General features: G+C 68.2%; 50 protein-coding genes, 3 tRNA genes and 1 pseudogene (2 of these 54 running past the window's edge). 35 read left to right on the plus strand and 19 right to left on the minus strand.

Annotated features, from left to right (window positions below; translation table 11 throughout):
* The 3 genes from ACLIME_RS03780 to pepN all read right to left on the minus strand — a co-directional run.
* Positions 1-377: the 5' portion of a response regulator gene (locus ACLIME_RS03780; protein WP_191940907.1), read on the minus strand. Its footprint begins 298 nt before the window's first position; only the first 377 of its 675 coding nucleotides appear in the window; its start codon is at positions 375-377; its stop codon lies beyond the left edge, outside the window.
* On the minus strand, positions 374-1,663 hold the full coding sequence (locus ACLIME_RS03785; RefSeq protein ID WP_192005093.1) for a histidine kinase: 1,290 nt from the start codon (positions 1,661-1,663) through the stop codon (positions 374-376). The genes ACLIME_RS03780 and ACLIME_RS03785 overlap by 4 nt, the downstream gene beginning before the upstream one ends.
* Before the next feature lie 144 nt (positions 1,664-1,807).
* Entirely contained in the window at positions 1,808-4,351 is a 2,544-nt protein-coding gene (gene pepN / locus ACLIME_RS03790; RefSeq protein WP_411558230.1) for an aminopeptidase N, read from the minus strand.
* A 142-nt stretch (positions 4,352-4,493) separates the two neighbouring features.
* On the opposite strand from pepN, the gene ACLIME_RS03795 reads away from it, so the two are divergent.
* The 6 genes from ACLIME_RS03795 (at position 4,494) to ACLIME_RS03820 (ending at position 10,462) form a co-directional block, all read left to right on the plus strand.
* Positions 4,494-5,117, plus strand: a complete 624-nt coding sequence (locus ACLIME_RS03795; protein ID WP_411558231.1) for a DsbA family protein — start codon at positions 4,494-4,496, stop codon at positions 5,115-5,117.
* A 35-nt stretch (positions 5,118-5,152) separates the two neighbouring features.
* A complete protein-coding gene (locus tag ACLIME_RS03800) occupies positions 5,153-5,641 on the plus strand; it encodes a ribose-5-phosphate isomerase (protein WP_085510673.1) in 489 nt (162 codons plus the stop codon).
* Positions 5,642-5,703: 62 nt separating this feature from the next.
* A complete protein-coding gene (locus tag ACLIME_RS03805; protein WP_411558232.1) occupies positions 5,704-6,705 on the plus strand; it encodes an Fpg/Nei family DNA glycosylase in 1,002 nt (333 codons plus the stop codon).
* A gap of 37 nt (positions 6,706-6,742) precedes the next feature.
* Positions 6,743-8,296 carry an amidohydrolase gene (locus ACLIME_RS03810; RefSeq protein ID WP_411558233.1) on the plus strand — a complete coding sequence of 518 codons (1,554 nt, stop codon included), beginning with the start codon at positions 6,743-6,745 and terminating at the stop codon, positions 8,294-8,296.
* Between the two features lie 110 nt (positions 8,297-8,406).
* Positions 8,407-9,780, plus strand: a complete 1,374-nt coding sequence (locus ACLIME_RS03815; protein ID WP_411558234.1) for a sensor histidine kinase — start codon at positions 8,407-8,409, stop codon at positions 9,778-9,780.
* A gap of 85 nt (positions 9,781-9,865) precedes the next feature.
* Positions 9,866-10,462 carry a LuxR C-terminal-related transcriptional regulator gene (locus tag ACLIME_RS03820; RefSeq protein ID WP_411558773.1) on the plus strand — a complete coding sequence of 199 codons (597 nt, stop codon included), beginning with the start codon at positions 9,866-9,868 and terminating at the stop codon, positions 10,460-10,462.
* Between the two features lie 81 nt (positions 10,463-10,543).
* On the opposite strand, the gene ACLIME_RS03825 is transcribed toward ACLIME_RS03820, so the two are convergent.
* Complete coding sequence (locus ACLIME_RS03825) at positions 10,544-11,032, minus strand: Dps family protein (protein WP_064295149.1); 489 nt, start codon at positions 11,030-11,032, stop codon at positions 10,544-10,546.
* Between the two features lie 215 nt (positions 11,033-11,247).
* Between ACLIME_RS03825 and ACLIME_RS03830 the strand changes: the two genes are divergently transcribed.
* On the plus strand, positions 11,248-11,784 hold the full coding sequence (locus ACLIME_RS03830; protein WP_159878454.1) for a gamma carbonic anhydrase family protein: 537 nt from the start codon (positions 11,248-11,250) through the stop codon (positions 11,782-11,784).
* Here ACLIME_RS03830 and ACLIME_RS03835 read toward each other — a convergent pair.
* Positions 11,781-11,972 (minus strand): hypothetical protein, encoded by a 192-nt coding sequence (locus ACLIME_RS03835; RefSeq protein WP_079705708.1) that lies wholly within the window; start codon positions 11,970-11,972, stop codon positions 11,781-11,783. The genes ACLIME_RS03830 and ACLIME_RS03835 overlap by 4 nt on opposite strands.
* Before the next feature lie 218 nt (positions 11,973-12,190).
* A tRNA-Gly gene (locus tag ACLIME_RS03840) sits at positions 12,191-12,261 on the minus strand.
* A 193-nt stretch (positions 12,262-12,454) separates the two neighbouring features.
* On the opposite strand from ACLIME_RS03840, the gene ACLIME_RS03845 reads away from it, so the two are divergent.
* The 6 genes from ACLIME_RS03845 to clpX all read left to right on the plus strand — a co-directional run bounded on the left by ACLIME_RS03845 (position 12,455) and on the right by clpX (position 17,467).
* A tRNA-Pro gene (locus ACLIME_RS03845) sits at positions 12,455-12,528 on the plus strand.
* 55 nt (positions 12,529-12,583) lie between these two features.
* Positions 12,584-14,050 (plus strand): trigger factor, encoded by a 1,467-nt coding sequence (tig, locus tag ACLIME_RS03850; RefSeq protein ID WP_161578527.1) that lies wholly within the window; start codon positions 12,584-12,586, stop codon positions 14,048-14,050.
* A gap of 84 nt (positions 14,051-14,134) precedes the next feature.
* Entirely contained in the window at positions 14,135-14,641 is a 507-nt protein-coding gene (locus ACLIME_RS03855) for a tetratricopeptide repeat protein (protein WP_411558235.1), read from the plus strand.
* A gap of 144 nt (positions 14,642-14,785) precedes the next feature.
* Positions 14,786-15,379 carry an ATP-dependent Clp protease proteolytic subunit gene (locus ACLIME_RS03860; protein ID WP_056006680.1) on the plus strand — a complete coding sequence of 198 codons (594 nt, stop codon included), beginning with the start codon at positions 14,786-14,788 and terminating at the stop codon, positions 15,377-15,379.
* A 30-nt stretch (positions 15,380-15,409) separates the two neighbouring features.
* Positions 15,410-16,078: an ATP-dependent Clp protease proteolytic subunit gene (locus tag ACLIME_RS03865; protein WP_071260849.1), complete on the plus strand. Its 669-nt coding sequence runs from the start codon at positions 15,410-15,412 to the stop codon at positions 16,076-16,078.
* A gap of 111 nt (positions 16,079-16,189) precedes the next feature.
* A complete protein-coding gene (gene clpX, locus ACLIME_RS03870) occupies positions 16,190-17,467 on the plus strand; it encodes an ATP-dependent Clp protease ATP-binding subunit ClpX (protein ID WP_064295154.1) in 1,278 nt (425 codons plus the stop codon).
* A 72-nt stretch (positions 17,468-17,539) separates the two neighbouring features.
* Here the strand turns inward: clpX and ACLIME_RS03875 are convergent, their stop codons facing one another.
* The 4 genes from ACLIME_RS03875 to valS are packed head-to-tail and all read right to left on the minus strand — an operon-like array spanning position 17,540 to position 22,904.
* A complete protein-coding gene (locus ACLIME_RS03875) occupies positions 17,540-19,573 on the minus strand; it encodes a M3 family metallopeptidase (RefSeq protein WP_411558236.1) in 2,034 nt (677 codons plus the stop codon).
* Positions 19,574-19,606: 33 nt separating this feature from the next.
* On the minus strand, positions 19,607-19,864 hold the full coding sequence (locus tag ACLIME_RS03880) for a hypothetical protein (protein WP_159878464.1): 258 nt from the start codon (positions 19,862-19,864) through the stop codon (positions 19,607-19,609).
* Positions 19,864-20,310 (minus strand): GNAT family N-acetyltransferase, encoded by a 447-nt coding sequence (locus ACLIME_RS03885; protein WP_064295157.1) that lies wholly within the window; start codon positions 20,308-20,310, stop codon positions 19,864-19,866. Before ACLIME_RS03885 ends, ACLIME_RS03880 begins: the two co-directional genes overlap by 1 nt.
* Positions 20,307-22,904 carry a valine--tRNA ligase gene (valS, locus tag ACLIME_RS03890; RefSeq protein ID WP_411558237.1) on the minus strand — a complete coding sequence of 866 codons (2,598 nt, stop codon included), beginning with the start codon at positions 22,902-22,904 and terminating at the stop codon, positions 20,307-20,309. The genes ACLIME_RS03885 and valS overlap by 4 nt, the downstream gene beginning before the upstream one ends.
* 132 nt (positions 22,905-23,036) lie before the next feature.
* Between valS and ACLIME_RS03895 the strand changes: the two genes are divergently transcribed.
* Positions 23,037-25,241, plus strand: coding sequence for an acyltransferase family protein (locus ACLIME_RS03895; RefSeq protein ID WP_411558238.1), 2,205 nt, complete (start codon positions 23,037-23,039; stop codon positions 25,239-25,241).
* Here the strand turns inward: ACLIME_RS03895 and ACLIME_RS03900 are convergent.
* Genes ACLIME_RS03900 through ACLIME_RS03915 form a run of 4 tightly spaced genes read right to left on the minus strand, consistent with a single transcriptional unit; the run spans position 25,221 to position 30,359 of the window.
* Positions 25,221-26,894, minus strand: a complete 1,674-nt coding sequence (locus tag ACLIME_RS03900) for a dipeptide ABC transporter ATP-binding protein (protein ID WP_411558239.1) — start codon at positions 26,892-26,894, stop codon at positions 25,221-25,223. The genes ACLIME_RS03895 and ACLIME_RS03900 overlap by 21 nt on opposite strands.
* Positions 26,891-27,769 (minus strand): ABC transporter permease, encoded by an 879-nt coding sequence (locus ACLIME_RS03905; protein WP_124769182.1) that lies wholly within the window; start codon positions 27,767-27,769, stop codon positions 26,891-26,893. Before ACLIME_RS03905 ends, ACLIME_RS03900 begins: the two co-directional genes overlap by 4 nt.
* On the minus strand, positions 27,766-28,743 hold the full coding sequence (locus tag ACLIME_RS03910) for an ABC transporter permease (protein ID WP_411558240.1): 978 nt from the start codon (positions 28,741-28,743) through the stop codon (positions 27,766-27,768). Before ACLIME_RS03910 ends, ACLIME_RS03905 begins: the two co-directional genes overlap by 4 nt.
* Positions 28,740-30,359 (minus strand): ABC transporter substrate-binding protein, encoded by a 1,620-nt coding sequence (locus ACLIME_RS03915; RefSeq protein WP_411558241.1) that lies wholly within the window; start codon positions 30,357-30,359, stop codon positions 28,740-28,742. Before ACLIME_RS03915 ends, ACLIME_RS03910 begins: the two co-directional genes overlap by 4 nt.
* A 208-nt stretch (positions 30,360-30,567) precedes the next feature.
* Here ACLIME_RS03915 and ACLIME_RS03920 point away from each other — a divergent pair, with 208 nt between their 5' ends.
* From ACLIME_RS03920 to ndk, 5 genes are all read left to right on the plus strand, one after another.
* Positions 30,568-31,218, plus strand: a complete 651-nt coding sequence (locus ACLIME_RS03920) for a TetR/AcrR family transcriptional regulator (protein WP_079705719.1) — start codon at positions 30,568-30,570, stop codon at positions 31,216-31,218.
* 239 nt (positions 31,219-31,457) lie between these two features.
* Entirely contained in the window at positions 31,458-34,826 is a 3,369-nt protein-coding gene (gene ileS, locus ACLIME_RS03925) for an isoleucine--tRNA ligase (RefSeq protein WP_411558242.1), read from the plus strand.
* Positions 34,816-36,195, plus strand: coding sequence for a bifunctional folylpolyglutamate synthase/dihydrofolate synthase (locus tag ACLIME_RS03930; RefSeq protein WP_411558243.1), 1,380 nt, complete (start codon positions 34,816-34,818; stop codon positions 36,193-36,195). Before ileS ends, ACLIME_RS03930 begins: the two co-directional genes overlap by 11 nt.
* Positions 36,192-36,566 (plus strand): DUF4233 domain-containing protein, encoded by a 375-nt coding sequence (locus ACLIME_RS03935; RefSeq protein ID WP_064295611.1) that lies wholly within the window; start codon positions 36,192-36,194, stop codon positions 36,564-36,566. The genes ACLIME_RS03930 and ACLIME_RS03935 overlap by 4 nt, the downstream gene beginning before the upstream one ends.
* Positions 36,567-36,568: 2 nt before the next feature.
* Positions 36,569-36,985, plus strand: coding sequence for a nucleoside-diphosphate kinase (ndk, locus tag ACLIME_RS03940; RefSeq protein WP_064295600.1), 417 nt, complete (start codon positions 36,569-36,571; stop codon positions 36,983-36,985).
* Positions 36,986-37,073: 88 nt separating this feature from the next.
* Here ndk and ACLIME_RS03945 read toward each other — a convergent pair whose 3' ends face one another.
* Entirely contained in the window at positions 37,074-37,673 is a 600-nt protein-coding gene (locus tag ACLIME_RS03945) for a vitamin K epoxide reductase family protein (protein ID WP_064295599.1), read from the minus strand.
* Between the two features lie 312 nt (positions 37,674-37,985).
* On the opposite strand from ACLIME_RS03945, the gene ACLIME_RS03950 reads away from it, so the two are divergent.
* Entirely contained in the window at positions 37,986-40,400 is a 2,415-nt protein-coding gene (locus tag ACLIME_RS03950) for an Rne/Rng family ribonuclease (protein WP_411558244.1), read from the plus strand.
* 10 nt (positions 40,401-40,410) lie between these two features.
* On the opposite strand, the gene ACLIME_RS03955 is transcribed toward ACLIME_RS03950, so the two are convergent.
* Complete coding sequence (locus ACLIME_RS03955) at positions 40,411-40,701, minus strand: DUF4031 domain-containing protein (RefSeq protein ID WP_064295598.1); 291 nt, start codon at positions 40,699-40,701, stop codon at positions 40,411-40,413.
* Positions 40,702-41,036: 335 nt separating this feature from the next.
* Between ACLIME_RS03955 and rplU the strand changes: the two genes are divergently transcribed.
* From rplU to ACLIME_RS04005, 10 genes are all read left to right on the plus strand, one after another.
* Positions 41,037-41,345, plus strand: a complete 309-nt coding sequence (gene rplU, locus ACLIME_RS03960) for a 50S ribosomal protein L21 (RefSeq protein ID WP_079002324.1) — start codon at positions 41,037-41,039, stop codon at positions 41,343-41,345.
* A 20-nt stretch (positions 41,346-41,365) separates the two neighbouring features.
* Positions 41,366-41,623: a 50S ribosomal protein L27 gene (rpmA, locus tag ACLIME_RS03965; RefSeq protein ID WP_056006626.1), complete on the plus strand. Its 258-nt coding sequence runs from the start codon at positions 41,366-41,368 to the stop codon at positions 41,621-41,623.
* Between the two features lie 91 nt (positions 41,624-41,714).
* Positions 41,715-43,289 (plus strand): GTPase ObgE, encoded by a 1,575-nt coding sequence (obgE, locus tag ACLIME_RS03970; protein WP_079705726.1) that lies wholly within the window; start codon positions 41,715-41,717, stop codon positions 43,287-43,289.
* Positions 43,286-44,065, plus strand: a complete 780-nt coding sequence (gene proB, locus ACLIME_RS03975; RefSeq protein WP_411558245.1) for a glutamate 5-kinase — start codon at positions 43,286-43,288, stop codon at positions 44,063-44,065. The genes obgE and proB overlap by 4 nt, the downstream gene beginning before the upstream one ends.
* Positions 44,066-44,107: 42 nt before the next feature.
* Positions 44,108-45,379, plus strand: a complete 1,272-nt coding sequence (locus tag ACLIME_RS03980; RefSeq protein WP_411558246.1) for a glutamate-5-semialdehyde dehydrogenase — start codon at positions 44,108-44,110, stop codon at positions 45,377-45,379.
* A 49-nt stretch (positions 45,380-45,428) separates the two neighbouring features.
* A complete protein-coding gene (locus ACLIME_RS03985; RefSeq protein ID WP_124769192.1) occupies positions 45,429-45,638 on the plus strand; it encodes a hypothetical protein in 210 nt (69 codons plus the stop codon).
* A 61-nt stretch (positions 45,639-45,699) separates the two neighbouring features.
* On the plus strand, positions 45,700-46,266 hold the full coding sequence (gene nadD, locus ACLIME_RS03990; RefSeq protein ID WP_056006615.1) for a nicotinate-nucleotide adenylyltransferase: 567 nt from the start codon (positions 45,700-45,702) through the stop codon (positions 46,264-46,266).
* 278 nt (positions 46,267-46,544) lie between these two features.
* Positions 46,545-47,585, plus strand: coding sequence for a hypothetical protein (locus ACLIME_RS03995; protein WP_411558247.1), 1,041 nt, complete (start codon positions 46,545-46,547; stop codon positions 47,583-47,585).
* Positions 47,586-47,640: 55 nt separating this feature from the next.
* A complete protein-coding gene (gene rsfS, locus ACLIME_RS04000; protein ID WP_079002329.1) occupies positions 47,641-48,018 on the plus strand; it encodes a ribosome silencing factor in 378 nt (125 codons plus the stop codon).
* 107 nt (positions 48,019-48,125) lie between these two features.
* Positions 48,126-48,198, plus strand: a tRNA-Ala gene (locus ACLIME_RS04005).
* 102 nt (positions 48,199-48,300) lie between these two features.
* Here the strand turns inward: ACLIME_RS04005 and ACLIME_RS04010 are convergent.
* A pseudogene (locus ACLIME_RS04010) lies at positions 48,301-48,417 on the minus strand (aldo/keto reductase); the annotation flags it as partial.
* 141 nt (positions 48,418-48,558) lie between these two features.
* On the opposite strand from ACLIME_RS04010, the gene ACLIME_RS04015 reads away from it, so the two are divergent.
* The 4 genes from ACLIME_RS04015 (at position 48,559) to ACLIME_RS04030 (ending at position 54,001) form a co-directional block, all read left to right on the plus strand.
* A complete protein-coding gene (locus ACLIME_RS04015) occupies positions 48,559-50,583 on the plus strand; it encodes an AAA family ATPase (protein WP_411558248.1) in 2,025 nt (674 codons plus the stop codon).
* 219 nt (positions 50,584-50,802) lie between these two features.
* Positions 50,803-51,054, plus strand: a complete 252-nt coding sequence (locus ACLIME_RS04020) for a hypothetical protein (protein ID WP_411558249.1) — start codon at positions 50,803-50,805, stop codon at positions 51,052-51,054.
* A gap of 323 nt (positions 51,055-51,377) precedes the next feature.
* A complete protein-coding gene (locus tag ACLIME_RS04025; protein ID WP_411558250.1) occupies positions 51,378-51,554 on the plus strand; it encodes a hypothetical protein in 177 nt (58 codons plus the stop codon).
* Complete coding sequence (locus ACLIME_RS04030) at positions 51,551-54,001, plus strand: AAA family ATPase (protein ID WP_411558251.1); 2,451 nt, start codon at positions 51,551-51,553, stop codon at positions 53,999-54,001. The genes ACLIME_RS04025 and ACLIME_RS04030 overlap by 4 nt, the downstream gene beginning before the upstream one ends.
* Before the next feature lie 355 nt (positions 54,002-54,356).
* On the opposite strand, the gene ACLIME_RS04035 is transcribed toward ACLIME_RS04030, so the two are convergent.
* Positions 54,357-55,184, minus strand: coding sequence for an aldo/keto reductase (locus ACLIME_RS04035; protein WP_137241817.1), 828 nt, complete (start codon positions 55,182-55,184; stop codon positions 54,357-54,359).
* A 162-nt stretch (positions 55,185-55,346) separates the two neighbouring features.
* On the opposite strand from ACLIME_RS04035, the gene ACLIME_RS04040 reads away from it, so the two are divergent.
* Positions 55,347-56,837 (plus strand): DHA2 family efflux MFS transporter permease subunit, encoded by a 1,491-nt coding sequence (locus tag ACLIME_RS04040; RefSeq protein WP_411558252.1) that lies wholly within the window; start codon positions 55,347-55,349, stop codon positions 56,835-56,837.
* A 21-nt stretch (positions 56,838-56,858) separates the two neighbouring features.
* On the opposite strand, the gene ACLIME_RS04045 is transcribed toward ACLIME_RS04040, so the two are convergent.
* A protein-coding gene (locus ACLIME_RS04045) for an FAD-dependent oxidoreductase (RefSeq protein ID WP_411558253.1) crosses the window boundary here: on the minus strand, positions 56,859-57,482 show its 3' portion. The gene runs 534 nt beyond the window's last position; the window shows 624 of its 1,158 coding nt (coding positions 535-1,158); its start codon lies beyond the right edge, outside the window — the gene reads right to left on this strand; its stop codon occupies positions 56,859-56,861.

Below are 57,482 nucleotides of genomic sequence, written 5' to 3' on the forward strand. Positions count from 1 at the left end.
GCGTCGCCGGCGTGGACCGCGCGGATCGCGGACGTCAGCTCGTTCGGCAGAGCGTCCTTCAGGAGGAAGCCGCTCGCGCCAGCCCGCAGCGCTCCGAAGGCGTACTCGTCGAGGTCGAAGGTCGTCAGGATGATGATGCGGCTGTCGGGGTTCGCGGCGACGATCCTCCTGGTCGCCTCGATCCCGTCGAGTCCCGGCATCCGGACGTCCATGAGGATCACGTCCGGCCGCAGGCTGGCGGCGAGGTCGATCGCCTCGGCGCCGTTCGAAGCCTCACCGACCACGTCCAGATCGTCCTCAGCGCCGAGCACGAGACCGAATCCGAGCCGGATGAGCTGTTGGTCGTCGACGAGCAGGATGCGGACGGGGTCGGTCATGGTGTGGTTCCTCGTGGTTCGGTGGTCGGCGGGGACGTTCTCGACGGGCGTGGTTCCAGGGGGAGGACGGCATGGACGCGCCACAGCCGATCGCCGACGGCTCCGGCGGTGACCCGACCTCCTTGGAACGCGACGCGTTCGCGGAGGCCAAGCAACCCCTGGCCGGCGCCGAGCGACGGCGCGTCCGGAATGGACCCGTCGTTCTCGACGATGAGCTCGAGGTGCTCATCGTCGGTGGTGATGACGACGTCGACGCGCTTCGGCCGTTCCGAGTACCGCAGCGCGTTCGTGAGTGCCTCCTGCGTGATCCGGTGCACGGCGAGCAGGATCGACGGGTCGTCCGTCGACGGCCCCGAGACGGTGAGTGCGACCGGCAGGCCGAGCCCGCGGAAGGTCTCGACGAGCGCGGGGATCGACGCGGCGTCGGGTTGCGGAGCGAGGGGTGCGCTGCCGGTCTCGCGGAGGACGCCCAGCATGCGTCGCATGTCGACGAGGGAGCCGCGGGCGGCGTCGGTGACGGCGGTCATGGCGGACCGGGACGCCGTCGGGTCCTTCGTCGCCAGGGCCCCCTCGCTGAGCGCGACGATGACGGTGAGACTGTGGGAGACGATGTCGTGCATCTCGCGGGCGATGCGGGTCCGCTCGGCGACGGCGGCGAGCTGGGCCTGCTGGTCGCGCTCGCGGGCCAGCTGCGCCGCCCGATCGACGAGTGCTTCGACGTACCGCTTGCGATTGCCGACGTTGATCCCGATCAGCAGCCCGAAGAGCGCGAAGAGGACGACCGAGATGATGGTCTGCTGCGGCTCTCCCGGCTCATGTGGTGCGGCCCAGGGCAGGAACGGGGCGAGGACGGCCACGACCGCGGCGGCGGCGAAGGCCTGCCAGCCGAGTGCGACGGTCCGGTACACGGCCACCGAGTAGAGCAGGATCGGCACGGCGAACGCGTCGACGCCCACCGTCTGTGCGACCGAGACGAGCCCGACGGCGATGACGAGCACGGTCATCGCGAGCGGGCGCCGTCGTCTGAGCAGGACGGCGAGTGTCGTGATGCCCACGATCGCGACGGCGAGCGCGATGCGGCCGGGCTGGGCGGCCAGGTCGACGTCGAACCACTCGACGGTGCTGACCGAGAGCGCGACGAGGAGGTACCCGGCGGCGATGAGCGAGTCGGCGGTCCACGGATGCCTCGACCACCAGCGTCGGACGACCCCGGGTGGGCGCGGGAGCATCAGTGCGGCCTCCGTCGCGGCCCGGTCCCGGTCGGAGGACGGCTTCCGAGCGGTCACGACGAGGACGACCCTGAGGGTCGGTCGTCGTTCACTGGTCGGCGCATCCCTCCAGGATACGGAGAACCCCTCCACAGCGGGTCGTGCCGTGGAGGGGTTCTCGCCAGAGGATCCTGGTACCGGAGTGCTATCCGGCCGAGTGGATCACGCGGCGTCCCGTGCCTGTGCCGCGAGCGCCCGCTCGACCCCGGCGAGGGCTTCGACGAGCATACGTCGGAGTGCCGGGACATCGGCGTTGGTTTCCAACCACGCGCGGGTGCGGTCGCGGAGCTCGGTGGAGGCGAGCGCCGCCGGGTAGAGCCCCTCGACGATGTACTCGGCGATCTTGTAGCTGCGCGACTCCCAGACCGAGGTGAGCGCGGCGAAGTACGGCTCGACGAGCGGCTGCAGGACGGCCGGGTCGATGACGTGCCCGAACCCGAGACCGACGTTCCGGACGATCGCATTCGGCTGGTCGTCGTGCTCGACGACCGAGTCGAACGCTGCACGCTTGCCCTCGACGGTGGGGATCGTCGCCCGTGCGCGAGCGGCCGCCTGCGCACCGTTCGCCGTGTTGTCCTCGGCGAGCGCCGCATCGATGTCCGAACCGTCCGCGAGACCGAGGAGGACCAGGCCCTCGAGGAGCTCCCAGCGCAGGTCGGTGTCGATCTCCAGGCCCGGGAGTGCCGCGGAGCCGTCGCGCAGTGCACGCAGGTGCTCGCCGTGCTCGGGGGTCGAGGCGAGAGCGGCGAAGAACTTCACGAACTGGAACTGCGCGTCGGAGCCGGCCTCCGCCTCCTGGGCGAGCATCCAGAGCGCGTCGCCGACCCGGGAGATGGTCGCCAGGCGGTGTTCCGGAGCGACGTAGTTGCGCGCGGCCAGACCGAGCTGGCCGAGCGTGGTGCGCAGGGTCGTCGACTCGGTCTCCGTGGCGATGTTCCCGAGGACGAGCTCCACGTAGTCGGAGGCGCTCGACTCGGCGTCGCGGGTCGCGTCCCAGGCAGCGCCCCAGACCAGCGAGCGTGCGAGCGGGTCTTCGATCGAGGCGAGGTGGCCGATCGCCGTCGCGAGCGACCGCTCGTCGAGGCGGATCTTCGCGTAGGCGAGGTCGTCGTCGTTCAGCAGCACCAGGTCGGGCTGCGTCTCACCGACGAGCTCCGGCACCTCGGTGAGCGCCCCGTCGACGTCGAGTTCGACGCGTTGGGTGCGGACGAGCTTGCCGTCCTGCAGTCGGTACAGGCCGATGGCGAGGCGGTGCGGACGCAGCGTGTCGTAGTCCGCCGGGACCGTCTGCCGGACGGCGAACGCGGTGAACGCGCCGTCGGCGTCGACCGTGAACTCCGGGCTCAACGTCCCGACCCCGGCGGTCTCGAGCCACAGCTTGGACCACTCGCGGAGGTCGCGGCCGCTCGTCGCCTCGAGCTCGACGAGCAGGTCGTCCAGCACGGTGTTGCCGAACTCGTGCTTGCGGAAGTAGTTGCCGACGCCGGCGAAGAACGCCTCGATGCCCACCCAGGCGGCGAGCTGCTTCAGGACGGAGCCGCCCTTGGCGTAGGTGATGCCGTCGAAGTTGACCTGGACGTCCTCGAGGTCGTTGATGGTCGCGACGATGGGGTGCGTCGACGGCAGCTGGTCCTGGCGGTAGGCCCAGGTCTTCTCCATCGCGTTGAACGTCGTCCACGCCTCCGTCCACTCGGTGGCCTCAGCGGTGGCGATCGTCGAAGCCCATTCGGCGAACGACTCGTTCAACCACAGGTCGTTCCACCACTTCATGGTGACGAGGTCGCCGAACCACATGTGGGCGAGCTCGTGCAGGATCGTGACGACCCGGCGCTCCTTGATCGCGTCGGTCACCTTCGAGCGGAACACGTAGGTCTCGGTGAAGGTCACCGCGCCGGCGTTCTCCATCGCGCCCGCGTTGAACTCGGGGACGAAGAGCTGGTCGTACTTCTCGAACGGGTACGGGTACGCGAACTTCTCCTCGTAGTACGCGAAGCCCTGACGCGTCTTCTCGAAGATGTAGTCGGCGTCGAGGTACTCCGCCAGGCTCTTGCGAGCGAAGACGCCCAGCGGGATGGTCCGGCCGTCGCTCGAGGTGAGCTCGCTGCGCACCACGTCGTACGGGCCGGCCACGATCGCGGTGATGTAGGAGGAGATGCGCTGCGTGGGTGCGAAGCTCCAGGTCGCCGCGCCGTCGTGCGCCGGCACCGGCTCAGGCGTCGGGGAGTTGCTGACGACCTGCCAGGCTGCCGGCGCCGTGATCGTGAAGGTGAACGTCGCCTTCAGATCGGGCTGCTCGAAGACCGCGAACACCCGACGGGAATCCGGCACCTCGAACTGGCTGTACAGGTACACCTCGCCGTCGACGGGGTCGACGAAGCGGTGGAGGCCCTCACCGGTGTTCGTGTACTCGGCGTCCGCGTCGACGACGAGCACGTTCTCCGCAGCGAGGCCGTCGAGCTGGATGCGCACGCCGTCGGAGACGGTCGACGGGTCGAGCTCGACGCCGTTCAGCGTGACGGAGTGGACGGTGCGCGTCATGGCGTCGATGAAGGTCGAGGCGCCCGGTTCACCGGTGAAGCGCACCGTCGTGGTGCTGCGGAACACCTCGGGACCGGTCGTGAGGTCGAGCACGACCTCGTAGCTCGACGTGTCGACGAGCGCCCTGCGCTCCTGGGCTTCGACTCGGGTGAGGTTCTCTCCTGGCACAACTGCTCCCTGGTGTTGATGGACACGTGACGTGTGAAGTGCACGTGGTCGCTCGTGACGACCGCGGCACGATCAACCAGCCTAGACCCGCCGTGCGTCCGTTTCGGGGGAGTCGACGGGGATCGGCGCGTAGGGTGACGGCATGACGACTTCCGCTGCAGACAACACCCGCGTCGACTTCTGGTTCGACCCCTCCTGCCCGTGGGCCTGGATGACCTCGCGTTGGGTCGACGAGGTCACCGACGCCCGGAACCTCGACGTCCACTGGCACATCATGAGCCTCGCCGTCCTCAACGAGGACCAGGACGTCAGCGACGACTACCGGGCCTTCTTCCCCCGGGCGCTCCGATACACGCGGCTCGTCGCCGCCGCGGCAGCCGAACACGGACACGCGGTCGTCAAGCCGCTCTACGACGCCCTCGGCACGCGGATCCACCCCGACGGACGCGCGGAGGACGTCGACGCCGTGATCGCCGAAGCCCTCGCCGAGACCGGGCTCCCGGCGGCGCTCGCCGAAGCGTCGACGACGGACGCCTACGACGGGCCCATGCGCGAGAGCCACTTCGACGGCATCGGACGGGTCGGTCAGGACGTCGGCACCCCCGTCATCGCGATCGACGACGTCGCGTTCTTCGGACCCGTCATCTCGCCGGCGCCGAAGGGCGAGCAGGCGCTCGCACTGTGGGACGGTGTCGTCGCCGCTGCCGCCTATCCGGGCTTCTTCGAGCTGAAGCGCAGCCGTACGGCGGACCCGATCTTCGACTGACGCGACGCCGGCGCCCGGAACCCTAGACTTTCCACATGCGCATCCACATCGCCACCGATCACGCCGGTCTCGAGCTCAGTCAGTTCCTGCAGGACCACCTGCGCGCAGCCGGTCACGACGTCGTCGACCACGGCCCGGCCGAGTACGACGCGTTGGACGACTACCCGGCGTTCTGCATCAACGCGGCGAAGGCCGTCGTGCGCGACCAGCAGGCCGGTGTGGACGCCCTCGGCGTGGTGTTCGGCGGCTCGGGCAACGGCGAGCAGATCGCCGCGAACAAGGTCGTCGGTGTCCGCGCGGCGCTCGTCTGGAACCTCAGCACGGCGCAGCTGGCTCGGCAGCACAACGACGCCAACGTCATCTCGATCGGTGCGCGTCAGCACAGCACCGACGAGGCGGTGTCCTTCATCGACGCGTTCATCGCCGAGCCGTTCAGCCTCGAGGAACGTCACGCCCGTCGGATCGCCCAGCTCGCCGAATTCGAGGCGACCGGCACCATCGCCGGCAAGCACGTCGACGCCTGACGCGTCCTGCACCGCCACCGCGCGGCGCGCCGGATCGCGCCCCCACCGAGTGAGGAGTCACCATGCCCGAGGGGCACTCCGTCCATCGCATCGCCCGACAGTTCGCTCAGAACTTCGTCGGACACCGGGTCGCCGTGTCGTCTCCCCAGGGGCGCTTCGCCGAGGGCGCCGCCGTGCTGGACGGCCGGACGGTCACCGACGCCAAGGCCGTGGGCAAGCAGATGTTCCTCGAGTTCGACGACGGACTGTGGTTGCGGGTGCACCTCGGTCTGTACGGCGCGTGGGACTTCGCCGGTGAGATCCGGTCGGACCCGACCATCGCCGCCTCGAACGGCCGCATGGGGCAGACGAACCAGCGCGGCACGGTGCTCGACGACGACGATGCGCCGATCCACGATGCGGACGGGGAGAACTCCCTGCACAGCATCGGTGCACCGCGCCGGGCCAGGGTCCGGATGTCCGAGCAGTCGAGTCCACTCGCCGAGATCGACGAGCGGTTCCCACCCGAACCGGTGGGTCAGGTGCGCGTGCGGCTGTTGACCGAGACGACCGTGGCGGACCTCCGCGGGCCGACCGCCTGCGAGGTGATCGACGCCGCCGGGGTGCAGGCCGTCATCGATCGGCTCGGACCGGATCCACTGCTCGACCCGAGTGCGGAGGCGGGGGAGCGGTTCGTGTCGCGTGCGCACCGGAAGGGTTCCCCGATCGGTCTGCTCCTCATGGATCAGCAGATCGTCAGCGGGATCGGCAACGTCTACCGCGCCGAACTGCTGTTCCGCGCCCGTCTCGATCCGCACCGCACCGGGAAGACGGTCCCCGTCGAGACGCTTCGCGAGATCTGGCTCGACTGGACGCGGTTGCTCGCGATCGGGGTCGAGACCGGACAGATGATGACGATGGACGACCTGTCGGCGGCCGACTACCGCCTCGCGATGGCCAACCGCGCCGATCGCCACTGGGTCTACAAGCGGGAGGGACTGCCGTGCCGGGTCTGCGGGACGAACATCCTCCTCGAGGAGATGGGCGCCCGCAAACTGTACTGGTGCCCGAACTGTCAGCGCTGAACCGAACCCGCCTGCCCAACCGACGAGGACCGATGTGATGACCGAGCACCGCCCTGGACCCGACGGCGACCTCGTCACGACGATCGCCGACGTCCACCTGTCCGGACCGCGCCGCGGAGGCTCGTCCGACGCCGAACGGGTCGACGTCCTGCTCGAGGACGGCTCGATCGTGGCGATCCGACCCGCCGACCCCGAGGTCCTCCGTAGCAGCGCCCCCGGTGTGTTGGACGGCGGTGGTGGCTTCCTCCTGCCCGGGCTCTGGGACCACCACGTGCACTTCACCCAGTGGGCGCGCACTGCCAGGCGCGTCGACCTGTCCTCTGCTGCATCCGCCTCCGAGGCGGTCGAGTTGGTCGCTGAGCGGATCGCTCAGGGGGCCGACGGTGACGGCTGGGTCGAAGGCGCGAGGTTCCGTGACGCCCTCTGGCCGGACACGCCGACGTTCGCACTGCTCGACGCGATCGCCCCGGACCGCGAGGTCGTGCTGGTCAGCGCCGACCTCCACTGCTGCTGGCTGAACAGCGCGGCGCTCCGGGCCACGGGCTTCGCCGACCATCCCACCGGCCTGTTGCGGGAGGAGGAGTCGTTCGCCGTCCTCAAACAGCTCGACCAGGTCGCCGACGAGCTCTCCGACCGCTGGGTCGAGGCCGCCGCCGATCAGGCGGCATCCCGCGGCGTCGTCGGTGTCGTCGACCTGGAGATGCGCTGGAACGCCGCGGACTGGATCCGTCGGGTCGGGAACGGGACTCGCGCGCTCCGCATCTCCTTCGGTGTGTACGCCGAGCACCTCGAGCGCGCGATCGACGCCGGGCTCGTGACCGGGGGAGTGCTCGCCGGAACGGACGGCCTGGTGCAGGTCGGCCCGTTCAAGGTCATCACCGACGGATCCCTCAACACCCGGACGGCCTGCTGCGAAGCGCCCTATCCGGGTTCGGCTCCCGGAACCGACGCGCACGGGATGCTCAACGTCCCGCCGGAGCGACTCACCGCATTGCTCACCCTGGCGACCGCCAACGGCCTCCACTGCGCGGTGCACGCCATCGGCGACCGCGCCAACACCCTCGCCCTCGACGCCATCGAGACGACGGGTGCGAGGGGCACGATCGAGCACGCGCAGCTGCTCCGTGCGTCCGACCTGGAGCGGTTCGCCCGCACCGGAACGGCTGCGAGTGTCCAGCCGGAACACGCGATGGACGATCGGGACATCGCCGAGGTCCACTGGGCCGGGCGCACCGACCGTGCTTTCGTGCTCCGCAGCCTCCTCGACGCCGGCGCCACACTCCGACTCGGTTCCGACGCCCCGGTCGCTCCGCTCGACCCGTGGGTCTCCATCGCCGCCGCCGTGACGCGCAGCCGCGATGGACGCGAGGCCTGGCACGGCGAGCAGGCCATCACGGTCGAGGAGGCACTGGCGGCGTCGACCAGAGGAGACGACGACGTGGTGGCCGTCGGCCGCCCCGCCGACCTCGTCGTCGTGGGGTTCGACCCGTTCTCCTGCGCGCCGGAGGCGCTGCGCACCATGCCGGTCCGTGCGACGATGCTGGGTGGGCGCCTGACGGCCGCACCATCCGTCCGCCCGGCCGGGGGATAACCCCCGATCGGAACGGGGCGTCCACCGGATGCCGTTCGTCGGCGGAGCCGAACAGACTGAGGCGAGCCCGGTGCGAGAGCCGGGACCGCTCCGTCGAAAGGACCTCCTTCATGACCACCGCCATCGGCCGACAGCTCGACGCGTCGGCGAAGCCCGATCCCTCCACCCGAGGCGCGTGGCGATACGGTCGGCTCTGGCGGGACGTCCCCGGATCGCTCCTGTTCCTGCTGCCCAACCTGCCGATCGTCATCGCCGGAAGCATCGTGGCCGTGGTGATCCTCTCCCTCGGCTTCGGGCTCGCGATCCTGGGGGTCGGTCTCCTGATCATCGTCGGCGGCCTCTGGGTCTCGCGGGCGTTCGTGGAGCTCGAGGTCGCGCGTCTCCGCACGACGGGTCTCCCGCCGATCCGAGGAGGAGCCTGGCGGTCGTCCATCGGGACCGAGACGACACTGGGTGCCGTGCTCGCTCCGCTCGCCGGACCGCGTTGGTGGCTCGCGGCCCTGCACACGGTCCTCGTGAACCCGATCGTCGGGGGCGTCACCTGGGGACTGACCATCACCTGGACCGTGGGTGCCGTCGCCGGCACGACGTACTGGATCTGGGCGGACCGGCTCTCGGCTGGTTCCTCCTCGGGCTTCGCGGAGCTGCTGGCTCCCATGCTGGACCCGTCGGACGCGTTGCTCGCCGACAAGCTCTGGAACCTCGCGCTCGGCGTCGTGTTCCTCGTGACGCTCCCGCTGGTCCTCCGGGTGCTGGTGCTGCTGCACCACGCCATCGCCTCCGGGCTGTTCGGTGCGCGGCCACAGGAGGAGCTGCGAGCCGAGCTCCTGGCGGAGCGGCGTGCACGCGGTGCCGCCGTCTCGGCTGAGGCTGGCGCGGTGCGGCGGCTCGAACGGGACATCCACGATGGTCCCCAGCAGCGGCTCGTCCGGCTGCAGATGGATCTCGCGGCCGCCGAACGACGCCTCGACACGGACCCCGCCTCGGCACGCTCGCTCCTGGGTGAGGCGCGCGCCCAGGCCGCCGAGACACTCGACGAACTCCGCGCGCTCTCGAAGGGCCTGATGCCGCCACTGCTGCAGGACCGCGGCCTCGTCGCCGCACTCGACGACCTCGCCGCGCGGTGTCCGGTGCCGACGAGGACGGAGCTGGCGGTCGTCTCATCGGTGACGCTGCCTCGTGAGACGGAGCGTGGGATCTACTTCATCGTCGCCGAACTCCTGACCAACGTGTCGAAGCATGCGGATGCGCGGCGCGCCGGCGTCGAGGCCCATGCGACGGTTGACCAGCAGCTGGGTTCGCGGCTCACGCTCCGCGTGACGGATGACGGTCGGGGCGGCGCGCACCTGGAACCGGGCCACGGTCTCGAAGGCCTGACCGAACGGGCGCAGGGCCTCGGCGGGAGACTGGTGATCGAGCCGGCCCCGGTGTGGGACGGCGTCGCACGTGGCAGCGCCGTCTCGATCTCGCTCCCCGTAGGCTGAACGGGTGATCAGCCCTGACCGTGCCGGTGGAGGACCGCTCCGCATCGTGATCGCCGAGGATTCGACACTCCTCCGCGAGGGCTTGATGCGGCTGTTCGACGAGGCCGGCTTCATCACGGTCGCCGCGTACGCCGATGCGGAGGCGCTCCAGCGCGGGCTCGCGGCGGACCGGCCGGACCTCATCGTCATGGACGTCCGCATGCCGCCCACGTTCCGGGACGAAGGGGTCCGCGCAGCGATAGCGCTGCGCGCCGAGCATCCCGACCTCCCCGTCCTGCTGCTCAGCCAGTACGTCGAGACCGTCTACGCCCGGGAGCTGCTCGCGGACGGCGGGCGTGGGATCGGTTATCTCCTCAAGGACCGGGTCGCCTCACTGGAGGAGGTGCAGGACGCGATCCACCGGTTGGTCGAGGGAGGGACCGTCCTCGACCCCGACGTGGTCCGCACCCTGTTCGCAGCACAGCGCGACCCGTTGGCCGGCCTGACCCCACGTGAGACGGAGGTGCTCTCCGCCATGGCGGAGGGGCGCACGAACACGGCGATCGCCGAACGCCTGCGGGTCGGTGTCGGCGCGGTCGAGAAGCACATCTCGGCCATCTTCCAGAAGCTCGGCCTCGAGGACTCTGGGAGCGACCACCGACGCGTCCTCGCGGTCCTCGCCCTGCTCCAGCGGAACGGTTGACGGGTGACACGCGCGACGAAGGGGCAGTCACGGATGACTGCCCCTTCGTGGGTGATGCTGGCGGGTCGCCCCGCCGGGGTGCTACCGGCTGAGGTGGGCGAAGAGGAACCAGCGGTCCTTGTCGAGGCCGCGGGCGATCTCGATCGCGATGTCCTGGCTGGTCTGGTCGAGCTCGTCGAGCTCGTCGACCGCGGTGTTGACCGAGGCGGAGGCCGCGTCGATGAGGGCGATGACCTCGGCGATGGTGCGGTCGGACTGCTGGAAGCCCTCGCTCAGCTCGGGCGTGCTGGTCTTCGCGGCGACGGTGCTGAGGCGTGCGTCGACCGGGAGTCCGAGGGCGACGATGCGCTCTGCGGCGAGGTCGGCCCACTCCTGCGCGTGGTCGACGATGTCGTCGAGCAGCTCGTGGACGCCGATGAAGTTCGCGCCACGCACGTGCCAGTGGGCCTGCTTGCCGTTGACGACGATGGCGGTGAGGTCGACGACGACGGGGCTGAGGAACTGCGCGGTGCCTGCTGCGACGTCCGGGTTGGCGACGGCCTGCGGAATGGAGGTGGTGATGTCGGTCATGGTGTTTCCCCTTCGTTGACGAGTGAGGCCCTGGTCGGGCGGATTCGTCGGTCTGCTTGAATGCAACGGTACTCAGCCGCAGACATTCCGCAAGGAAGTCGAGGCTCGGCTTACGAAGGGTGCACTCAGCAAGGAAAGCCTGACCGTACCGGCGATTCACCCCGGAACGACGCGGGTTCCCGACGGCTGGGGCCGCCTGCGATAGCGTGGCCGGTATGACGCTGCACGGTACGGTCAGGAAACTCTCAGACGGACGCTCGCCCCAGATCGACCCGAGTGCCTACACGGCGCCGGGCTCCGTGCTGGTGGGCGCCGTGACGCTCGCCGCGGATTCGAGCGTCTGGTACAACGCCGTCCTCCGCGCGGACTCCGACTCGATCAGGCTCGGCGCAGGGTCCAACATCCAGGACGGGGTCGCCGTGCATACGGACAGTGGCCACCCGACGGTCATCGGACGCAACGTCTCCGTCGGGCACAACGCGGTCGTCCACGGCTGCACGGTCGAGGACGACTGCCTCATCGGGATGGGTTCCGTGGTCCTGAGTGGCGCCGTGATCGGTGCCGGGTCGCTCGTCGCCGGGGGAGCGGTGGTCCTCGAGGGCATGATCGTGCCGCCCGGTTCGCTCGTCGCGGGGGTCCCCGCCAAGGTGCGGCGGGAGCTGACGGCCGACGAGCGGGAGGCGATCCGGCAGAACGCCGCACACTACGTCGCGCTCAGAGCGGTCCACGCCGCAGCCGTCGACGAAGACTAGCGGCGGCGTGCGTCGCGCTTCCTGAGGCGACGCTGCGCGGCGAGCGAGCCGGACAGGCAGACGACGCAGCCGATCATGCAGATGAGTCCGACGCCGAGTCGCCCGGTCGCGAGTGCGTACACCCCGACGAAGAAGACGAGCGCACCGGCCACCGTCCAGATGTGGGGCCAGATCGCGTCGAGTCGCATGCGCTCAGCCTAGGGCGTCGCCCATGCGATATCGCCGCCCGGACCTGTCGAAGCGCTCAGCGGCGGACCTCTCGCTCCGGCGATCCCCTTCCGGTCCCTGAGCCTGTCGAAGGGCGCGGCGCCAGGAAGTCCCTGCGCGGTAGCCGAACCGTCGCGCCTGCCTTCGCGGCGCTGCCTGGTTCTGAGGAATCGGCGCTGCCTGGTTCTGAGGAATGGAGAGGGGATGACGGGAATCGAACCCGCGTAATCAGTTTGGAAGACTGAGGCTCTACCATTGAGCTACATCCCCGAGGCGTCGCAATGCGACGAACTCACCCGGTAATGCTACTGCATCCCGAGCGCCCATCCGTGCAGCTCCGTGTCCCGAGGCCCGTTCCGCCCCGGAAACCGCACAGGGGCCGCACAGATTCTGGGCTAGACTGACCGAGGCCATTTCGCCCACCGCTCGTCGGTCGGGCCGGCTGGCCGGATTGTCGCCGATCCGGGGCGTAGCTCAGCTTGGTAGAGCGCCCGGTTTGGGACCGGGAGGTCGCAGGTTCGAATCCTGTCGCCCCGACTCCGTTTTGCGTCCTCAACTGAGGCAGAATCCCCGACACAGGAGAAGTAATCACGTGAAGACCACGGTCGAGAAGCTGAGCCCCACTCGCGTCAAGCTCGCCATCGCGGTGACGCCCGAGGAGCTCAAGCCGAGCATCACCCACGCCTACGGACACATCGCCGAGGACATCAACGTCCCAGGCTTCCGTAAGGGCAAGGTGCCACCGGCGATCATCGACCAGCGCGTCGGCAAGGGCGCCGTGATCGAGCACGCCGTCAACGAGGGCCTCGACGGCTTCTTCCGCAAGGCACTCGAGGAGAACGAACTCCGTCCGCTCGGCCGCCCGCAGGCCGACATCGTCGAGTGGCCGAACGAGAAGGACTTCTCCGGCGACCTGCTCGTGAACATCGAGGTCGACGTCCGTCCCGAGATCACGCTTCCCGCCTACGAGGGCCTCAAGCTCACCGTCGACGCCCAGGAAGCCGGCGAAGCCGACGTCCAGGACGAGCTCGACCGCATCCGTGCACGCTTCGGCACGCTCGTGACCGTCGACCGCCCGGCCAAGACGGGCGACTTCGCCCAGCTCGACCTGGTCGCCAAGATCAACGACGCCGAGGTCGACCGCGCGAGCGGCGTCTCCTACGAGATCGGTTCGGGCGAGCTGCTCACCGGCATCGACGAGGCACTCGACTCCCTCACCGCCGGTGAGACCACCACCTTCACCTCGCCGCTGCTCGGTGGCGAGCACGAGGGCGAGGACGCCGAGGTCACCGTCACGCTGACCGCCGTCAAGGAGCGCGAGCTTCCCGAGGCCGACGACGACTTCGCTCAGATCGCGAGCGAGTTCGACACCATCGACGAGTTCAAGGCGCAGCTGCGCGAGGTCGTCGAGCGCCAGCAGGTCATCACCCAGGGCCGCGACGCACGCACCGCGCTCGTCGACGCCATGCTCGAGGCCGCGCAGATCCCCGTGCCCGAGAGCGTCATCGAGGACGAGGTGCACCGTCACCTCGAGGGCGAGAACCGCCTCGAGGACGACGAGCACCGCGCCGAGGTCACCGAGTCCAGCGAGAAGGCGCTGCGCACGCAGCTCCTCCTCGACGCACTCGCGGAGTCGCTCAACGTCCAGGTGAACCAGAACGAGCTCACCGAGTACCTCATCCAGAGCGCGTCGCAGTACGGCATGGAGCCCGGTGAGTTCATCGAGGCACTCGGCCAGCAGGGTCAGATCCCCGCCATGGTCGGCGAGGTCGCCCGCAACAAGGCCATCGCCATCGCGCTCGGCAAGGCCGAGGTCGTCGACTCCAACGGCAAGCCCGTCGACCTGAGCGACTTCGTCGCCGTGGTCGAGGACGAGGACGCCGCCACCGAGACTGCAGCCGACGAGACGACCGAGGCTCCGGCCGAGGACGCCGCCGACGAGGCTCCGGCCGAGGCCGAGCCGAAGAAGGCCGCCGCCAAGAAGGCACCTGCGAAGAAGGCGCCCGCCAAGAAGGCACCGGCCAAGAAGGCCGCTGCCGACGAGGCCGCTGCCGAGTAGGACAGCACCAGCAGTGACGACAGGGGCGGAAGCGATTCCGCCCCTGTCGTCGTCTCCGCACACGTCAGCCGAATGGGAGCCAGCATGACGACGACCGACGCAACCGGCTGGGACGACCGCGTCGCAGCCGTCTGGGCCGACGAGACCATCGACGACGAGCAGCGCATCGCGGCCATCGACGCCCTGGCCGCCGAGCGTCCGCCGGGTGACGCCCGCGCCGCGTTCGAGGCTGCCGGTGCACGCGACTCCGCCGGCCACGAGGTCGAGGCCGAGGTCTGCTATCGCGCCGCGCTCGAGGCCGGGCTCGACGAGGAGCACCGTCCGCAGGCGATCATCCAACTGGCCAGCACCCTCCGCAACCTCGGTCGGACCGCTGAGAGCGTCGTCCTGCTCGAACAGCAGCTCGCGGACGATCCGACCGCTCCGTACGCGGACGCGACCGCGGCCTTCCTGGCCCTGGCGCTCGCCAGCTCGGGGGACCCGCGTCGAGCGACCGCCGTCGCCCTCCGCGCTCTCGTGCCGCACCTGCCGCGATACCACCGGTCCGTCCGCGCCTACGCCGACGAACTCGAGACGGATCCGCTCCGCTGAGCCCCGACGGTCGCGCCTTCCGTCCGCTCGCCGTCCGCTGCCGGCGAACCCCGTCGCCCGGGAGTCTGCCGAGGGCGAACAGGGCGTTGGTGGTGCGTCGCCTCCGATAGATTCGAACCACTGCACAACCGAAACGGAGCGATAATGGCCGAACCACAGTTCTCGCCCAGTGTCTTTGACCGCCTGCTGAAGGACCGGATCATCTGGCTGGGCGCCGAGGTCCGCGACGAGAACGCGAACGAGATCGCGGCTAAGCTGCTGCTCCTCGCCGCGGACGACCCGAAGCGCGACATCTACCTCTACATCAACTCGCCCGGTGGCTCCATCACGGCCGGCATGGCCATCTACGACACCATGCAGTTCGTGCCGAACGACATCGTCACGGTCGGTATCGGCATGGCCGCGTCGATGGGTCAGCTCCTCCTCACGGCCGGCACCAAGGGCAAGCGCTACATCACCCCGAACGCCCGCGTGCTCCTCCACCAGCCGCACGGCGGATTCGGCGGGACGTCGAGCGACATCCAGACCCAGGCGCAGCTTATCCTCGACATGAAGCGCCGTCTCGCCGAGATCACCGCGGCGCAGACCGGCAAGAGCGTCGAGCAGATCAACGCCGATGGCGACCGCGACCGCTGGTTCAACGCCGAAGAGGCGCTCGAATACGGTTTCGTCGACCACCTCCGTGAGTCCGCGCTCGACGTGGCCGGCGGCGGCGGAACCGTCGACAGCGACAAGTAACCCGGCTTCGACCAGACAGGAATGCAACACATGGAGACTCCAACGTTCAGTGCGGCGGGCCGCTCGCTGCAGATGCCGGGTGCTCGCTACATCCTCCCGAGCTTCGAAGAGCGCACGGCCTACGGCTACAAGCGCCAGGACCCGTACGCGAAGCTCTTCGAGGACCGCATCATCTTCCTCGGCGTGCAGGTCGACGACGCATCGGCCGACGACATCATGGCCCAGCTGCTCGTGCTCGAGAGCATGGACCCCGACCGTGACATCGTCATGTACATCAACTCACCCGGTGGCTCGTTCACCGCGATGACGGCGATCTACGACACGATGCAGTACATCCGTCCGCACGTCATGACGGTGGTCCTCGGACAGGCGGCCTCCGCCGCTGCCGTGCTCACCGCCGCCGGCACGCCGGGCAAGCGCCTGGCCCTCCCGAACGCCCGCATCCTGATCCACCAGCCCGCCGTCGGCGAGGCCGGCCACGGACAGGCTTCGGACATCGAGATCCAGGCGGCCGAGATCCTCCGGATGCGCGGCTGGCTCGAGTCGACCCTCGCACACCACTCCAACCGTTCGGTGGAGCAGGTCAACAAGGACATCGACCGCGACAAGATCCTCTCGGCCGCCGAGGCGCTCGAGTACGGTCTCATCGACCAGGTGCTCACCTCACGGAAGAACCCGATCGCGGCCATCACGGCCTGACCCGGTTCCCGTGCTCACGACTCGGCGCGTCATCCCAGCGGGGTGGCGCGCCGAGTTGTCGCAGGGACAGGTTAGGCTCGGAGCACCGAATCTCCAGGGAGAGGGAAAGACATGGCACGGATAGGCGAAAGCGCCGATCTGCTCAAGTGCTCGTTCTGCGGCAAGAGCCAGAAGCAGGTCCAGCAGCTGATCGCTGGTCCCGGCGTGTACATCTGCGACGAGTGCGTCGAGTTGTGCAACGAGATCATCGCCGAGCGGCTCGCTGAAGCGAGCGAGGAGACGGTGAGCGAGTTCGACCTCCCGAAGCCGAAGGAGATCTTCGCCTTCCTCGAGGAGTACGTCATCGGCCAGGAGGCCGCGAAGAAGGCGCTCTCGGTCGCGGTGTACAACCACTACAAGCGCGTCCGCTCACGCGCCACGCTCGCTCCCGCCGAGACGGTGCACGACGACATCGAGATCGCGAAGAGCAACATCCTCCTCATCGGGCCGACCGGATGCGGCAAGACGTATCTCGCGCAGACCCTCGCGAAGCGACTGAACGTCCCCTTCGCCGTCGCCGATGCGACCGCACTGACCGAGGCCGGCTACGTCGGCGAGGACGTCGAGAACATCCTCCTCAAGCTCATCCAGGCCGCCGACTACGACGTCAAGCGCGCGGAGACCGGCATCATCTACATCGACGAGGTCGACAAGATCGCCCGCAAGGCGGAGAACCCCTCCATCACGCGCGACGTCTCCGGTGAGGGTGTCCAGCAGGCGCTCCTCAAGATCCTCGAGGGAACCGTCGCCTCGGTACCCCCGCAGGGCGGCCGGAAGCACCCGCACCAGGAGTTCATACAGATCGACACGACGAACGTCCTGTTCATCGTCGCCGGGGCCTTCGCCGGACTGGAGGAGATCATCTCCTCCCGAGCGGGCAAGAAGGGCATCGGTTTCGGCGCACCCCTGCACAGCAAGGGCGACGACGTGAACCTCTTCGGTGAGGTCCTGCCGGAAGACCTCCACAAGTTCGGCCTCATCCCTGAGTTCATCGGCCGGCTGCCGGTCGTCACGACGGTCACGCCGCTCGACCAGCACGCGCTCATGGAGATCCTCACGGTCCCGAAGAACGCGCTCGTGCGTCAGTACCAGCGCATGTTCGAGATCGACGGCGTCGAGCTGGAGTTCGACCAGGCGGCACTCGAAGCGATCGCCGACCTCGCCGTCCTCCGCAAGACCGGTGCCCGAGGGCTCCGAGCCATCATGGAAGAGGTGCTCGGGCCGATCATGTTCGAGGTGCCCTCCACTGACGAGGTCGCTCGCGTCGTCATCACCCGGGAGTCCGTCGTCGAGAACGCGGCCCCGACGATCGTCCCGCGTGCGGCTCGCCGCCAGGAGAAGTCGGCTTAGACGACCCCCAGCGGTGAACAAGCCCGCCGCAGCCCCCGGATCCTCCGGAGTCGCTGCGGCGGGCTTCGTCGTTCAGTCCTCGAGCCCGCGGCGTCGGAGGAGCGGCTCGATGACCGCGTCGCGCCCACGGAAGTCGCGGTAGGCCTCCAGAGGATCCTTCGAACCGCCGACCCCGAGGAGCTTGGTGCGGAAGCGGTCGCCGTTCTCCCTCCTCAGTCCGCCGTTCTCCGTGAACCAGTCGACGGTGTCCGCGTCGAGCACCTCGCTCCAGATGTAGGAGTAGTAGCCGGCGTCGTATCCACCCGAGAAGGTGTGGGCGAAGTACGTGCTCGCGTAGCGGGGCGGGACGGCCGGATTGTCGAGTCCGGCGGATCGGAGTGCCGCCGCCTCGAACGCCTCCACATCGTCGACCCGGTCATCTGCACCGATGCTGTGCCACGCCTGGTCGAGCATCGCCGCTGCAAGGTACTCGCTCGTCGAGAAGCCCTCGTTGAACCCCTCGGACGCCTGGAGCTTCGCTACCAGTTCCTGCGGCATCGGCTCACCGGTCTCGACGTGCCTGGCGTAGCCGGCGAGCACCTCGGGCCACAGCATCCACATCTCGTTCACCTGGCTCGGGAACTCGACGAAGTCCCGGAAGACGTTCGTACCGGAGAACCGCGGGTATTCGACCTCCGCGAAGAGACCGTGCAGCGCGTGGCCGAACTCGTGGAAGAAGGTCGTGACCTCGTCGAGGCTCAGCAGGGTCGGTTCGCCGTCGGCAGGCTTCGGGACGTTCAGGTTGTTGACCACGACGGTGGGCTGGTCGAGCAGGCGGTTCTGGGAGATGAGCGCGTTCATCCAGGCGCCGCCGCGCTTGCTGTCGCGGGTGTACAGGTCGAGGAGGTACAGGCCGAGGCCGGAGCCGTCCTCGTTCCAGACCTCGAAGACACGGGCGTCGGGGTGGTAGCCCCGGAGATCGGTCCGTTCGGCGAAGGTGATGCCGTAGAGCTTGGTCGCTGCGGCGAACACGCCGTCGAAGAGGACCCGCTCCGCTTCGAAGTACGGGCGCATCACGCTGGTGTCGACATCGAACCGGTCGATCCTGACCTGTTCGGTCGCGAACGGCCAGTCCCAGGCCTCGACGGTCTCGAGGCCGGTGACCCGCTCGAGCTCGCGCTGTTCCCGATCCGCATTGCGCGCGGCGGGGATCGCCAGACGGGAGAGGAGCGCTGCGACGGCCTCCGGGGTCCCCGCGGTCTGGTCCGCGGTGACCACTGCGGCGTGCGACGGGAATCCCAGAAGTGCGGCACGCTCAGCGCGGAGGCGGGTGATCTCGAGGACGAGGTCGCGGTTGTCGTTCGGTCCGCCGTGTGTGCCGCGAGCACGGGAGGCCGTCATGATCCGCTCGCGGACGCCACGGTGCGTCAACGACGACAGCGCCGGATGGCCGGTCGGGAGGACGAGGGTGACGAGCCAGCCGTCGAGGCCTCGCTCGGCGGCCGCCTGGGCCGCGGCGGAGATCTCGCCCGCACTCAGGCCGTCAAGCTCCGCGGCATCGGTGAGGTGGACGGCGAGCTCGTTGGTGTCGGCCAGGAGCTGCTTCTCGAACCGGGTGGTCAGTGTCGAGAGGCGGAGATTGAGGTCGGAGAGCCGCTGCTTCTGCTCGGCGTCGAGACCTGCGCCCGCGAGCGTGTGTTCGCTGTACACGCGTCGGACCAGGTAGACCGCCTCGGCGGTCAGCTGGAGCTCGTCGAGACTCGCGTGGACCGCCGCGATCCGCGCGTACAGCGCGGGGTCGAGCCTGATCGCGTCCTCGTGGGCGGCCAGCTGCGGAGCGAGCTCATCCTCGAGTTCATTGGTGAACGCGGAGCTGTCCGCCGAACTCTGATTGAAGAAGACCGCTGCGACCCGCCTGAGGATCGCGCCGCTCCGTTCGAGCGGGATCAGCGTGTTCTCGAAGGTCGGCGCGTCGTCCTGCGCGGTGATCGCCGCGATCTCATCGAGTTGCTGCGCGAACCCGGCTGTGAAGGCGGGGCGGAAGTGCTCCGCGCGGATCTCGCCGAACGGCGGCAGCTGATAGGGGAGTGTGCTCGGCTGGAGGAACGGATTCGTGTGTGATTCCATACCTCACCCTATCCAGCGTGCCGGGGAGGAGGCTCAGTCCTCGTCGTCGTCGTGGTCGTCGTCCGGTCGGGTGAGGCTGACGGATCCGTCCGCGTGCTGACGGATGGTCGTACCGTCGTCGAGCTCGACCACGGGCCGGCGTTCGAGCCAGGTGAGGGTCCAGCGCCACGAGGACGTGTCGACACCCTGCGCGAGCAACTCATGCTCCTCAGCGGCGATGGCCGTCTGCACCGGCGTCGGCACGTTCTCCGGTGGCTTGGCGCCGACGGCCCAGCGGGTTCCGAGTTGCATCACGGCTCCAGGTCGTAGGTGACCCAGCTCGTGCGGGTCGCCAGCTTGTCGTACACGGCCTGGGCGCGCTCGTTGTCGGCGGCGGTGATCCACCGGACGACGCTGTGACCGTCCGCCTTCGCGAGGTCGCGGACGTGCTCGATCAGCGCGGTCCCGACCCCGCCGGTGCGGGCGTCCTCGGCGACGAAGAGGTCGTCGAGGTAGAGCCCGGTCCCACCTGCGAGGGCACGGGGGAACACGCGATAGTGGGCGAGCCCGACGAGGGCGCCCTGTGCGTCCTCAGCGACGAGCGCGGTCAACGGATGGGTCGGGTCGCTGAGCCAGCCCCACACGAGCACGGCCTTCTCGTCGGTCAGGGGGTTGCCGTAGAACTCCCCGTAGCCGGAGTACAGCGCGTGCCAGGCGAACAGGTCGCTCTCGACGGCGGGACGGATGGTGACGCTCATGCGCGTGCCTCCTCGGCGTCGGCCGCCGGCGTGAAGACGATGTCGCCGACCGACAGGACGTCGGCGGTGCGGAACTCGAGGGACTCGATGCGTCCGACGGCGCGGAGGTCGTCTGCGACGAGCTCGAGCAGCTCGATCGATGCGGCGGGTCCGGCGATGACCGCGGAGTCCACCGGGGTCTTCTGGGAAGCCTTGGCGTCGGTCTTCGCGCGCCGGATGCCCGTGAGCGCCTCGCTCGCGAGCTGCAGCACCTGCGGTTCGCCCGCCGCGAGTCCTGCGAACTCCTCGTCGGTCGGCCAGCTGGCACGGTGCACGGAGCCGTCGTGCGTCCAGGACCAGGCTTCCTCGGCCGCGAACGGGATGAACGGGGCGAACAGGCGGAGCAGGGTGGAGAGCGCGATCCGCAGCGCGGCCACCGCCGAAGCCTGCTCAGGGCTCTCTTCGCCGTAGGCCCGCTCCTTGACGAGCTCGAGGTAGTCGTCGCAGAACGTCCAGAAGAACGCCTCGGTGAGCTCGAGGGCGCGCGCGTGGTCGTAACCGGCCAGCGCACTGCTGGCGTCGGCGACGGTCTTGCGGAGGACGCTCAGCATGGCGAGGTCGACGGCCTCCGTCACCGGGGCGTCTTCACGACCGGTGAACCCGAGGATGAATTTCGAGGCGTTGAGCACCTTGATCGCCAGGCGTCGGCCGATCTTGATCTGCGTCGGGTTCTGCGGGTCGAAGGCGGCGTCGGTGCCGAGACGGCTCGAGGCCGCCCAGTACCGGACGGCGTCCGAACCGTGCTGCTCGAGCATGGCCGCCGGCGTGACGACGTTGCCCTTCGACTTCGACATCTTCTTGCGGTCGGGGTCGACGATGAAGCCGGACACGGAGGCGTGCTCCCACGGCTTCTGGTCGTACTCGAGGACGCTGCGGAGCATGGTGGAGAACAGCCAGGTGCGGATGATGTCCTGACCCTGCGGGCGCAGCGAGTACGGGAAAACGAGGTCCCAGAGCTCGGGGTCGCGCTCCCAGCCGCCGGCGAGCTGCGGGGTGAGGCTCGACGTGGCCCAGGTGTCCATGACGTCGACCTCGCCCATGAACCCACCGGGGACGCCGCGCTGCGACTCGTCGTAACCGGGTGCGGCATCGCTGGACGGGTCGACGGGCAGAGCGGCGTGGTCTGGCGCGATCGGCTGGTCGTAGACCGGGTTGCCGTCGGCGTCGAGCGGGTACCAGAGGGGGATCGGCACTCCGAAGAAGCGCTGGCGGGAGATCAGCCAGTCGCCGGACAGGCCACCGACCCAGTTCTCGTAGCGCACGCGCATGAAGTCGGGGTGCCACTCGAGCTCCGAGCCGAGTTCGAGGAGGCGGCCGCGGAGCTGTTCGTCGCGGGCGCCGTTGCGGATGTACCACTGGCGGGTCGAGACGATCTCGAGCGGCTTGTCGCCCTTCTCGAAGAACTTCACCGGGTGGGTGATCTGTTTCGGCTCACCGATCAGGTCGCCCGAGGCTGCGAGGAGGTCGACCACGGTCTGCTTGGCGCTGAAGACGGTCTTCCCGGCGAGCTGCGCGTACGCCTCGAGGCCTGCTTCGGAGGTGATCGCCTCAGGCGCCTCCGAGATGACGCGGCCGTCGAAGCCGAGGATCGCGCGGTTGGGGAGGTCGAGTTCGCGCCACCACACGATGTCGGTGATGTCGCCGAAGGTGCACACCATCGCGATGCCGGCACCCTTGTCGGGCTGGGCGAGGTGGTGGGCGAGCACAGGCACCTCGACGCCGAACACGGGCGTGGTCACGGTCGTGCCGAACAACGGCTTGAAACGCTCGTCGTCGGGGTGGGCGACGAGGGCGACGCAGGCGGGGAGGAGCTCCGGCCGTGTGGTCTCGATCTCGATGGTGCCGCCGTCGGGGCGGTGGAAGGAGAGTCGACGGTAGGTGCCCGGCTGCTCCTTGTCCTCGAGCTCCGCCTGGGCGACCGCCGTGCGGAAGGTGATGTCCCAGAGGGTCGGCGCCATGGCCTGGTAGGCCTCGCCGCGGTCCAGGTTGCGCAGGAACGCGAGCTGGCTCGCCGTGATCGACTCGTCGCCGATGGTGCGGTAGCTCTGCGTCCAGTCCACGGAGAGGCCGAGCGCCCGCCAGACGGCCTCGAACTGCTGCTCGTCCTCGACGGTGAGGCGCTCGCACAGCTCGATGAAGTTGCGACGCGAGATCGGGATCTGGTCGGCGGCCTTGGTGCTCTTGTTGTCGCCACCCTCGAACGGCGGGGTGAAGTCGGCGTCGTAGGGGAGCGTCGGGTCGCACCGGACGCCGTAGTAGTTCTGGACGCGGCGTTCGGTCGGCAGGCCGTTGTCGTCCCAGCCCATGGGGTAGAAGACGCGCTTGCCGGTCATCCGCTGGTAGCGGGCGATCACATCGGTGTGCGTGTAGCTGAAGACGTGACCGATGTGCAGGGAGCCGGATGCGGTCGGCGGCGGGGTGTCGATCGAGTAGATGCACTCACGCGTGGCGCCGTCGCGCTCGAACCGGTAGGTCCCCGCGGACTCCCAGGAGGAGCCCCACTTCTGCTCGAGACCTTCGAGGGCCGGCTTGTCCGGGATGCTGGCAGCGGTCATGAGGCGATCTCCTGCTGATATGTGCGGCACCGTGTCTGCGTGCCTGAGTGTGTGGGAACATCCCATGCTATCGCAGGGGACCGGGAGGATGCCGGACCGCAGACCGTCATCCTCCGCCGATAGCATCGGACCGTGTCGACCAGAGCCGCCTCCGGCCCCGTGAGAGCCGACCTCCAAGGCCTTCGTGCCGTGGCGGTCTCGCTCGTCGTGGTGTTCCATCTCTGGCCGGGGCTCGTGCCGGGCGGGTTCGTCGGCGTCGACGTGTTCTTCGCGATCTCCGGGTTCCTCATCACGGCGCACCTCGTCGCCGAGGTCGAGCGATCCGGTTCGGTCCGACTCGGGCGGTTCTGGGCCCGGCGCGCACGCCGACTGCTCCCCGCCGCGCTCGCCGTCCTCACCGCGACCCTCGTCGCGAGCTGGTACCTCGCACCGCTCGGGGACCTGCCCCGGTTCCTGCGCGAGATCGCGTGGTCGGTCCTGTACATCGAGAACTGGGCGCTCGCCGGATCCGCGATCGACTACCTCGCGGCAGAGGACGCTCCGTCGCCCGTGCAGCACTTCTGGTCGCTGTCGGTCGAGGAGCAGTTCTACCTCGTCTGGCCGATCCTGGTCCTCGTCGCCGGCTGGCTCGCCGTGCGGTTCGCCCGACGCTCGGCCGCGCCGTCGGTACGGCGTCGGGGCGTCGCGATCGCGATCGGACTCGTCTGCATCGCGTCGGCCGCCTGGTCGGTCGTCTTCACCGCGCAAGACCCGTCCCCGGCCTACTTCGCGACGACGACGAGGGCCTGGGAGTTCGCCGCCGGCGGACTGACGGCGATCCTGGTGGCCGAGGGAGCCCGGCGCGGGTGGGCGCTGCGGGCGGGTGCGCGCACGGTCGTCGCCTGGCTCGGGTTCGCCGCGATCGGGGCGGCTGCCGTCTGGTTTTCGGGGGAGACGCCCTTCCCGGCGTTGACCGCGGCGCTGCCGGTGGGCGGGACGATCGCCGTGATGGCGGCCTGGGCCCCGGACGTCCGGTGGTCGCCGACCACGCTGCTCGCCCGGGCGCCGATCCAGTGGCTCGGCGACCGCTCCTACGCGGTCTACCTCTGGCACTGGCCCCTCATCGTGTTCGGCGGGATCGTGCTCGCTCGGTCGGCCTCCATCCCCGAGCAGATCGTCCTGCTCCTCATCACGGGCGTCCTCGCGGAGGTGACGACGCGGTTCGTGGAGCACCCGATCCGGTTCGGGCGGATCGCCGGTTGGCGGCCAAGACGGGTCATCGGTGCGACCGCCCTCGCGATGAGCGTCCTGTTGATCGCCTCGATCGGGGTGCTCCCCGGTGCCGAGGCACGCATCGCCGCCGAACAGCAGCGCATCGAGACCCTGGTCGCGACCCCGTCGAACTGCCTCGGTGCCGCGGAGCTCGTCGATGCTGCAACGTGTCCGCAGGACGACGGAGCATCATCGGACGGCACGGAGGGCTCCGGTGGCGAGACCTCGCGCGACGGTTCCTCGGCGTCTCCCGGGGATGAGACCCGCCGGGTCGTCATTCCTGATGCGTCGCTGGCCGACCTGCCGCCGGACCGCTGCATCACCGACATCCGCGCTGCCGCGTTCGAGGTCTGCGCCTACGGCGCCAGCGCGGAGCAGGCGACGAGGACGGTGGCGCTCATCGGGGACTCCCACGCCGAGCAGTGGTTGCCGGCGTTCGCGACGGCTGCCGAGACGAACGGGTGGCGGCTCCTCGTCGCGGCGAAGAGCTCCTGCCCGTTCAGCGACGCCGAGCGCACGGAGCCCGGGACGAGCGCGGCGGTGCTCGCCGAGATGCGCGCCGGGTGTTTGAGCTGGAACCGCGACGCCCTCGGGCTGCTGCAGGACGAACCGGAGATCGACACGCTCGTCGTCTCGGCGCGCGCCCGGAACCCGGTCGTCGCCGAGGGGGACCGCGACTGGCGGGAGGTGGCTGTGGAAGCCTATGCGGAGCGCTGGGCGCTCGTGCCAGCGACGATCGAGCAGATCGTCGTCCTGCGCGACACCCCGACGATGTCGGACGACGTGCTGGAGTGCGTCCGCGACGACGCTGATCCGGAGGACGGGTGCGCCCGGGACCGGAGCGACGCGCTCACGGAGGATCCGCAGTACGAGGCCGCCCTCGCGAGCACCGACCCACGGGTCCGACCCGTCGACCTCTCGGACGCCCTGTGCGCGTCCGATCGGTGCTCGCCGGTGATCGGCGGGGTCCTCGCGTACCGCGACCATCACCACCTGAGCTGGGTGTACGCCGAGACCCTCGCGCCCGTCGTCCAGGCGGTGCTGGACCGGATCCCGACGCCGGAGTCAGACGGTGTCGCGCCCTGACGCCGCACCGGGCGCGATGAGGCGCGGAGCGTCGGCTGCGAGTCGGGCGGTGTAGGGGTGGGCCGGGGCGGTGAAGACCTGCTCGGCGTCGCCATGCTCGACCACCCGCCCGTCCTGCATCACGGCGACCCGGTCGCTCATGTGCCGGATGACGCCGAGGTCGTGGGAGATCAGCAGGTAGCTCAGGCCGTGGCGTCGCTGCAGCTCGTCGAGGAGGTCCAGGATCCTGGCCTGGACGGTGACGTCGAGCGCGGAGACGGGTTCGTCGAGGATGAGCGTCGACGGTCGACTCGCGAGTGCCCGCGCGATCGCCACGCGTTGCCGCTGCCCGCCGGAGAGGGTCCGCGGGCGCGCGCGAGCCAGCGAGGGATCGAGGCCGACGTCCTCGAGGAGACGGGTGATGTCGCGAGGTGCGACTTCGCGTCCATGAACGGCGTCGGCGAGGATGGCGTCGACGCGCCAGCGTGGATCGAACGAGCTCAGCGGATCCTGCGAGACCCAGCCCAGACGGTTCCGTCGTGGACGACGCGCTCGCTCGGGGAGCTCCGACCATGGTTCGCCCTCGAGGAGCACGGTTCCCGACTGTGGCGCGGTGAGGCCGAGTGCGATGCGGGCGAGGGTGGTCTTGCCCGAACCGGACTCGCCGACCACGCCCAGGGTCGTCCCCGGTTCCAGGCGGAGCGAGACGTCGTCGACCGCCAGGATCGCCGAGGCGCCGCGGCCACGCTCGAAGCTGCGGGAGACGGATCGGAACTCGAGCGCGGGTGCGTCCGATCGGTCCTGCGTCGTCGGGCGGGTGCGCGTCGCCGGCTGTTCGGCCACCGGTGCCGCGTCGACCGGCTGGTCTGCGCTGAGGCGTGTCCCTCGAGCGCGGTCGGTGGGGACCGCGGCGATGAGGGCTCGCGTGTACGGGTGTGTCGGCCTGGTCAGCAGCTGTTCGGCCGGCCCCTGCTCGACGACGACACCGCGCTGCATCACGACGAGGTGGTCGGCGATCGACGAGACGACGGCGAGGTCGTGGCTGATCAGGAGGAGGCCCGCCCCGCGCCGCTTGACGTCGTCGAGGAGGCCGATGACACGTGCTTGGACGGTGACGTCGAGCGCGGTCGTCGGTTCGTCGGCGATGAGGAGGTCGGGGTCCAGTGCGATCGCCGACGCGATGAGCGCGCGCTGACGGAGTCCGCCGGAGAGTTCGCCGGAACGTTGGCCGATGCGGGAAGCGGGGTCGGGCATGCCGACGGAGTCGAGGAGTTCGAGCACCCGCCGGGTGCGGGCGGTCCGGTCGAGGTCGGTGCCGAGGCGGAGTGCGTCGTCGATCTCGCGCCCGATCGGTCGCAGGGGGTCGAGCGACACGAGGGCGTCCTGGAGGACGAGTCCGATGCGACGCCCGCGCAGGCGTCGCCAGGCCGATGCTCCGAGTCCGCGGAGGTCGGTGCCGTCGAAGTCGAGTCGAGTGGCCGTCACCCGCGCCGATGCGCCGGCGAGGCCCAGGAGCGATCTGGCGGTCACGCTCTTGCCGGAGCCAGACTCGCCGACGATCGCGACGCAGGTGCCGCGCTCGACCTGGAAGGAGACGCCGGAGACGACGGCGTCCCCGCTGTCGAATCCGACCGTCAGTGCTTCCACCTGGAGCAGTGGACTGGTGTCGCTCATCGGCCATCCTCCCGAGATCGGCGCTGGAGACCCCGGCCGAGGACCGTGGTGGACAGGGCGGTCGCGACGATCATCAGACCCGGGAACGCCGTGAGCCACCACGCCGTCGCGAGGTAGGTTCGTGCTGCGGCGAGCATGGCACCCCATTCCGGCGCGGGTGGTTGCGCCCCGAGCCCGAGGTAGCTCAGGGCGGACGCCCAGACGACCGCCTGTCCGATGCCGAGGGTCGCGAGGACGAACAGCGGGGCGACGGCGTTCGGGAGGATGTGTCGGAACAGGATCCGGGCCGGCCCGTGCCCGAGCACTCGCGCGGCCTCGACGAAGTCGGAGGAGCGGACCTGGAGCAGCTGACCGCGGATGAGGCGCGCGTAGCCCGGCGCCGTCGACAGGCCGACCGCGATCGTCGCCGTGACGGGACCGGGCCCCGCGATGACGATCACGAGGAGCGCGAGCAACAGGCCGGGGAACGCGAAGAGCACTTCGAGGACGCGTCCTACGGCGAAGTCCGCGATCCGCCCGCCGACTGCGGCGATCGTCGCGAGGACTGCTCCGAGGATCAGTCCGATGGCCGTCGCGGCGACGCCGATGAGGAGCGAGGTCCCCGCACCGTGCACGACCCGGCTCCAGACGTCACGGCCGGACTCGTCCGTGCCGAACCAGTGCGTGAGGGAGGGCGGCGAGAACGCGGCCCGCGGGTCGACCGCCGTCGGTGACGCTGTCGCGAACAGCTGGGGGGCGAGCGCACAGCCGAGCAGGAACAGCACCACTACAGCAGCGACGATCTCGGGTGCGCCGAATCCCGACGACCGGCGCCATCCGCGGCGGACCCGGGCGTCGGCGCTTCCGGACGCCGGCGTGATCGCGAGCCCGCTCATGAACCGGACCGCCGGATCCGGTCGCGTGGGTCGAGCATCTCCGCCGCGAGGTCCGCGAGGAACATGACGACGACGTACGCCACCGCCGAGCTCAGCACCACGCCGGTGACCACCGGGACATCGCGGACGGTCACCGCCTGGAGCAGCGTCCGCCCGAGGCCAGGCCGGGCGAAGATGGTCTCCACCACCACCGCGCCGCTGATGAGGTACCCGAAGGCCCATCCCGACAGGTTGACCGCGGGCACGGCGGCGTGGCGTAGGCCGTGTCTGAGCAGGAGGCCGGTGGTCGATTCACCACGGGCGGCCGCGGAGACGGCGAACGGTGCGCTCCCCGCGTCGAGCAACGGTTCCCGCATCACCTGGGCCAGGAACCCGGCGACCGGGATGGCCAGGGTCAGCACGGGGAGGATGAGACCGACCGCATCACCCGTGCTCACCGGAGGGAGCCATCCGAGCCAGGTGCTGAAGAGTGTGATGAGGACGGTCGCGAGCCAGAACTGGGGGAGCGACGCCGCCACGAGCTCGACGGCCGATCCGAGGGCCGCGGACACCCGCCCACCACGGGTCGACCAGACCGCGAGGCCGAGCGCGAGGAGCCAGGCGACGGCGAGCGACGCCGTCGCCAGTACCAGCGTCCCGCCGAGCTGTTCGCCGAGCACCTGGGCCACCGGCGTGCGGAGGGACGCCGACTCGCCGAGATCCCCCTGGACCAGTCGGACCAGTTGCGCGAGGTACTGCACGAGGAGCGGCTGGTCCAGGCCGTACTGCTCGCGCACCCGCTCGAGCGCTTCAGCCGACGCCTGGGAGCCGGGGCCGCCGAGATAGGCCTGCGCCGGATCGCCGGGGATCAGCCGGACGGCGAAGAAGGTGACCGTCGCGACCGCCCAGAGCACGAACACCGCACCGGCCAGACGCGCCCCGATCCGCCCGGCCAGGCGGCGGAGGTCGCGTCCCGAGCTGCCGACGGACGTCACTCCACGAGCCAGGCGTCGCCGAAGACCGGCGTCGACACCGTCGGCAGCGCGCGGACGCCCTGCAGCGAGGTGCTCAGCAGGAAGTGGTTCTGCTGGTCGTAGAGCGGCAGGATGTAGTAGCCGTCGAGGATGATCTGCTGCGCCTGCTCGTAGAGGAACGCCCGCTCCTCGGGATCGAGGGTGTCGCTCGCCTGCTTCAAGATCTCGTCGAGTGCGGGGTCGTCCAGCTGGGCGTGGTTCGCGAAGTAGCCGCTCGGCGCCGGGACGATGCCCGAGGAGTCGTAGAGCACGCGGAGCACGTCCGGTCCCACCTTCGTGTACGGGGCGCTGACGGCCTCGTAGGCGTTGGATCCGAGCGCCTCGTACCAGCTCGAGAGGTCGAGCAGCTCGAGCTGCACGTCGAAGCCGGCGTCGCCGGCTCCGGCCTGGATCTGCTCGAAGAGCGACTGCTCGGCCGGGATCGACTGGTTCGTGCTGACGGGGAACCGGACGGTCAGCCGGACGCCGTCCTTCGTCCGCACGCCGTCCTCGTCCTTCTCGGTCCAGCCCGCCTCGTCCAGCAGCTTGTTCGCCGCATCGAGGTCGTAGCCGAACAGGCTCTCGTCCGAGTAGGCGGTGGCCTCGGCACTCGACAGCGGCGAGTAGGAACGCTTCGCCGTGCCGAAGAACAGGGACTCGATGCCGGCGTTCACGTCCGTCGACCGCACGAAGGCCTCACGTAAGCGCTGGTCGTCGAACGGCGCCTGTCCCGCGTTCAGCTCGATGCGGTTCGAGGCACCGGGGCGCGGTGCGTCCAGGTCGACGATCGTCTTCGAGTCCTTCGCCTGCGCGATCGTGTCGGGCTGCGCGTTGTCGATGATGTCGACGTCGCCGCTCTGGAGTGCCGCGAAGCGCGACGCGGAGTCGGGGATGAAACGCCACGTGATGCCGTCGAGGTACGCCGGCCCGTCGTTCGCGGCGTCGCCGGGTGCCGAGTCGTACGCATCGTTCCGGACGAGCGAGACGTGGTCCTGCTTCACCCACTCGTCCACGACGAACGGTCCGGTACCGACCGGCGCATCGCAGTTCGCCGCTTCACCGCGGGCGATCCCCGTCGGGGACTCCATCGCCGTCCACGGCTGCGACAACGACTCCAGGAGCGCGCTGTCGGGAGCGGAGAGGATGAACCGGGCCGTCGTGGCGTCGAGCGCTTCGACCGACGCGACCTTGCCCACCGCGAGGTAGCCCGTGGACGACTTCGTCGCCGGGTCCTGCAGGTGCTCGATGTTCGCCTTGACCGCCGCCGCGTCGAACGGGGTGCCGTCGGTGAACGTCACGTCCGACCGCAGCGTGAACTCCCAGGTCAGACCGTCCTCCGACGTCGTCCAGGACTCGGCGAGCCACGGGATGATCTCACCCTTCGCGTCTCGGGAGACGAGCGGCTCGAGGAACTGTGCACTCAACAGGGCCTGCGGGTAGTTGCCGCCGACGTGCGGATCGAGACACGTGGGCTCGGCGTCCCCGCTGGCGTAGACGAGGGTCCCACCGGCCTTCGGCGTGCTCGACGCGGCCGGCGTCCCCGGTGCACACGCTGCGAGCAGGACCGCGAGCGGAACGAGCGCCGCGGCGACGCGCAACGGACGACGCGAGGACGCAGGGCGTCGACGGGCAGGGGAGGGGGATGCGGGCACAGGGACTCCAGAAGGCGATCGACCGGGTGCTGAGGGCCCGGTGGCGGCGTCGGACGAATTATTGGACGCCGTCTCGGAACCAGCATAGAGCCTCGGCACCACGCCCCGACCCCTCACACGACGGCTAGGCTCACAGGCGGCGGAAGGAGCCCACATGGCACGACCACCGGCACGGAACGCCGTCGGCAGACCCCGACGATCCTCCCGACGCGTCCTCGAGGAGGCGGCCGCCGAACTCTTCCTCGAACAGGGATACCCCGGCACCACCGTCGACCAGATCGCGAGCCGCGCCGGCGTCAGCCGCAACACCTTCTTCAACTACTTCGGCTCCAAGAGCGACGTCCTCTGGGTCGACGTCGACGCCGCGCTCGCCGGACTCGAACGGGCGCTCGCCGCAGCCGGGGACGCCCCCGCGACGGATGTCGCCGACGCCATGCCGTCACTGCAAGCCGCGCTCCTGGGCATCGCCGAGGAGCGCTCGAACGGCGCCGTGCCCTGGGCGCTCACGCAGATCGAGCTGATGGACACCGCGTGGGAGCTGCAGGCGTCCGGCCTCGAACGTCTGCTGCGTCTCCAAGCCGTGCTCCGGGTCTCGCTCGCGCGCCTCGCCGTCCGCGCCGACGAGCTGACCATCCGGTCCGCCGCAGCGGCGCTCGCCGGCGCGATCGTCGCCGGCGCCGGGGCCTGGGCGGCCGCAGGTGTCGGCCGGGGCGAGCTCGGCGACTACCTCCGCCGCGCGATCGCTCCGGTGGTGGACGGGTACGGCCGCGCCCTCGCCCGGATCGACGGGCCGAGCTCCTCGTAGCCGACCCTCCTCGGAGCCGCTCCGCAGGCTGTACGATGGGACCATCGACATCGATCCGGCCATCACCGGGGAGTCCTCGGCAGAACGGCGACCGCTCAGCGGGAGCCCAGTAGAACCGAGCGGGTCAGGCCCGTCACAGCCGATGCAGAGCGGCCGTTCGAGTGGAGCGGCAAGCGGGGTGGTACCGCGTCGGCAACGCCGGCGTCCTCGCAGGACCCACGAGACCTGCCAGGAGAACGATGAGCTACCCGAAGTCCCAGGAACCGACCCCAGCCGAGTCGGCGTCGAACGGCGCGGCGTTCGGCGTGACGCCGTCGCCCAGCTTCCCCTCGATCGAGGAGGGGGTGCTCGCCCGATGGGCCGCCGACGGCACCTTCCAGGCCTCCATCGACCAGCGCGAGGGCGCTCCGGAGTGGGTGTTCTACGACGGCCCACCCTTCGCGAACGGACTCCCGCACTACGGCCACCTCCTCACGGGCTACGCCAAGGACCTCTTCCCCCGGTTCCAGACGATGCGCGGCAAGCAGGTGCACCGCCGGTTCGGCTGGGACACCCACGGCCTCCCCGCCGAGCTTGAGGCGGAGCGCCAGCTCGGCATCACCGACAAGCGCCAGATCGACGAGATGGGGCTCGCCGCGTTCAACCAGGTCGCACGTGACTCCGTCCTCCGCTACACGGAGGAGTGGCAGGACTACGTGACGCGCCAGGCGCGCTGGGTCGACTTCGAGCACGACTACAAGACCCTCGACGTGACCTACATGGAGTCGGTCATCTGGGCCTTCAAGCAGCTCCACGACAAGGGCCTCGCCTACGAGGGCTACCGGGTGCTGCCCTACTGCTGGCGCGACCAGACGCCGCTCTCCAACCACGAGCTGCGGATGGACGACGACGTCTACCGCTCCCGCCAGGACCAGACCGTCACGGTCACCTTCCCGCTGGTCGGTCCGAAGGCCGAGAGCCTCGGGCTCACCGCCGTCCGCGCGCTCGCCTGGACGACCACGCCCTGGACCCTGCCGACGAACGCCGCGCTCGCCGTCGGGCCCGACATCGAGTACGCGGTCGTCCCGGCCGGTCCGAACGGCACCCCCGACGCCACGGTGCTCCGCGAGGAGGGCTCCTCCCACGCCGACACCGAGGTCCTCGGCGGCGAGTACCTCATCGCCTCGGCGCTGCTCGGCAACTATGCGAAGGACCTCGGCTACGACTCCGCGGCCGAGGCGCAGGCCGCCGTCTCCCGGACGATCGTCGGGCGCGAGCTCGAAGGCGTCTCCTACGACCGCCTCTGGGACTACTACGCCGACGCCGAGTGGGGCATGGAGCAGGCCTGGCGCATCCTCGTCGCCGACTACGTGTCGACCGAGGACGGCACCGGCATCGTGCACCAGGCCCCCGCCTACGGTGAAGAGGACCAGAAGGTGTGCGAGGCCGCCGGTATCCCGGTGATCGTCTCCGTCGACGACGGCGGGAAGTTCCTCCCGGAGGTGTCCGACGTCGCCGGTCTCCAGGTCTTCGACGCCAACAAGCCGCTCACCCAGCTCTTGAAGGCTCAGGGCCGCCTCCTGCGTCAGGCGAGCTACGAGCACTCCTACCCGCACTGCTGGCGCTGCAAGCAGCCGCTCATCTACAAGGCGGTGTCGAGCTGGTTCGTCCGCGTGCCCGAGTTCCGCGACCGCATGGAGGAGCTCAACCAGGAGATCACCTGGGTGCCGGAGAACGTGAAGGACGGACAGTTCGGCAAGTGGCTCGCGGGTGCGCGCGACTGGTCGATCAGCCGGAACCGGTACTGGGGTTCGCCGATCCCGGTGTGGAAGAGCGACGACCCGGCCTACCCGCGCATCGACGTGTACGGCTCGCTGGACGAGCTCGAGGCCGACTTCGGCGTGCGCCCGACCGATCTGCACCGCCCGTACATCGACGAGCTCACGCGGCCGAACCCCGACGACCCGACCGGCCGGTCGACGATGCGCCGCATCACCGACGTCCTCGACGTCTGGTTCGACTCCGGATCGATGCCGTTCGCCCAGGTGCACTACCCGTTCGAGAACCGCGAGTGGTTCGACTCGCACAGCCCCGCGGACTTCATCGTCGAGTACATCGGCCAGACGCGTGGGTGGTTCTACCTCCTGCACGTGCTGTCGACCGCGCTGTTCGACCGGCCGGCGTTCACGAGCGTCGTGAGCCACGGCATCGTCCTCGGCAGCGACGGCCAGAAGATGTCGAAGTCGCTGCGCAACTACCCGGACGTCAACGAGGTCTTCGACCGCGACGGCTCCGACGCCATGCGCTGGTTCCTCATGTCGAGCTCGGTGCTGCGCGGCGGCAACCTCGTCGTGACGGAGGAGGGCATCCGTGAGGGCGTCCGCCAGGTGATGCTGCCGTTGTGGAACACCTGGTACTTCTTCTCGCTGTACGCGAACACGGCGGTGCCTGGTGGCTACGACGCCGAGTGGCGCACGGACTCCACCGACGTCCTCGACCGCTACATCCTCGCCAAGACGCGTGAGCTCGTCGTCACGGTGACCGACCACCTCGAGGCGTTCGACGCGACCCTCGCGGCGGCCTCGCTGCGGGACTTCGCGGACGTCCTGACCAACTGGTACGTGCGTCGCTCCCGCGACCGCTTCTGGTCGACCGACGGTGGCGCCTTCGACCGCGACGCCTTCGACACGCTCTACACCGTCCTCGAGACGTACTGCCGGGTCGCTGCTCCACTCCTGCCGCTCATCACGGAGCAGATCTGGACCGGCCTGACGGGCGAGCGCAGCGTGCACCTCACTGACTGGCCGGAGCCCGAGGCGTTCCCGGAGGACGCGGCACTCGTCGAGGCGATGGACCGGGTCCGCGAGGTCTCCGGTGTCACCCTCGCCCTCCGCAAGCAGGCCGGTCTCCGTGTCCGGTTGCCGCTCGCATCGCTCACCGTGGTCACGCCCGACCCCGCGTCGCTCGCTCCGTTCGAGGCGATCCTCCGCGAGGAGCTCAACCTCAAGGCCGTCTCCTTCGCCGAGTTGACCGACACCAGCGGCACCGAGTTCGGCGTCACCTCGCGCCTCTCGATCAACGCCCGCGCGGCAGGCCCGCGCCTCGGCAAGACGGTGCAGCAGGCGATCAAGGGCGCTCGGAGCGGCGACTGGTCCGAGGTCGACGGCACGGTCACGGCCGGCGGCATCGAGCTCGTCGACGGCGAGTACGAGCTCGTCATGGAGGCGTCCTCGGGCGCCGCCGGTGGCGTTGCGCTCGCGCTCCTGCCCTCGGGTGGCTTCGCCCTGCTCGAGACCACGCTGACGCCCGAGCTCGAAGCGGAGGGACTCGCCCGCGACGTCATCCGTGCTGTGCAGGACACCCGGAAGGCGGCGGACCTGCAGGTGAGCGACCGGATCCGGCTGCAGCTCCGATTCGAGGACGACGCCGACGAACGCGCGGTGCGCAGTGCTCTCGACGTGGTCGACCTCGCCGGCGACACCCTGGCGACGTCCCTGACCTGGTCCGACGACGAGGCCCAGGCTGGAGCGTCGGGCTTCGCCCAGTCGTTCGCGGCCGGGAAGTTCGGCAACGCCGGAGCCTTCACCGTGACCGTCGCGCGTGCAGAGGAGACCGCCGATGTCCGATGACCTGATCCCCGGAGACGAGTTGTCCGCGGCCGATGCCGCCGACGCCGTGTACCGCGAGCTCCTGGAACGGCTGGGGGAGGCCCAGCCGCAGCCGCGTCTCGGTGCCACCAAGCGGGCGCTCGAGCTCCTCGGCAACCCGGAGTCGTCCTTCGCGATCATCCAGATCGCCGGAACGAACGGCAAGACGAGCACGGCGCGCATGATCGAGAGCATCCTCCGCGCCCACGGGCTCCGCACCGGTCTCTTCACGAGTCCGCACCTCGTCCGGTTCACCGAGCGCATCGGGATCGACGGCGAGCGGATCTCGGACGAGGCCGTCGCCAGGAACTGGGACGACATCAAGCCGTATCTGGCGATGGTCGACGCCGAGCTCACGGCGGCCGGTGAGCCCGCGCTGACCTTCTTCGAGGCGCTCACCGTCCTGGGATTCGCCTGCTTCGGCGACGCCCCCGTCGACGTCGCCGTCGTCGAGGTGGGGATGGGCGGTGCCTGGGACTCGACGAACGCCGCTGATGCCGAGGTCGCCGTCTTCACGCCCATCGACCTCGACCACGTGCAGCGTCTCGGCAAGACGATCGCCGAGATCGCGCGCACCAAGGCCGGCATCATCAAGCCCGGGGCGCAGGTGGTCTCGGCCGCGCAGCACCCCGACGCGCGTCGGGCGATCGTCGACGCCGCCGCGGCGGTCGACGACCCGGCCGTGTTCGAAGGTGAGGAGTTCGCCCTCGTGCAGGACGCCGTGGCGGTGGGCGGACAGCTCATCACCGTCCGAGGGCGCGCCGGCACCTACCCGGAGCTGTACCTCCCGCTCTACGGAGACCACCAGGGACGGAACGCGACGCTCGCGATCGCCGCGGTCGAGGCGTTCCTCGGCGGAGCGACCCAGCCGATCGCGGAGGACGTCCTCGCGGAGGGCCTCACCGAGGTCGCCTCCCCGGGACGTCTGCAGCTCATCGGCACCGAACCCACCGTGCTCGTCGACGCTGCGCACAACCCGCACGGTGCCGCGTCCTTGGTCGCCGCACTCGGCAGCTACTTCGACGTCGACGAGATCGCCTTCGTGGTCGGCATCCTCCAGGACAAGGACGCCGCCGGCATCCTGACGACCCTGGCGCCCGCCGCATCCGGCTTCTTCTTCACCCAGTCGGAGTCGGAGCGGGCGATCCCCGCCGAGGAGCTCTCGCGCCTCGCCGCGTCGCTCGACCTGCCGGCGTCGACCTTCGCCGACACGCTCGACGAGGCCGCTGAGGACGCACGGCGCTGGGCCGAGGAGGCGCCGCGCCGGTTGGTGGTGATCACCGGCTCGATCACCCTCGTGGGCGAGGCGATCGAGGTCGCCGACGACCGGGAATGGAAGGCGACCGCATGAGCGGCATGGCACGGAGTCGGGCTCCACGGAGCATCAAGCAGACCCTCGGATCGATCATCCTCGGCTTCGAGATGATCGTCATGTTCCTCGGCGCGCTCGTCATCTTCGGGCTGAAGGCCCTCCCGGCCCCGGTCGCGTTGATCGGCGGAGCGGTGCTGTGTCTGATCATCGTCGCGACGATCCCGCTCCTGCGATTCCGCTGGGGGTATTGGCTGGGCTGGGCGGTGCAAGCCGCTATCGTGGCTACCGGCCTGCTCGTGCCGATGATGTTCCTCGTCGGCGGGATGGCCGCAGCCGTCTGGACCTATGCGATGGTCCAAGGCGACAAGATCGAGCGTCAGCAGGCGCTCTACCGAGAAGCGAAGGATTGACCGTGGCTGTTGAAGAAACCCTGGTACTCGTGAAGCCTGACGGCGTCGCACGCAACCTGACCGGCGAGATCCTCCGTCGGATCGAGGCGAAGGGCTATTCGCTCGTGGACCTGCGCATGGTCGAGCCGGATCGCGAGCTCCTTGCCGCGCACTACGCCGAGCACGAGGGCAAGCCGTTCTACGAGCCCCTCGTCGAGTTCATGCTGAGCGGTCCCGTCGTCGCGATCCGCGTCGCCGGCAACCGCGTCATCGAGGGCTTCCGCTCGCTCGCCGGCACGACCGACCCGACCACCGCCGCGCCCGGGACCATCCGCGGCGACTTCGGCCGCGACTGGGGTCTCAAGGTCCAGCAGAACCTCGTCCACGGTTCGGACAGCCCCGAGTCCGCCTCCCGCGAGCTCGCGCTCTGGTTCGCCTGACGCCCCGACTCCGCACGACGAAGCCCGCCTCCGATTCCGGGGGCGGGCTTCGTCGTGCGCTGCAGGCGGCCGTTCGGGCCGCCACCGGCTACAGGTAGGACAGGACGTCGAGGCGGAGCTGGGCGATGACCGCCACCACGAGGTAGCACCCGAGCGTCACCACCACGATCCAGGAGGACACGACCCCGGCGACGCGGCGGACGGCGGGGGACGCCGGGATGATGCCGTTCCGCAGGGTGAACGCGGTCACCGCGATGAACGAGGGGATCGTCACCGACCAGGTGACCATGCACCACGGGCACAGCGTGCCGAGGACGAAGATGCTCTGCGAGATCAGCCAGATGACGAATCCCAGGGCGCCGAGGAACCCGATGTTGAAGGCGATCCAGAACCACCGCGCGAACTGCGCTCCGGCGAGGACCGCGACGCCGACGGCGATCGGGGCGATCCAGGCGGCGAGGCCGATGATCGGGTTCGGGAATCCGAGGATGGCACCCTGCCAGGAGTTCAGGTTGACCCCGCACTGCACGAGGATGCTCAGATTGCAGCCGAGCTGGGCGTTCGGATCCTGCAGGAGCTGGAACTTGTCGAGGGTGAGCGCGAACGCCGCGATCCACCCGATGACACCTGCGACGATGAGGAAGATGGCGAGGCCCCTGGGGCGCGCGTCGATGACCGGAGTTGACACGCCCTGATTCTCGCACGCTCGCCTGAACGGCGGCGGGACATGCCCGGGTGGTCCGTACTCAGGACCGTCGGCCCTGTTCGTGCGATAATCGTGGGGTGGTGCCCGAGCCGCGCTCGACCGCACGACACAACAGGCTTGTTGGGCAATGAGAGCCCAGGACCCGCCGGCACGTGCCGGCACGATCGTGAGAGCTCCGAGAGCCAGCGATCACACAGGATTTGCGAACGGCTGCACCCGCGGCCGCACGCACGAGACGAAGAACCGGAGGGTGGCGCGGCCACCGACCCGGCATAGGGGAGTACACCAGGAATGGTGAAAGAGCACACCGAGGATCCGGCCACGCTGGGGACCGAGCACGAACCGACCGATCAGCACCTCACGACGCCCGAGACGGCGGACGAGTCGACCAGCACCGAGACGGACGCCCAGGCGGCCGGGCCCGACGAGCAGTCGGCACCTGCCGCACCGGTGCGTCCGCCGACCACCATGCTGCTGTTCCAGGCGCCGGACCTGCCGCCGATCGTCCACCGCGACGACGAACCGCTCGAGGCGGAGCTCAGCTCGTCGAGGCGTCGCACGCGTCGTCGTGCCGGCGAGGACGGACCGGAGCAGGGCGAGCGGGGTGGCGAATCACGCCCCGACACCCGCAACGTGGTCAAGGTCCGCACGCCGCGCGAGCCGGAACTCATCACCGAACCGCAGAAGGTGCGCGGCTCGACGAGGCTTGAGGCCAAGAAGCAGCGTCGCCGTGACGGACGCGACGCCGGTCGTCGTCGTCCGGTCGTCACCGAGGCCGAGTTCCTCGCCCGCCGCGAATCGGTCGACCGTGTCATGGTCGTCCGCTCCAAGAACGGCAAGACGCAGATCGGCGTGCTGGAGGACGGCGTGCTCGTGGAGCACTACGTCGCCAGGAGCCAGGAGGCGTCGCTCATCGGCAACGTCTACCTCGGCCGTGTGCAGAACGTCCTGCCCAGCATGGAGGCGGCCTTCGTCGACATCGGTCGCGGACGCAACGCGGTGCTCTACTCCGGCGAGGTCGACTGGGACTCCGTGGAGACGGGCAACCAGCCTCGCCGGATCGAGCTCGCGCTCAAGGGCGGCGACAAGGTCCTCGTCCAGGTCACGAAGGACCCGGTCGGACACAAGGGCGCGCGCCTGACGAGTCAGGTCTCGCTCCCCGGTCGGTACCTCGTCTACGTGCCGAACGGCTCGATGAACGGCATCTCGCGCAAGCTGCCCGACACGGAGCGCGCCCGCCTGAAGAAGATCCTCAAGGAGGTGCTCCCGGAGAACGTCGGCGTCATCGTCCGCACGGCCGCCGAGGGCGCGACCGAGGAGCAGCTCACGCTCGACGTCACGCGGCTGAAGTCGCAGTGGTCGGAGATCTCCCGTCAGATCGAGACGGTCCAGTCGCCGGCACTGCTGCACAGTGAGCCCGACCTGCTCATCAAGATCATCCGCGACGTCTTCAACGAGGACTTCCACAAGCTCGTCATCCAGGGCTCGGACGCGCTGCAGGACATCCAGAGCTACCTGCGCGGTGTCGCCCCCGACCTGCTCGAGCGCGTCGAGCCGTATGACGGCACGGGCGACTCCTTCGTCGACTACCGCATCGCCGAGCAGATCGAGAAGGCGCTCGACCGCAAGGTCTGGCTGCCGTCCGGCGGATCCCTCGTGATCGACCGCACCGAGGCCATGACGGTCGTCGACGTCAACACGGGGAAGTTCGTCGGTTCCGGCGGCAACCTCGAGGAGACGGTCACCAAGAACAACCTCGAGGCCGCTGAGGAGGTCGTGCGTCAGCTGCGGCTGCGCGACATCGGCGGGATCATCGTCGTCGACTTCATCGACATGGTGCTCGAGTCGAACCGCGACCTCGTGCTGCGCCGCCTCGTGGAGTGCCTCAGCCGCGACCGCACGAAGCACCAGGTCGCCGAGGTCACCTCGCTCGGTCTCGTGCAGATGACGCGTAAGAAGCTCGGCCTCGGCCTGCTCGAGACGTTCAGCGAGCCCTGCGAAGTCTGCGCCGGACGCGGCGTGGTCGTGCACCACGACCCCGTCGTGAAGCACCGCCAGACGCCGCAGCCGGAGCAGCAGCGTCGGCGCGGCAAGGGCGGGTCCCAGGGCGGCCAGCCGTCCTCGAACGGCCAGAGCGCCCAGCAGAAGCCGGCCGGACAGACGCACGGGATCACCGACGACGCGAAGAACGCGCTCGCCCTGATCGCGGCGCGCACGCTGCACCACGAGGAGCTCGCCGCCGCCGAGGCCGTGGCCGACGCCGTCGTGGCCGAGGCGCAGCACACGCAGTCGCAGCACACCGAGGTGCAGGGTTTCGAGGAGTCGGTCTCGGACGAGTCCACGACGTCACCGGAGGATCAGTCCGGGTCGCACGACGGTCGTCGGAGCCGGCGCGAGAAGCGCGAACCGCGCCGTCGCGGCGGTGACGGGTCCCGCCGGGGTGCTTCGGAGGAACGCCCCACCGAGGCGCCGAGCGAATCCGCCGCCCCGGCGCTGGCCTTGCTCGACCTGCCGATCGCACCGGTCGCCGACAAGCCACGTCGCGCAGCCGTCGCGGACCCCGAGCACCTGCTCGAGTCCGTCCTGGACGCGCTCCCCGAGCCGAAGCAGCCGGGTCAGGGTCGCGGCCGCAGCCGCCGGGTGTCGACAGCTTCACTCGCGGGCGGACAGGCCGTCGGTTCGGACGGCGCGCAGCGTCAGGCCGAATAGTCCGGTCGCATCAGGACGGCGCGTCTCCTCGGGAGGCGCGCCGTTCGCGTGCGGTGATGCGCAAGCCGCTGGCGATGAGTCGACGGACGAGTTCGCCGCCGGTCACCGCGACGGCGCCGGCCGCCACGAGCGACGCATGGCGCTCGGCGGGGACGTCGTAATGGTCGAGGTCGAACGATCGCGGCGGAAGCCCGGTGCGTCCGGCGAAGGCGTGCAACTCCTCCAGGGAGCTATCGCTCACCACGTGGGACCAGAGCGTGCCGTGCGCCGGCCACAGCGGGGGATCGATGAGTACCGTCATGCCTCCATCCAACCATCGAGCCTCTCGCGCGATTCCCGTCCGTGGTCGGACGCGCCGGGCACCCGGCCGGCGTTCAGGAGCCCCCGGGGTACACTGGTCGAGTGCGTCCGGTGTGGGAGCCGTGAGGAACAGCCTCGGTCACGAGGTTCTGTGCCCACTGGTTTGACCTGGACTGCACGATGAAGTAAACTCGACCGTTGGTGTGCATTGAGTTTTCAATGCCACGCCCAACGGTTTTCTGCCATCAAGGTGTCCCACGTGTTCGAGCCTTTCCGAGCAGTAACTTCCAGCAACAGTCAGTCGGAGCGTTTCGCTCCCCAAAGAACGGGTACGTAGTGGTTTACGCAGTTGTGCGCGCCGGAGGACGGCAGGAGAAGGTCGAGATCGGAACCATCGTCACGATGGACCGGGTCAAGGCCGACAAGGATGGCAACATCGAGCTTCCCGCGGTGCTCCACGTCGACGGTGAGAAGATCATCTCCGACGCGAAGTCGCTCGCGAAGATCACGGTGACGGCCGAGGTGCTCGAGAACCTCCGCGGTCCGAAGATCATCATCCAGAAGTTCAAGAACAAGACCGGTTACAAGAAGCGTCAGGGGCACCGTCAGGAGCTCACGCGCGTCAAGATCACCGGCATCAAGTAAGGCATCGAGGAGAAGAAGAGATGGCACACAAGAAGGGTGCGAGTTCCACTCGCAACGGTCGTGACTCCAACGCACAGCGTCTCGGTGTGAAGCGCTTCGGCGGCCAGGTCGTCCTCGCGGGCGAGATCCTCGTCCGTCAGCGCGGCACGCACTTCCACCCCGGCGCCAACGTCGGTCGTGGCGGCGACGACACGCTGTTCGCCCTCGAGGCCGGCTCCGTGCAGTTCGGCAACAAGGGCGGCCGCAAGGTCGTCAACATCGTCGCTGCTGCAGAGTAGCAACAACGTCTTTCCAGCAGGGGGCGGGCTTCGGCCCGCCCCCTGCTGTCGTACAACCGAGTTCCATGATCCAGAGAGGGGCTGAGCGTCCATGGTCACATTCGTCGACCGGGTCACACTGCACCTGCGAGCGGGCGGCGGCGGCAACGGCTGCGTCTCCGTGAAGCGCGAGAAGTTCAAGCCGCTGGCCGGCCCCGATGGCGGCAACGGCGGACACGGTGGTGACATCGTGCTCGTGTCCGATCCTCAGATCACGACGCTGCTCGGCTACCACCGGTCACCGCACCGGAGCTCCGACACCGGTGGCTTCGGCATGGGCGACCACCGCAACGGGTTCCAGGGCGAGACGCTCATCCTGCCGGTCCCGGTCGGGACGGTCGTCAAGGACGTCGACGGCGTCGAACTCGTCGACTTCGTCGAGCCCGGCATGGAGTTCGTCGTCGCCCCCGGCGGCCAGGGCGGCCTCGGGAACGCGGCACTCTCCTCGACCAAGCGCAAGGCCCCAGGCTTCGCGCTGCTCGGCACACCCGGCTGGGAAGGCGACGTCCTCCTCGAGCTGAAGACCGTCGCCGACGTCGCGCTCGTCGGGTACCCCTCCGCCGGCAAGTCCAGCCTCATCGCGGCGATGTCCGCGGCGAAGCCCAAGATCGCGGACTACCCGTTCACGACCCTGCACCCGAACCTCGGCGTCGTCGAGGCCGGCGAGGTCCGCTACACCATGGCGGACGTCCCCGGGCTCATCGAGGGCGCCAGTGAGGGCAAGGGCCTCGGTCTCGAGTTCCTGCGTCACGTCGAGCGCTGCTCCGCGCTCCTGCACGTGCTCGACTGCGCGACACTCGAACCGGGACGCGACCCGATCAGCGACCTCGACATCATCCTGGCGGAGCTCGCCGCCTACCCGGTGCCGGAGGGGCAGACGCCGCTGGTCGAGCGCCCGCAGCTCATCGCCCTCAACAAGATCGACGTCCCGGAGGCGAGGGAGCTCGCCGAGTTCCTGCGTCCCGACCTCGAGGCACGCGGCTACAAGGTCTTCGAGATCTCGACGGTCTCGCGCGAAGGCCTTCGACAGCTCTCGTTCGCGTTGAGCGAGCTTGTCGAGGAGAGCCGCGCCCGCGCAGCCCTCGAGGCCGCCAAGCCCCGGATCGTGCTGCGCCCGAAGCCCGTCGACGACTCCAAGTTCACCGTCACGGTCGAGGGTGGCACCTACGGCAACCTCTACCGCATCCTCGGCGCGAAGCCGGAACGATGGGTGCAGCAGACGGACTTCAACAACGAGGAGGCCGTCGGGTTCCTCGCGGACCGCCTGGCGAAGCTCGGCGTCGAAGAGGCGCTCTTCAAGGCCGGTGCCGTCGCCGGCGCGACCGTGATGATCGGTGCGGGTGGCGGTGTGGTCTTCGACTGGGAGCCCACACTCACGAGCACCGCGGAACTGCTGACGCAGCCGCGTGGAACGGACCCGCGTCTCGACGCGAGCCACCGCCCGACGCGCAACCAGCGTCGCGACGAGTACTTCGAGCGCATGGACGCCAAGGCCGAGGCCCGTGCCGAGCTGCTCCGCGAACGTGCGGCCGGCCTCTGGAACGACGACGAGGGCTTCGAGGTCGGCTCCGTGCCGGCCGACGCACAGCAGGACGAGGGTGTCACGACGGAGGACGACGACCGGTGACCATCCACCAGCGCAGTGGCATCCCCTCGGCGCGACGCATCGTCGTGAAGGTCGGGTCCTCCTCGATCAGTGGCGACAACGCCGGGCAGATCACTGCGCTGGTCGAGGCTCTGGCCGAGGCTCATGCCCGAGGCACCGAGGTCATCCTCGTGTCCTCGGGCGCCATCGCGACCGGAATGCCCTACCTCCGCCTCGACGCCCGTCCGAGCGACCTGGCGACGCAGCAGGCGGCTGCAGCCGTCGGGCAGAACGTGCTGATCTACCGGTACCAGGACAGCCTCGACCGGTTCGGTATCGTCGCGGGCCAGGTGCTGCTCACCGCGGGCGACCTCGAGAACCCCAGTCACCGCAGTAACGCCCAGCGGGCGATGGAACGCCTCCTCGGGTTGCGCATCCTGCCGATCGTGAACGAGAACGACACCGTCGCGACGCATGAGATCCGGTTCGGCGACAACGACCGCCTTGCCGCCCTCGTGTCGGTCCTCGTCGCGGCCGACGTCCTCGTCCTCCTGAGTGACGTCGACGCGCTGTACACCCGCCCTCCGCACGAAGCGGGTGCCGAGCGGATCGAGGAGGTCTCGTTCGGAGACACCCTCTCTGGCGTCACGTTCGGCGACATCGGCTCCGCGGGCGTCGGCACCGGGGGAGCGGGAACGAAGGTGTCGGCCGCCCGGTTGGCCGCCGAGGCGGGGACCTCCGTCCTCGTGACGTCGACGACGAACGTCGCGTCCGCCCTCCGCGGTGAGCACCTCGGCACCTGGTTCCAACCGGCGTGACGCGGAGAGCGTCGACCAGACGCCGCTGAGTAGAATCGACGCATGTCGTCGTCGCCAACCACCACCGTGCTGCCACTCGCGGATCGTCTCACCGCTGCGAAGCGTGCCTCCCGGGTCCTCGCCCAGGCGACCACCGCGCAGAAGAACCGGGCCCTCGAGGCCATCGCCGTCGCGATCGTCGAGGGCGCGGATGCGGTCATCGCCGCCAACGAGCGCGACCTCGTCGCGGGACGTGAGCAGGGCATCAGTGTCGGCCTGCAAGACCGTCTCCGCCTCGATCGGGGCCGCATCGACGGGCTCGCGGTGGCGGTCCGCGACGTCATCGCGATCGTCGATCCGGTCGGCCAGGTGGTCCGCGGGAGCAACACTCCGGACGGGGTGAAGCTCGAACAGGTACGCGTCCCGTTCGGCGTGGTCGGCGCGATCTACGAGGCGCGCCCGAACGTGACGGTCGACATCGCCGCCCTCGCGATCAAGAGCGGCAACGCCGTGGTGCTCCGCGGCGGGTCAGCGGCGGAACACTCGAACGCGGTCCTCGTGGGGCTGCTGCGATCGGCACTCGAGTCCGTCGGCCTTCCCGGGGACGCGGTACAGACCATCGACGAGTTCGGTCGCGACGGTGCGAAGCAGCTCATGAACGCCAGAGGCCTGATCGACGTCCTCATCCCGCGGGGGAGCGCGTCACTCATCGAGACGGTCGTCCGGGAGTCGACGGTCCCCGTGATCGAGACCGGCGCCGGCGTCGTCCACGTGTTCCTCGACGAGAGTGCCGAACTCGACTGGGCCGTCGAGATCGTGCGCAACGCCAAAGTGCAGCGCCCATCGGTCTGCAACGCGCTGGAGACGATCCTCGTCCACCGCGCGGCGGCTGCGCGCGTCCTGCCCGCCGTGCTCGGCGACCTGCGCGAGCACGGGGTGCTCATCCACGCGGACGAACGTGCCAGCGAGGTCTTCGCCGACGTTGTGCCCGCCGTGGAGGAGGACTGGTCCACCGAGCACATGTCGCTCGAGCTCTCGGTGCGCGTGGTCGACGACCTCGACGCCGCGCTCGAGCACATCGACCGATACTCCACCGGACACACCGACGCGATCATCACGAACGACGTGGTGAACGCCGACCGGTTCCTCGCCGAGGTCGATTCGGCCGTCGTCATGGTCAACGCCTCGACCCGCTTCACCGACGGCGCCGAGTTCGGATTCGGCGCCGAGGTCGGCATCTCGACGCAGAAGCTCCATGCCCGGGGACCGATGGGACTGCCGGAACTCACGAGTACGAAGTGGCTCGTGCGTGGTTCGGGCCACACCCGTCGGTAGTCGCTAGACTGGTATGGGCGTCACGAGGCGTCGCATAGAAGGAGAGATCATGTCGATTGCCGCGTCCGTCTTGGCCACCGCCGTCCTGGCTGAATCGGAGCACGCCGTCGAACTCGCCGCACCGACCTGGGTGTTCGGCGCGGTCGCCCTCGTGCTGTTCGCCATCCTCGGCGCCGTGACCTTCAGCTACCGCGACGTCGCCAACCGCCATGCCGACAAGGGCGAGTCGGCCGCCGCTCACGGCGAGCACGGCCACTAAGCTGTCCGGCGTGAGCGCGCCCGTCACCGAGACGACCACCCGTCGTCCTCGGATCGGGGTCATGGGCGGGACGTTCGACCCGATCCATCACGGGCACCTCGTCGCCGCCTCGGAGGTCGCGCAGCACTTCGATCTCGATGAGGTCGTCTTCGTCCCGACCGGCATGCCGTACCGGAAGTCGGGCGTGAGCGACAGCGAGCACCGCTACCTCATGACCGTGATCGCCACCGCAGCGAACCCCCGCTTCACCGTCAGCCGGGTCGACATCGACCGAGCCGGACCGACGTACACGATCGACACGCTGCGCGATCTGCGCCGCAAACGTCCCGATGCCGAGCTGTTCTTCATCACGGGTGCCGACGCGATCGCCCAGATCCTCAGTTGGAAAGACGTCAGAGAGGTCTGGGACCTCGCTCACTTCGTCGCTGTGAGTAGACCGGGACACGATTTGAACGTTTCCGGATTACCACAGCACGACGTAAGCTTGTTGGAAGTTCCGGCCCTAGCGATATCGTCGACGGATTGCCGGAGCCGGGTGAGCAAAGGCTTTCCGGTCTGGTATCTGGTTCCCGACGGTGTCGTGCAGTACATCACCAAGCACCACCTGTATCGGAGTGAAGCCACATGACCGCGTTGCCAGAGGATGCGCCCCTGACCAGGCGACAGGCTCGAGCGAGCCAGCAGCCGTCGACGTCCGCTGACGAAACGACGCCCGACGCTGCTGCGCCACGGATACGACGCGCGTCGACATCCGAACCCGTCGCCGGGGGAGCGATCCCCGAGCAGGCCACGTCGCGCGACGAGAGTGTTCCAACGCCTTCGTCCACGTCACCCGCGCCGTCGTCGAGCGCTCAGGCATCCGGTGCACCTGCTCCGGCTCCGACCGGTGGACTCACGCGCCGTCAGTTGCGAGAACTCGAGCGCACCGGCTCGATCGAGCAGGTGGGCTCCCCGGCAGCGCCGGTCGCTCCTCCGGTCGAGCAGCCGGTCCCTTCGGTCGCCCTGCCGCCGCGGACGCCGGACCAGGTGGTCGCTCCGCCCCAGAAGCAGAACAAGGCGGCCCGTCAGCAGGCCGCGAAGCTCGCGCAGCAGGAAGCGGACGCCGAGGCTGCCGCTGCAGCTGAGCAGGAACGTCGCGAAGCCGAGGCCACCAAGCAGGCCGAGCAGCGCCAGGCCGCCGAGCGCAAGGCGGAAGAACGGCAGGCCGCGGAGCGCAAGGCGGAAGAACAGCAGGCCGCCGAGCGCAAGGCCGCTGAACGCAAGGCGGCCGAACGCAAGGCCGCCGAGCGGGCCGCCGTCGACGAGCGCGCAGCCAAGGCCCGGTCCGCTGAGGCGCCGACGCCTTCCGTCACCCCCGCCGCTGCGGCGTCCGTGGCCCCCGGTTCACTCTTCGACGTCTCGGACCGCGACGACATCTCCGAGGACCCCGCGTCGACCCTGTCGAAGGGGTTCGGGCGCGACTCCATGCTCGTGGCGGCGCTCGAAGCCGAGAAGGCTTCGCAGGCCGACAACGAGGTCGCGTTCGAAGACCTCCTCGGAAGCGGCATGACGAGCACGGGGCAGATCACCACGAGCTCGCTCATCATCCCCGTCGCTCCCGCGCAGGCTGAGGCGGGCGCCACATCCAACTCCACGGGCGAGATCCTCATCACCGGAACCATCGATCTGCCCCGCGGACTGGGTTCCGCCGGTCAAGACCCGAACCATTTCGACGGTGCAGGGATCGACCGACTCATCGAGGGCGACGAGCTGCCGGCGTCGGTCACTGCAGCGTCCCCGGTCGCGGCAAGCCGCGCGGTCAGTAGCCACGGTTCCACCCGCGACGTCGTCCCGGCCACCACCAACCAGAGCAACAAGCTGCTGATGACGCTCGCGATCGCCGCCGCCGTGCTCGCCGCCGGCGTGATCGCGGTGCTCATCATCGGTTTCTTCGGCGGAGCGTTCTAGCCCTGCCGACATTCATCCGATCGCGCACCATGCGATCGCCAGAGGAGTACACCACATGACCCTGTCCGACACCACACTGGACGCCGTCCAGCTCGCAGCGACCGCAGCCGAGTCCAAGGGCGGCGAGGATCTCGTCGCGCTCGACGTCTCCGGTCCGTTGCCGTTCGTCGACGCCTTCCTCCTCGTCACCGGTCGGAGCGAGCGCAACGTCGTCGCCATCGCCGGCGAGGTCGAAGACCGCCTGAACGCGAGCGGCGTGAAGACGCTGCGACGCGAAGGCAAGTCCGAGGGGCGGTGGATCCTGCTCGACTTCGGCGAGGTCGTCGTCCACGTCTTCCACGAGGAGGAGCGGATGTACTACTCGCTGGAGCGTCTGTGGAAGGACTGCCCGGTGATTCCGCTGGTCTCGTCCGCACCGCAGCCCGCGAACTGACCATCCCGTCGGTGCCGAGCACCGAAAGTGGTCACAACCGCTCTCAAGATGTAGTAACCTATTCAAGTTGCTTCCGCTGAAACAGCAGGGGCAAGCAAGTTGAATACGGGTCTGTGGCGCAGCTGGTAGCGCACCTGCATGGCATGCAGGGGGTCAGGGGTTCGAGTCCCCTCAGATCCACCCGAACACCGAGAAGTCCCCGTCAGCCGAACAGCTGACGGGGACTTCTGCGTTGGTACGACACTGTGTTGGTACGACTCTGGGTTGGGCGAGGCCCTGAGGTCAGTTCACCTCGTCGGGGTGGCTGCCGACGCGCTTGCCCGAGTCGAGGGCATCGATGGACGCGATCTCGTCGGCGGACAGCTCGAAGCCGAAGACGTCGAAGTTCTGGGCGATACGGGCGTTCTCGAAGGTAGGACAGCACAAGAACCAGCGAGAGGCATATGCATTCATTGCATTGCTAAACCTCGCCAATAGACAGTGTCAGACCTCGGCTATAGAATTAACCGCTAGCCACAAGGTTTCAGAATCAAGTCTCTGGTGCTTGTCGACGTCGGTACGAGCTGCGAGTCAGTGCCGAACGGTCGGAATGAGACGTATCAGCCGAAGGATTGGGGACGTTCCATGAGGCTAATATCCGCGCGAGTGCGCGGCGTTGGTCGTCTCATCGACACTACAATCAAGCTGGACCAGAAGCTCGTCGCAATCGTAGGACCGAATGAGGCCGGCAAGACTACGCTGCTCAAAGCGCTTGCCTATGTGGACTCAGACGATGCTCTTGCACCGGCGCAACGTTCGCGTGCGTTGATGGACCTGCCGGACTCAACGCCAGTCATCAGCCTCCGTTATCGTCTCAGCGAGAACGATCGCGGGGCCCTGAGAGAATTCGAGCTTCAAGATGCGCCGACCGAGTTTTGGGTCAGTCGCAGTGCAGACGGTGATGGGCCCAACTTTGCTGTCAAGCCTTCACCGCGTAAGTCCGAGACACCATTGGAGCAGCTCGAAGCTGACCTCAGAGTCGTTCTGGCCACGACACCGCCTCTAGTGCGGCTGCCTGTCGAGGTGAGCGAGCAGGAGGACCCGCAAGAGCTCCCCGACGGTATTGCGCTAATCCAAGACCTCCGTGTTCTGCAGAGTGACCTCAGCACCTACATCGCGGCACCAGTCGGTGAACGCAGCTCGATCGACGCGATGCGCGGGAGGGCGGACGAGCAGTCTGAGGCGCTGCGGGTATTCAGCGATACCTCGCGCTTACAGCAGATCCTCTCGTCTTTCATATCGTGGGTTGATCGTGAGGACCCGACGGAGTACGTCAAGGAGAAGCTCTGGCGACTTACGCCCGACGTGGTGATGTTCACCGAAGCTGATCGTGCGCTGGCGTCCACCTACACTCTCGATGACGCTCTGCTAACCGAGGTTCCTGTGGCGCTCGCAAACCTGACACGGTTGGCCGAACTTGATCTGAATGTGCTCGTCCGGGCAGTGCAGACTGGTCAAGTCGCTCGACGAGACACGATCAAGAACAGGGCAAACATAGTGCTTGCCAACTACTTCCGAGACGCCTGGCAGCAGTCTGACCTGAAGGTCGAGTTGAACGTGGAGAACGATCTCCTCCGGATCGGGCTCGTCGAAGATGGCGTACACGCATCTGTGTTCAATGAGCGAAGCGCCGGGCTGAGGATGTTCGTTGCCCTGACCTCCTTCCTGGCTGCGCGCGACAGCGGTCGCGCGACAATCCTCCTGATCGACGAAGCCGAAACTCACCTTCACATCGATGCCCAGGCTGACCTTGTCCAGATGTTCGCCAAGCAGGATAAGGCAGACAAGATCATCTACACCACACACTCTCCCGGCTGTCTGCCCGCCGACCTGGGTGTAGGTATCCGTGCAGTGGTGCCGGACTCCGACGAGACGAGCCACGTTGAGAACAGTTTCTGGCGGCAAAACGGTGGCGGATTCACGTCCTTAATGTTCGCAATGGGAGCTTCGGCAGCAGCATTCACACCAGCGCGTTGCGCAGTCATCGCCGAAGGGGCCACCGACATGATTTTGCTCCCTACATTGATGCGAGCCGCGACTGGGCAGGACAGCTTGCCCTACCAGGTTGCGCCGGGCCTGTCGGAGATGCCGAGAGACTCCTACCCGGCGCTTGACTTTCAAGCGGCCAAAGTGGTCTTTCTGGTTGACGGAGATGGCGGGGGGATGAGGCTCGCGCAGACGATCGGCCGCGCCATTCCCCAGGAACGGATCGTGGCGCTCAGCGTGCACGGAATTGAGAACACTCTGGACCCAGAATTCTATCGGGAAACGTTCGTCAGGCTGCTGCGCGATCTCAACGGAGACCTCGCAGACGGCGAGCTACCGCTGCTACCCGCTGCGACTGCAGCACCTTGGTCCACCCTTTTGGAAGACTGGGCGAACGATCGCGGCTGGCGGGCACCGACAAAGCAGGAGATTGCTAATTACCTTATCGAGGTCGATGAATTGCCGCTGAGCCCGGAAGGTGAGCTGACGCTTAAAGAAGCTCATGCGTCGCTAGTTGCAGCTTTGGGTATCACTGCATGATCGTTGCAATAGCCTGCCGTTTTAATGGCGAGCACAAGCAAGAGAATGTCGTCGAACGGTTACGGCGCATTGCGAGGTAAGGTAACGTGCGCAAAATCTGGGCTTGGATCGTTGGCACGGTCCGATTACTTCTGGTGAGACTAGTCATTTCCCGTCAGCCACAACTGTCGTGGACTTCTTCGTTGTGTGAGCCCCCTGGGGATAGTCCACTTCGTTCACATGCCCGCCGACACGCTTGCCGAAGTGGAGGTAGGGGGGGGGGCGTCTGGCCGCTCGAAGCTTAAGAAATCGACGTTCTGGATGGCGAGCTCGCTCGAGTCTGGCTTCGGTGAGGCGATGAGCTTGTTCTTCAGGCGCCACCGGCAGCTGACCTACGCCGGCCGCCTCGATTCTTTCCCTGACTCGCGCACGGCCAAGTCATTGCATGACGGCGGCAGCGCGCAAATCGTCTCCAGTTCTGAGATGAACTAAGAATCGACAGCGGCTGGGCTCAGAGCCGTGACATGCGATCAGCCTGGCGAGCGCCCCAATAAATCCGCCCGAATGCAGATGGCCGGTCTCGAGGCTGATATCAGACGTCTCCTGCCACTCAGCCACGCGACGTGAACGCTCAAAAAAGCAGCTCCTGGAGCAGCGCGCTGCTCTGCGAATATGCACAAGCTACGCAAGCGCAGCAAGTCGAATCAGGGAGGCGACCCTACTAGGTGCCGGCATCATCCTGGCACTACAGTGGTTCTGAAGTAGTAGGGTGGCACTGGATATAAGTGCCAACGTCGCGATCAAGGGGGCAGCGAGTGGCTGGCATTGAATTTGAAGTACTTGACACTTTTCTAAGTGATTTGACTGGCATCGACGAAGTGCCGGAGGCAGTTACAGACGCATTAGCAAAATTGTTGGCGAGCGAAAAGCTGCCGAAGCCCGAAGTTCTCGTGTCACTGTACACGGAAGCTAGTGGTGAGTTGGCGCTGTGATCCAGATTCAGAAGATCCGCGTCGAGGAGTTCCGCGGTATCCGCAATCTCGATCTGAGCCTGGATGGCACATCTTTTGTCGTGGTGGGCCCGAATGGATCGGGAAAGAGTGGAGTGATCGACGCAATCGACTTCGCGTTGACGGGAAATGTCTCTCGTCTTAGCGGAACTGGCACGGGCAGCGTCTCAGTGATGAAGCACGCTCCTCACGTGCACCAGCGTGACAATCCGGCCGCGGCCGTTGTCACACTGACCTTCACGCACCCAGCCAGTGGACAGACCGGGGAGCTCAGACGTAGCGTGAAGACCGCGGGTCAGTTCGAGCTAGAGCCTAGGACTCCGGAACTCCTTGCTGCCGTGGAATGGGCGGGGCGTCATCCTGAGCTGGTCTTGTCGCGGCGCGAGGTCATCAAGTATGTCAATGCTGAGCCTGGGAAACGAGCACAGGAGGTGCAGGCCCTTCTCAAGCTTGATCGCATTGACGAGATTCGTCGCCTGCTAAATACCGCGCGGAACAAGACAAGTGCAGCCGCCAAGAGTGCGGACGACGGAGTCAAGTCGGCAGAAGAGGCTGTCAAGCGCGGTCTCGACATCATCGACCTGCTACCAAGCGAGGTTACGGCAGCCGTCAACAAGAGGCGTGAGCTGCTCGGGTTGGACACTCTTCCAACGACGTCTATTGAAACTGACCTCAATTCAGGTGCCAAGATCGAGACTGGCCAAAGTAGCTTCGATCGGGCATCGGCTATCCGCGATGTCGAAGCCATCACCAGCTACCTGGCTATGCACGAAGACCTCGACGTCGCCGCGACCGATCTCCGCGCCGCGCTGACGGAACTTGAGAGTGACACCAGGGTTCTAGAGGCGCTCAGGCATCGACAACTTGTCGAGGCAGGCTTACCGCTCGTGGTTGATTCTTCCTGCCCTCTTTGCGACGTGGAGTGGTCTGATGTCATGTCCCTGCGGCAGCATCTGAGTGACAAACTCGCCCGGTCTGAGGCGGCCGAGGAGCTGCAGCAGCGTATTCATGCTGCTGCGGGCAAAGTGCTTGGGCAACTTCGCGGCGCACGGTCTCTCGTTCAGGCAGCGCAACCGACCGCTGTTCTGATGGGACATGCGGAGCTGCATGCATCACTCCTGGAGTGGTCGAACGGTCTCGCCTCGTTTGAAACAAAGCTGGCAACCATCGAGGCTATCCGGGGCGAATACGACCGCCTAAGCACCGACCCTTTAGCCACCCCATCGCTGATCAGTGATGGACTGAAGGCTCTTCGAGCCACCATCGAGGCGCAGCCCGATCAGTCCGCGCGCGAGGCTGCTCGATCATTCCTTACTGTTGCCGGAGATCGATGGATACAGTTGCGCCAAGCTCGAGCTAGGGCGTTGAAGGCTAGTGCGGCTCACCGAACGGCTAGCGCGGTGTATGACACGTACAACTCCTTAGCGGATGCGGCGCTGACCACCCTATACAAGACCGTAGAGGCGGACTTCAGCGAGTTCTATAGGCAGATTAATTCCGATGATGAGTCATCCTTCAAGGCCGGTTTGTCGCCTACTGCCGGAAAGCTTGACCTCGAGGTTGACTTCTATGGGCTCGGTATGTTCCCGCCTCTCGCGTACCACAGCGAAGGTCATCAGGACGGAATGGGTGTTTGCCTGTACCTAGCTCTACTCAAGCAGCTGCTCGGTTCGGACTTCCGGCTAGCGGTGCTCGATGACGTAGTCACATCGGTGGATACGAACCACAGGCGACAGTTTTGTAAGCTACTGAAGGAGGTTTTTCCTGAGGTCCAGTTCATTATGACGACCCATGATGAGGTATGGGCGCGCCAGATGCAGTCCTCGGGCCTGATCTCTCGACGTTCGTTAGCTCGGTTCAACGGATGGACGGTGAGTGGAGGGCCGTTCTACGGTCAAGGCGGTGATTTCTGGACTCAGATCGAAACTGATCTCGCGGGTGATGATGTTCCCGCTGCAGCCCACAAGCTGCGAAGAAACCTAGAGTCATCATTGGCCGATGTGGCTGCTGGCCTGCAGGGTCAGGTTGTGTTCAGGCCAGATAACAATTATGACTTGTCCGCCTTCTTCTCCGCAGTTAAGGGTAGGCATGGAGACCTGCTGAAGAAGGCTACCGCATCTGCCAACTCGTGGAACAACGATGATGCCAGGCAGGAGGTTGAAGCGCTAAAAGCCGTGCGGTCGGAGGCAATGCTGGCGCAGGATGGGGAGAACTGGGCAATCAATGCACTTGTTCACAACAACGATTGGGCCACGATGACAAAGGCGGACTTTGCCCCGGTGGTCGAGGCCAGTCGGCAATTTTTGAACCTGTTCACTTGTTCCAATGGGGCCTGCGATGGATGGATCTATGTTGTTGGAGGCCCAGGGCGAGAAGAAGGGCTCCGATGTTCTTGCGGCAGCTTCAATTTGAACCTTCGAAAAAAGTAGTTCCAAGCTCGCTAATCTGAGGCCCGCCTCCGTTTGGCGACCTGGGACCGCCGTGCATGAGATCGCCCTCTCGGCTAATATCTGGAAAGCTCAGAGGAATTCGGATGTGCTGTATTTTGGGGAGGAACTAGAAGGCTCCATCGTTGCGAGACCTTCCTCGGCCCGTCCCCGAGGCTCATCGAGTTACTGGCACCTATTCCACCCCTGAACCTGCTTGGAGAAGTGACGTGTGAGTCGGAACTGACCACTGCTCCCTTGACACAGATCCACCCGAACACCGAGAAGTCCCCGTCGGCCGAACAGCTGACGGGGACTTCTGCGTTGTTGAGACTCTAGGTTGGGCGAGGCCGTGAGGTCAGTTCACCTCGTCGGGGTGGCTGCCGACGCGCTTGCCCGAGTCGAGGGCGTCGATGGACGCGATCTCGTCGGCGGACAGCTCGAAGCCGAAGACGTCGAAGTTCTGGGCGATGCGCTCGCGCGAGTTCGACTTCGGGAAGACGATGAGCCCGTTCTGCAGGTGCCACCGGATGACGACCTGCGCCGGAGTGACGCCGTGCGCCTCGGCTGCAGCGGAGACGGCCTGCTCGCCGAAGAGGTCGTACTTGCCCTGACCGAGCGGGCCCCAGGACTCGATGTGGATGCCGTGCTCGGCACCGAAGGCACGCAGCTCGCGCTGGGCGAACGCCGGGTGGAGTTCGATCTGGTTGACCGCAGGGACCGTCTCGGAACCCGCGATCAGCTTCTCGAGGTGCTCGACCTGGTGGTTCGACACGCCGATCGAACGCGCCTTGCCGGCCGCCTTGATCTCCTCGAGGGCGAGCCACGCTTCGAGGTAGTCGTCCTTGGCCGGGGTCGGCCAGTGGGTCAAGTACAGGTCGACGTGGTCGAGCCCGAGCTTGTCGAGGCTCTCGTCGATGGCGGTGTGCGCGGACGCCTTCTGGTGGCGGTCGTTCCAGAGCTTCGTGGTGATGAAGAGTTCGTCGCGGGGGATGCCCGACTTCGCGATGGCGGCGCCGACGCCCTCCTCGTTCTTGTAGATGGCAGCGGTGTCGATGTGGCGGTAGCCGACCTCGAGCGCGTCCGAGACGATGCGCTCAGCCTCCTGCGGGTCGACGAGGAAGACGCCGAAGCCGAGCTGAGGGATGGTGTGGCCGTCGTTCAGGGTGATGGTGGGAACTGTCATGTCCTCATGCTGGCACCGGAACCGTCCGTCCGGAACGGGTCTTCGCCCTGCGCGTAACCGGTCGACACGCATGGGAATACCCGCGGCGACACGGCGCTTGTCTTTCGAGAGGGCAGGCGTCTGCCCGTACGACGGCCGAGGCCTGAGAAGGATGACACCGCTATGACGACTGAAACCGTGCCGAATCCGACCGGTTCCGTCCCGACGACCGGGAAGCCCTCGGACGACCGCCTTCCACCCGGGTCCAAGCTCCTGATCGGGCTGCTCCTCGTGTCGGCCTTCGTCGTCATCCTCAACGAGACGATCATGAGCGTCGCCCTGCCGCGACTCATGGAGGACCTCGACATCACGGCGAGTTCCGCCCAGTGGCTGACCACCGGCTTCATGCTCACCATGGCCGTCGTGATCCCCGCGACCGGGTTCCTCCTGGAGCGGTTCTCCCTCCGGACGATGTTCATCACCGCGATGGTGCTGTTCAGCCTCGGTACGCTCATCGCCGCGCTGTCCCCGGGATTCGGCACCCTCCTGCTCGGTCGCGTCGTCCAGGCCAGCGGTACCGCCATCATGATGCCGCTGCTCATGACGACCGTGCTCAACGTCGTGCCGGTCTCGGCACGCGGCCGGACGATGGGTGCGATCTCGATCGTCATCTCGGTCGCGCCGGCGGTCGGGCCGACCGTCTCCGGCCTCATCCTCAGCGTGCTCGACTGGCGCTGGATGTTCTGGATCGTCCTCCCCATCGCCGTCGCCTCGCTGGTGCTCGGCGCCGTCCTCGTGCGGAACGTGACCGAGCCGCGTCGGGTCCGCTTCGACGTGCTGTCGCTCGTCCTCTCCGCCTTCGCGTTCGGTGGCCTCATCTTCGGTCTCAGCAGTATCGGCGAGTCCGCCGAGGGACACGCGCTCATGCCCGTCTGGATCCCGCTCGCGGTGGGCGTCCTGGCCCTCCTGGGGTTCGTCCTCCGGCAGCGCGGGCTGGCGCGCGACGATCGAGCGTTCATGGACCTGCGCACGTTCGCGAACCGTTCGTTCACCGTCTCGATCATCCTCGTGGCCATCGTGATGATGGCGTTGTTCGGCTCGCTGATCATCCTGCCGATCTACCTGCAGACCGTCCTCCAGGTCGACACCCTGACCACGGGCCTCATGCTGCTGCCGGGCGGCCTGACGATGGCCGCTCTGGCGCCGCTGGTCGGGTCGCTGTTCGACCGGTTCGGTCCGCGTCCGCTGGTGATCCCCGGGGCCTTCGCCGTGAGTGCTGCGCTCTGGCTGCTGACGATGCTCGGCGTCGACAGCGCCATCGTCATGATCATCGCCGTGCACGTGCTGCTGAGCGCCGGTCTCGCGTTCATGTTCACACCGCTCCTCACCTCGGCGCTCGGTTCACTGCGGCCCGAGCTCTACCCGCACGGCAGCGCCATCGTCGGCACGGTCCAGCAACTGGCCGGTGCAGCGGGGACGGCGTTGTTCATCACCATGATGTCGACCACCGCGGCGGCTCGTGCGGCGGTCGGGAGTTCCGCGGTCGACGCGACGGCAGCCGGCGTGCAGGCTGCGTTCATGTGCGGCGCCGTGCTCTCGCTGCTCGCGATCGGTGCGTCGTTCCTCATCCGGCGGACGGACCAGGCTGCGGCGGGCGTGCACGTCGGTCACTGAGACGCACGGCCTCGGACGGCGTCAGCGCAGCCAGCGCATCGTGTAGGCGTCGGCGAGGATCGGCATCGCGGGACCGTTGAGCGCGGTTCGCAGCGCGAGGTCCCGGATCCCGACGAGCGGGCCCGGCAACGGACGCCCCAAGCGCATGTTGAGCTCCGCCTGCCATGAGGCCCGACGGATCGCGCGCTGTTGGCGGGAGACGGCCGCGGCCACGTCGTGCTGTGTCGAGAGATGCCCGGTGGTCATGTGGGCGATCAGTGGCGCGAAGACCCGTGCGTCGGACCAGCCGAGGTTCATGCCCTGGCCGCCGATCGGGCTGATCTCGTGGGCGGCGTCGCCCAGATAGACGACCCGACCGTCGACGACGCGCTTCCGTCGTCGACGAAGCACGCCGAACGCGCTGAGCATGGTGTTCGTCGCCGGATCGACGTCGTCGCCGGTCCGGTCGGCGACGAGGGCCGCGAGGTCGGACGCGGTGGGTTCCGGGCGGGCGGCGTCCTGATCGTCCGAGTACCCGGTGTGCACGACGTATCGTCGCATGCCATGGGGGAGCGGGAAGGACTCCACGACCCCTCGGTGGTGCAGGTGCACCCTGGCGATGGAACCTGCCCCACTCCGATCCGCGACGTCGCCCATGAGGTACCG

Source organism: Plantibacter sp. MPB07 (assembly GCF_046619465.1).
In the GTDB taxonomy this organism is placed as follows: domain Bacteria; phylum Actinomycetota; class Actinomycetes; order Actinomycetales; family Microbacteriaceae; genus Plantibacter; species Plantibacter auratus.

What these genes read in the sequence shown, in the direction of transcription:
- ACLIME_RS03795 (WP_411558231.1), top strand. Translation starts at nt 4,494, where the DNA reads ATGACGACTTCCGCTGCAGACAACACCCGCGTCGACTTCTGGTTCGAC.
- ACLIME_RS03800 (WP_085510673.1), top strand. Translation starts at nt 5,153, where the DNA reads ATGCGCATCCACATCGCCACCGATCACGCCGGTCTCGAGCTCAGTCAG.
- ACLIME_RS03805 (WP_411558232.1), top strand. Translation starts at nt 5,704, where the DNA reads ATGCCCGAGGGGCACTCCGTCCATCGCATCGCCCGACAGTTCGCTCAG.
- ACLIME_RS03810 (WP_411558233.1), top strand. Translation starts at nt 6,743, where the DNA reads ATGACCGAGCACCGCCCTGGACCCGACGGCGACCTCGTCACGACGATC.
- ACLIME_RS03815 (WP_411558234.1), top strand. Translation starts at nt 8,407, where the DNA reads ATGACCACCGCCATCGGCCGACAGCTCGACGCGTCGGCGAAGCCCGAT.
- ACLIME_RS03820 (WP_411558773.1), top strand. Translation starts at nt 9,866, where the DNA reads ATGCGGCTGTTCGACGAGGCCGGCTTCATCACGGTCGCCGCGTACGCC.
- ACLIME_RS03825 (WP_064295149.1), bottom strand. Translation starts at nt 11,032, where the DNA reads ATGACCGACATCACCACCTCCATTCCGCAGGCCGTCGCCAACCCGGAC.
- ACLIME_RS03830 (WP_159878454.1), top strand. Translation starts at nt 11,248, where the DNA reads ATGACGCTGCACGGTACGGTCAGGAAACTCTCAGACGGACGCTCGCCC.
- ACLIME_RS03835 (WP_079705708.1), bottom strand. Translation starts at nt 11,972, where the DNA reads ATGCGACTCGACGCGATCTGGCCCCACATCTGGACGGTGGCCGGTGCG.
- ACLIME_RS03855 (WP_411558235.1), top strand. Translation starts at nt 14,135, where the DNA reads ATGACGACGACCGACGCAACCGGCTGGGACGACCGCGTCGCAGCCGTC.
- ACLIME_RS03860 (WP_056006680.1), top strand. Translation starts at nt 14,786, where the DNA reads ATGGCCGAACCACAGTTCTCGCCCAGTGTCTTTGACCGCCTGCTGAAG.
- ACLIME_RS03865 (WP_071260849.1), top strand. Translation starts at nt 15,410, where the DNA reads ATGGAGACTCCAACGTTCAGTGCGGCGGGCCGCTCGCTGCAGATGCCG.
- clpX (WP_064295154.1), top strand. Translation starts at nt 16,190, where the DNA reads ATGGCACGGATAGGCGAAAGCGCCGATCTGCTCAAGTGCTCGTTCTGC.
- ACLIME_RS03875 (WP_411558236.1), bottom strand. Translation starts at nt 19,573, where the DNA reads ATGGAATCACACACGAATCCGTTCCTCCAGCCGAGCACACTCCCCTAT.
- ACLIME_RS03880 (WP_159878464.1), bottom strand. Translation starts at nt 19,864, where the DNA reads ATGCAACTCGGAACCCGCTGGGCCGTCGGCGCCAAGCCACCGGAGAAC.
- ACLIME_RS03885 (WP_064295157.1), bottom strand. Translation starts at nt 20,310, where the DNA reads ATGAGCGTCACCATCCGTCCCGCCGTCGAGAGCGACCTGTTCGCCTGG.
- valS (WP_411558237.1), bottom strand. Translation starts at nt 22,904, where the DNA reads ATGACCGCTGCCAGCATCCCGGACAAGCCGGCCCTCGAAGGTCTCGAG.
- ACLIME_RS03900 (WP_411558239.1), bottom strand. Translation starts at nt 26,894, where the DNA reads ATGAGCGACACCAGTCCACTGCTCCAGGTGGAAGCACTGACGGTCGGA.
- ACLIME_RS03905 (WP_124769182.1), bottom strand. Translation starts at nt 27,769, where the DNA reads ATGAGCGGGCTCGCGATCACGCCGGCGTCCGGAAGCGCCGACGCCCGG.
- ACLIME_RS03920 (WP_079705719.1), top strand. Translation starts at nt 30,568, where the DNA reads ATGGCACGACCACCGGCACGGAACGCCGTCGGCAGACCCCGACGATCC.
- ileS (WP_411558242.1), top strand. Translation starts at nt 31,458, where the DNA reads ATGAGCTACCCGAAGTCCCAGGAACCGACCCCAGCCGAGTCGGCGTCG.
- ACLIME_RS03930 (WP_411558243.1), top strand. Translation starts at nt 34,816, where the DNA reads ATGTCCGATGACCTGATCCCCGGAGACGAGTTGTCCGCGGCCGATGCC.
- ACLIME_RS03935 (WP_064295611.1), top strand. Translation starts at nt 36,192, where the DNA reads ATGAGCGGCATGGCACGGAGTCGGGCTCCACGGAGCATCAAGCAGACC.
- ACLIME_RS03955 (WP_064295598.1), bottom strand. Translation starts at nt 40,701, where the DNA reads ATGACGGTACTCATCGATCCCCCGCTGTGGCCGGCGCACGGCACGCTC.
- rpmA (WP_056006626.1), top strand. Translation starts at nt 41,366, where the DNA reads ATGGCACACAAGAAGGGTGCGAGTTCCACTCGCAACGGTCGTGACTCC.
- obgE (WP_079705726.1), top strand. Translation starts at nt 41,715, where the DNA reads ATGGTCACATTCGTCGACCGGGTCACACTGCACCTGCGAGCGGGCGGC.
- ACLIME_RS03980 (WP_411558246.1), top strand. Translation starts at nt 44,108, where the DNA reads ATGTCGTCGTCGCCAACCACCACCGTGCTGCCACTCGCGGATCGTCTC.
- ACLIME_RS03985 (WP_124769192.1), top strand. Translation starts at nt 45,429, where the DNA reads ATGTCGATTGCCGCGTCCGTCTTGGCCACCGCCGTCCTGGCTGAATCG.
- nadD (WP_056006615.1), top strand. Translation starts at nt 45,700, where the DNA reads ATGGGCGGGACGTTCGACCCGATCCATCACGGGCACCTCGTCGCCGCC.
- rsfS (WP_079002329.1), top strand. Translation starts at nt 47,641, where the DNA reads ATGACCCTGTCCGACACCACACTGGACGCCGTCCAGCTCGCAGCGACC.
- ACLIME_RS04020 (WP_411558249.1), top strand. Translation starts at nt 50,803, where the DNA reads ATGCCCGCCGACACGCTTGCCGAAGTGGAGGTAGGGGGGGGGGCGTCT.
- ACLIME_RS04035 (WP_137241817.1), bottom strand. Translation starts at nt 55,184, where the DNA reads ATGACAGTTCCCACCATCACCCTGAACGACGGCCACACCATCCCTCAG.
- ACLIME_RS04040 (WP_411558252.1), top strand. Translation starts at nt 55,347, where the DNA reads ATGACGACTGAAACCGTGCCGAATCCGACCGGTTCCGTCCCGACGACC.